This window comes from Cupriavidus basilensis, assembly GCF_029335485.1.
Lineage (GTDB): Bacteria > Pseudomonadota > Gammaproteobacteria > Burkholderiales > Burkholderiaceae > Cupriavidus > Cupriavidus basilensis_E.
Map to the genome: position 1 here is coordinate 1 of NZ_JARJLM010000559.1, position 57,338 is coordinate 57,338.

Annotated in this window: 48 protein-coding genes (1 of these 48 running past the window's edge); 26 read left to right on the forward strand and 22 right to left on the reverse strand. The window is 63.8% G+C overall.

Translation table 11 applies throughout. The features are described 5' to 3' along the window. Window positions 1-2: 2 nt before the first annotated feature. Window positions 3-1,586, reverse strand: a complete 1,584-nt coding sequence (locus P3W85_RS34630) for a cryptochrome/photolyase family protein (protein ID WP_276268079.1) — start codon at window positions 1,584-1,586, stop codon at window positions 3-5. A 137-nt stretch (window positions 1,587-1,723) separates the two neighbouring features. On the opposite strand from P3W85_RS34630, the gene P3W85_RS34635 reads away from it, so the two are divergent. The 7 genes from P3W85_RS34635 to P3W85_RS34665 all read left to right on the forward strand — a co-directional run bounded on the left by P3W85_RS34635 (window position 1,724) and on the right by P3W85_RS34665 (window position 7,381). Further along, window positions 1,724-2,431 carry a 16S rRNA pseudouridine(516) synthase gene (locus tag P3W85_RS34635; protein ID WP_276268138.1) on the forward strand — a complete coding sequence of 236 codons (708 nt, stop codon included), beginning with the start codon at window positions 1,724-1,726 and terminating at the stop codon, window positions 2,429-2,431. Between the two features lie 103 nt (window positions 2,432-2,534). Beyond that, the gene (locus P3W85_RS34640) at window positions 2,535-3,107 is read left to right on the forward strand and encodes a YqgE/AlgH family protein (RefSeq protein ID WP_017226467.1); all 573 of its coding nucleotides are present in this window, start codon (window positions 2,535-2,537) and stop codon (window positions 3,105-3,107) included. Beyond that, the gene (gene ruvX / locus P3W85_RS34645) at window positions 3,100-3,537 is read left to right on the forward strand and encodes a Holliday junction resolvase RuvX (protein WP_017226468.1); all 438 of its coding nucleotides are present in this window, start codon (window positions 3,100-3,102) and stop codon (window positions 3,535-3,537) included. The genes P3W85_RS34640 and ruvX overlap by 8 nt, the downstream gene beginning before the upstream one ends. Further along, on the forward strand, window positions 3,534-4,061 hold the full coding sequence (gene pyrR, locus P3W85_RS34650; protein WP_017226469.1) for a bifunctional pyr operon transcriptional regulator/uracil phosphoribosyltransferase PyrR: 528 nt from the start codon (window positions 3,534-3,536) through the stop codon (window positions 4,059-4,061). The genes ruvX and pyrR overlap by 4 nt, the downstream gene beginning before the upstream one ends. A 94-nt stretch (window positions 4,062-4,155) precedes the next feature. Next, the gene (locus tag P3W85_RS34655) at window positions 4,156-5,127 is read left to right on the forward strand and encodes an aspartate carbamoyltransferase catalytic subunit (protein ID WP_017226470.1); all 972 of its coding nucleotides are present in this window, start codon (window positions 4,156-4,158) and stop codon (window positions 5,125-5,127) included. Between the two features lie 63 nt (window positions 5,128-5,190). Beyond that, complete coding sequence (locus P3W85_RS34660) at window positions 5,191-6,465, forward strand: dihydroorotase (protein WP_276268080.1); 1,275 nt, start codon at window positions 5,191-5,193, stop codon at window positions 6,463-6,465. Window positions 6,466-6,529: 64 nt separating this feature from the next. Further along, window positions 6,530-7,381: a lysophospholipid acyltransferase family protein gene (locus tag P3W85_RS34665; protein WP_276268081.1), complete on the forward strand. Its 852-nt coding sequence runs from the start codon at window positions 6,530-6,532 to the stop codon at window positions 7,379-7,381. A 32-nt stretch (window positions 7,382-7,413) separates the two neighbouring features. Here P3W85_RS34665 and P3W85_RS34670 read toward each other — a convergent pair whose 3' ends face one another. Then, a complete protein-coding gene (locus P3W85_RS34670; protein WP_276268139.1) occupies window positions 7,414-8,259 on the reverse strand; it encodes a symmetrical bis(5'-nucleosyl)-tetraphosphatase in 846 nt (281 codons plus the stop codon). A 242-nt stretch (window positions 8,260-8,501) separates the two neighbouring features. Between P3W85_RS34670 and rfbB the strand changes: the two genes are divergently transcribed. From rfbB to rfbC, 15 genes are all read left to right on the forward strand, one after another. Further along, window positions 8,502-9,566, forward strand: a complete 1,065-nt coding sequence (gene rfbB, locus P3W85_RS34675; RefSeq protein WP_276268082.1) for a dTDP-glucose 4,6-dehydratase — start codon at window positions 8,502-8,504, stop codon at window positions 9,564-9,566. After that, window positions 9,556-10,476 carry a dTDP-4-dehydrorhamnose reductase gene (gene rfbD / locus P3W85_RS34680; protein ID WP_276268083.1) on the forward strand — a complete coding sequence of 307 codons (921 nt, stop codon included), beginning with the start codon at window positions 9,556-9,558 and terminating at the stop codon, window positions 10,474-10,476. The genes rfbB and rfbD overlap by 11 nt, the downstream gene beginning before the upstream one ends. Window positions 10,477-10,631: 155 nt before the next feature. After that, entirely contained in the window at window positions 10,632-11,726 is a 1,095-nt protein-coding gene (locus P3W85_RS34685; protein WP_276268084.1) for an MraY family glycosyltransferase, read from the forward strand. Further along, window positions 11,705-12,604: a Wzz/FepE/Etk N-terminal domain-containing protein gene (locus tag P3W85_RS34690; protein WP_276268085.1), complete on the forward strand. Its 900-nt coding sequence runs from the start codon at window positions 11,705-11,707 to the stop codon at window positions 12,602-12,604. Before P3W85_RS34685 ends, P3W85_RS34690 begins: the two co-directional genes overlap by 22 nt. A 164-nt stretch (window positions 12,605-12,768) precedes the next feature. Continuing rightward, the gene (locus P3W85_RS34695) at window positions 12,769-13,905 is read left to right on the forward strand and encodes a glycosyltransferase (protein ID WP_276268086.1); all 1,137 of its coding nucleotides are present in this window, start codon (window positions 12,769-12,771) and stop codon (window positions 13,903-13,905) included. Window positions 13,906-14,006: 101 nt separating this feature from the next. Then, window positions 14,007-15,452, forward strand: coding sequence for a mannose-1-phosphate guanylyltransferase/mannose-6-phosphate isomerase (locus P3W85_RS34700; RefSeq protein ID WP_276268087.1), 1,446 nt, complete (start codon window positions 14,007-14,009; stop codon window positions 15,450-15,452). Between the two features lie 187 nt (window positions 15,453-15,639). Beyond that, window positions 15,640-16,545 carry a hypothetical protein gene (locus tag P3W85_RS34705; RefSeq protein ID WP_276268088.1) on the forward strand — a complete coding sequence of 302 codons (906 nt, stop codon included), beginning with the start codon at window positions 15,640-15,642 and terminating at the stop codon, window positions 16,543-16,545. Further along, a complete protein-coding gene (locus P3W85_RS34710) occupies window positions 16,542-17,792 on the forward strand; it encodes a glycosyltransferase (RefSeq protein ID WP_276268089.1) in 1,251 nt (416 codons plus the stop codon). The genes P3W85_RS34705 and P3W85_RS34710 overlap by 4 nt, the downstream gene beginning before the upstream one ends. Before the next feature lies 1 nt (window position 17,793). Then, a complete protein-coding gene (locus P3W85_RS34715; protein ID WP_017230037.1) occupies window positions 17,794-19,035 on the forward strand; it encodes a hypothetical protein in 1,242 nt (413 codons plus the stop codon). An 86-nt stretch (window positions 19,036-19,121) separates the two neighbouring features. Continuing rightward, on the forward strand, window positions 19,122-20,150 hold the full coding sequence (locus P3W85_RS34720) for a dehydrogenase (protein WP_035816483.1): 1,029 nt from the start codon (window positions 19,122-19,124) through the stop codon (window positions 20,148-20,150). After that, a complete protein-coding gene (locus P3W85_RS34725) occupies window positions 20,147-20,734 on the forward strand; it encodes a D-sedoheptulose 7-phosphate isomerase (RefSeq protein ID WP_017230039.1) in 588 nt (195 codons plus the stop codon). The genes P3W85_RS34720 and P3W85_RS34725 overlap by 4 nt, the downstream gene beginning before the upstream one ends. Then, the gene (locus P3W85_RS34730; protein WP_017230040.1) at window positions 20,734-21,426 is read left to right on the forward strand and encodes a nucleotidyltransferase family protein; all 693 of its coding nucleotides are present in this window, start codon (window positions 20,734-20,736) and stop codon (window positions 21,424-21,426) included. Before P3W85_RS34725 ends, P3W85_RS34730 begins: the two co-directional genes overlap by 1 nt. After that, window positions 21,423-21,980 (forward strand): D-glycero-beta-D-manno-heptose 1,7-bisphosphate 7-phosphatase, encoded by a 558-nt coding sequence (gene gmhB / locus P3W85_RS34735; protein ID WP_276268090.1) that lies wholly within the window; start codon window positions 21,423-21,425, stop codon window positions 21,978-21,980. The genes P3W85_RS34730 and gmhB overlap by 4 nt, the downstream gene beginning before the upstream one ends. A 111-nt stretch (window positions 21,981-22,091) precedes the next feature. Beyond that, window positions 22,092-22,964 (forward strand): glucose-1-phosphate thymidylyltransferase RfbA, encoded by an 873-nt coding sequence (rfbA, locus tag P3W85_RS34740; protein WP_035816487.1) that lies wholly within the window; start codon window positions 22,092-22,094, stop codon window positions 22,962-22,964. 11 nt (window positions 22,965-22,975) lie between these two features. Beyond that, window positions 22,976-23,527 (forward strand): dTDP-4-dehydrorhamnose 3,5-epimerase, encoded by a 552-nt coding sequence (gene rfbC, locus P3W85_RS34745; protein ID WP_276268092.1) that lies wholly within the window; start codon window positions 22,976-22,978, stop codon window positions 23,525-23,527. Window positions 23,528-23,744: 217 nt separating this feature from the next. Here the strand turns inward: rfbC and P3W85_RS34750 are convergent, their stop codons facing one another. The 13 genes from P3W85_RS34750 to P3W85_RS34810 all read right to left on the reverse strand — a co-directional run bounded on the left by P3W85_RS34750 (window position 23,745) and on the right by P3W85_RS34810 (window position 38,262). Continuing rightward, the gene (locus tag P3W85_RS34750; protein WP_276268093.1) at window positions 23,745-25,013 is read right to left on the reverse strand and encodes an oligosaccharide flippase family protein; all 1,269 of its coding nucleotides are present in this window, start codon (window positions 25,011-25,013) and stop codon (window positions 23,745-23,747) included. 390 nt (window positions 25,014-25,403) lie between these two features. Beyond that, window positions 25,404-26,204 carry a PIG-L deacetylase family protein gene (locus P3W85_RS34755; RefSeq protein ID WP_276268094.1) on the reverse strand — a complete coding sequence of 267 codons (801 nt, stop codon included), beginning with the start codon at window positions 26,202-26,204 and terminating at the stop codon, window positions 25,404-25,406. Further along, window positions 26,194-27,048: a GNAT family N-acetyltransferase gene (locus P3W85_RS34760; RefSeq protein ID WP_276268095.1), complete on the reverse strand. Its 855-nt coding sequence runs from the start codon at window positions 27,046-27,048 to the stop codon at window positions 26,194-26,196. The genes P3W85_RS34755 and P3W85_RS34760 overlap by 11 nt, the downstream gene beginning before the upstream one ends. Then, the gene (locus P3W85_RS34765; RefSeq protein ID WP_276268096.1) at window positions 27,045-27,407 is read right to left on the reverse strand and encodes a GtrA family protein; all 363 of its coding nucleotides are present in this window, start codon (window positions 27,405-27,407) and stop codon (window positions 27,045-27,047) included. Before P3W85_RS34765 ends, P3W85_RS34760 begins: the two co-directional genes overlap by 4 nt. Beyond that, entirely contained in the window at window positions 27,404-28,402 is a 999-nt protein-coding gene (locus P3W85_RS34770; protein WP_276268097.1) for a glycosyltransferase family 2 protein, read from the reverse strand. The genes P3W85_RS34765 and P3W85_RS34770 overlap by 4 nt, the downstream gene beginning before the upstream one ends. A gap of 1 nt (window position 28,403) precedes the next feature. Further along, entirely contained in the window at window positions 28,404-30,821 is a 2,418-nt protein-coding gene (locus P3W85_RS34775; protein WP_276268098.1) for a hypothetical protein, read from the reverse strand. A 40-nt stretch (window positions 30,822-30,861) separates the two neighbouring features. After that, a complete protein-coding gene (locus P3W85_RS34780) occupies window positions 30,862-31,026 on the reverse strand; it encodes a hypothetical protein (RefSeq protein ID WP_276268099.1) in 165 nt (54 codons plus the stop codon). 444 nt (window positions 31,027-31,470) lie between these two features. Next, entirely contained in the window at window positions 31,471-32,109 is a 639-nt protein-coding gene (gene cysC, locus P3W85_RS34785) for an adenylyl-sulfate kinase (RefSeq protein WP_276268100.1), read from the reverse strand. Window positions 32,110-32,269: 160 nt separating this feature from the next. Beyond that, window positions 32,270-33,376: a glycosyltransferase family 4 protein gene (locus P3W85_RS34790; protein ID WP_276268101.1), complete on the reverse strand. Its 1,107-nt coding sequence runs from the start codon at window positions 33,374-33,376 to the stop codon at window positions 32,270-32,272. Beyond that, a complete protein-coding gene (locus tag P3W85_RS34795) occupies window positions 33,373-34,632 on the reverse strand; it encodes a lipopolysaccharide biosynthesis protein (protein WP_017230052.1) in 1,260 nt (419 codons plus the stop codon). Before P3W85_RS34795 ends, P3W85_RS34790 begins: the two co-directional genes overlap by 4 nt. Next, on the reverse strand, window positions 34,632-35,756 hold the full coding sequence (locus P3W85_RS34800; protein ID WP_276268140.1) for a glycosyltransferase: 1,125 nt from the start codon (window positions 35,754-35,756) through the stop codon (window positions 34,632-34,634). Before P3W85_RS34800 ends, P3W85_RS34795 begins: the two co-directional genes overlap by 1 nt. A gap of 35 nt (window positions 35,757-35,791) precedes the next feature. Next, window positions 35,792-37,108 (reverse strand): sugar transferase, encoded by a 1,317-nt coding sequence (locus P3W85_RS34805; RefSeq protein ID WP_276268102.1) that lies wholly within the window; start codon window positions 37,106-37,108, stop codon window positions 35,792-35,794. Further along, window positions 37,105-38,262 (reverse strand): glycosyltransferase family 4 protein, encoded by a 1,158-nt coding sequence (locus tag P3W85_RS34810; protein ID WP_276268103.1) that lies wholly within the window; start codon window positions 38,260-38,262, stop codon window positions 37,105-37,107. Before P3W85_RS34810 ends, P3W85_RS34805 begins: the two co-directional genes overlap by 4 nt. A gap of 432 nt (window positions 38,263-38,694) precedes the next feature. On the opposite strand from P3W85_RS34810, the gene P3W85_RS34815 reads away from it, so the two are divergent. From P3W85_RS34815 to waaA, 3 genes are read left to right on the forward strand one after another with little or no spacing between them, the layout of a single operon-like run. Beyond that, window positions 38,695-40,080 (forward strand): phosphomannomutase/phosphoglucomutase, encoded by a 1,386-nt coding sequence (locus tag P3W85_RS34815; protein WP_276268104.1) that lies wholly within the window; start codon window positions 38,695-38,697, stop codon window positions 40,078-40,080. Beyond that, on the forward strand, window positions 40,061-41,143 hold the full coding sequence (gene waaC, locus P3W85_RS34820) for a lipopolysaccharide heptosyltransferase I (protein ID WP_430869678.1): 1,083 nt from the start codon (window positions 40,061-40,063) through the stop codon (window positions 41,141-41,143). Before P3W85_RS34815 ends, waaC begins: the two co-directional genes overlap by 20 nt. Beyond that, window positions 41,143-42,462, forward strand: a complete 1,320-nt coding sequence (waaA, locus tag P3W85_RS34825; RefSeq protein ID WP_276268105.1) for a lipid IV(A) 3-deoxy-D-manno-octulosonic acid transferase — start codon at window positions 41,143-41,145, stop codon at window positions 42,460-42,462. The genes waaC and waaA overlap by 1 nt, the downstream gene beginning before the upstream one ends. Before the next feature lie 45 nt (window positions 42,463-42,507). Here waaA and P3W85_RS34830 read toward each other — a convergent pair whose 3' ends face one another. The 7 genes from P3W85_RS34830 to P3W85_RS34860 are packed head-to-tail and all read right to left on the reverse strand — an operon-like array spanning window position 42,508 to window position 56,569. Then, complete coding sequence (locus P3W85_RS34830; RefSeq protein ID WP_276268106.1) at window positions 42,508-43,182, reverse strand: N-acetyltransferase; 675 nt, start codon at window positions 43,180-43,182, stop codon at window positions 42,508-42,510. Beyond that, entirely contained in the window at window positions 43,179-44,507 is a 1,329-nt protein-coding gene (locus P3W85_RS34835; protein ID WP_276268107.1) for an aminotransferase class I/II-fold pyridoxal phosphate-dependent enzyme, read from the reverse strand. Before P3W85_RS34835 ends, P3W85_RS34830 begins: the two co-directional genes overlap by 4 nt. A 20-nt stretch (window positions 44,508-44,527) precedes the next feature. Then, entirely contained in the window at window positions 44,528-45,424 is an 897-nt protein-coding gene (locus P3W85_RS34840) for a UDP-3-O-acyl N-acetylglycosamine deacetylase (RefSeq protein ID WP_276268108.1), read from the reverse strand. Continuing rightward, the gene (locus tag P3W85_RS34845; RefSeq protein WP_276268109.1) at window positions 45,421-53,016 is read right to left on the reverse strand and encodes a type I polyketide synthase; all 7,596 of its coding nucleotides are present in this window, start codon (window positions 53,014-53,016) and stop codon (window positions 45,421-45,423) included. Before P3W85_RS34845 ends, P3W85_RS34840 begins: the two co-directional genes overlap by 4 nt. 48 nt (window positions 53,017-53,064) lie before the next feature. Next, window positions 53,065-54,576: an LTA synthase family protein gene (locus P3W85_RS34850; RefSeq protein WP_276268110.1), complete on the reverse strand. Its 1,512-nt coding sequence runs from the start codon at window positions 54,574-54,576 to the stop codon at window positions 53,065-53,067. A 6-nt stretch (window positions 54,577-54,582) separates the two neighbouring features. Continuing rightward, on the reverse strand, window positions 54,583-55,368 hold the full coding sequence (locus tag P3W85_RS34855) for an SDR family NAD(P)-dependent oxidoreductase (protein WP_276268111.1): 786 nt from the start codon (window positions 55,366-55,368) through the stop codon (window positions 54,583-54,585). Next, window positions 55,361-56,569 carry a capsule biosynthesis protein gene (locus tag P3W85_RS34860; RefSeq protein ID WP_276268112.1) on the reverse strand — a complete coding sequence of 403 codons (1,209 nt, stop codon included), beginning with the start codon at window positions 56,567-56,569 and terminating at the stop codon, window positions 55,361-55,363. Before P3W85_RS34860 ends, P3W85_RS34855 begins: the two co-directional genes overlap by 8 nt. 393 nt (window positions 56,570-56,962) lie before the next feature. On the opposite strand from P3W85_RS34860, the gene P3W85_RS34865 reads away from it, so the two are divergent. After that, on the forward strand, window positions 56,963-57,338 hold the beginning of the coding sequence (locus P3W85_RS34865; protein WP_276268113.1) for a hypothetical protein. It continues 779 nt past the right edge of the window; 376 of the gene's 1,155 nt are visible here — the first part of the coding sequence; it begins with the start codon at window positions 56,963-56,965; its stop codon lies off the right edge, out of view.

Genomic DNA, 57,338 nt, shown 5'->3' on the forward strand with positions numbered 1-57,338 from the left:
GGCTACGCCGGATCGTTTGCTGGTGCCTTCGCATTGAAGGCCTCTGCGCTCGGGGCTGATCCCGCTTCACTTCTTTCCTTCACCACGGCATACCTCGCCAGCGTTTCCCTGCGCGCTACGTCGTGCTGCACGATCGGGCGTGGATAGTCCTCGCCAAGCCTGACTCCGGCTGCGGCCAGCACATTCTCCGACGCTGTCCACGGCGCATGGATGTACTTGTCCGGCAGCCGCGCCAGCTGCGGCAGGTATTTGCGGATGAACCTTCCCTGCGGGTCGAATTTTTCCGATTGCGTGATCGGGTTGAAGATGCGGAAGTACGGCTGCGCATCGCACCCGGTGGATGCGGCCCATTGCCAGCCTCCATTGTTGGCGGAGAAGTCGAAGTCGTTGAGCTGCTCGGCAAAGTACTGCTCGCCACGCCGCCAGTCCACGCCCAGGTCCTTGACCAGGAAGCTTGCCACCACCATCCGCAGGCGGTTGTGCATGTAGCCGCTCTGCCGGATCTGCAGCATGGCCGCATCCACCAGCGGATAACCGGTCCGGGCGTCGCGCCAGGCCTGGAAGCAGCGCTCGCCGGTGGCGCCCCCGACCCAGCGGATGGCGTCGTAGGCGGCGTGGAAGGCGCGACCTGCGGCGACCCGTGGATGGTGGTGCAGGATCATGAAATAGAAATCGCGCCAGATCAGCTCTGACAGCCAGGTGGCGGCGCCTGCGCTGTCCGCGCCGCCGCGCAGCGTGGCAGCGTGGGCGGCGCGCACCAGCGTGCGGATCGACAGGGTGCCGAAACGCAGGTGCACCGACAGGTAGCTCGGGCCGCGCAGCGCGGGGTAGTCGCGCCGACGCGCGTAGTCGCCCATGCGTTCGCAGAATTCGTCAAATAGCGCGTGGGCGCCGGCGCTGCCGGTGGGCATGGCGATCCCGGCAAGGTTGGCGGGCGCGAAGCCCAGCGCCTCCAGCGTTGGCAGTGGCCGCTCGTAAGCCGGGGGGAGGGGCGACAGGGACGAGAAATAGGGCTCGACCGGGTAGGGCCTGAGGTCGAACGGGAGCAGGGCCTTGAGCCAGGCGTTCTTGTAGGGCGTGAACACCGAGAACGGCTTGCCCTGGCCGGTCAGGATCTCGTCGCGCTCGAAGATGACCTGGTCCTTGAAGCTGAAGAAGGCGCAGGAGCGGTCCGCCAGCGCCTGTCCGACCTCGGCATCGCGGGCCTGGGCGGCGGGCTCGTAGTCGTGGTTGACAAACACGGCTTCGGCGCCAAGCCCGGCGGCCAGTGCGGGCACTGACTGGCGCGCGTGCCCGTGCAATACGATCAGGCCGCCGCCGGCGGCGCGCAGCGCGGTGTCCAGCGGCGCCAGCGAGGCGAGGATGAACTCCACCCGGCGGTCCGCGGACAGGCCCCGTGCCAGCAGGGGATCCAGGATCTCGCGGTCGAATACGAAGACGCACCATACCCGGCGGCAGTGCTTGAGGGCATAATGCAGCGCCGCATGATCGTCGGCGCGCAGATCGCGCCGGAACCAGACCAGGCCGCGCCCGAACCGCCGGTCGATCCGGTACGGCTGGCGTGCTTCGGCGGGTTGCGGGGGCAAGATCGGGGGCTCCGGGAAATGGGCGGAAGAAGCCTGTTACCCTAACATACCGGCGGATGAGCGCGGTGCCGATCCTGTCGCGCCGGCGCAGCAATCCAGTAACCCAGCATTCAGATATCAAGAAGCAAGCCATGGCCATGACACTCGACCGCATCCTCCAATCCCAAGGCTTCGGCACCCGCCGGTATTGCGGCGACCTGATCGGCGCCGGACTGGTGGAGGTCAACGGCGCCCTGTGCGAGGACCCGCGCGAGCAGTTCGAGGTCGACGGCTTGCGCCTGACCGTGGACGGCGAAGAGTGGATCGGCCACAGCAAGGCCTACCTCGTGCTGAACAAGCCGGTTGGCTATGAATGCTCGCAACGGCCGCGTCATCATCCCAGCGTGTACAACCTGCTGCCGGTGCCGCTGCGCCAGCGTGACGTGCAGGCGGTCGGCCGGCTGGACCAGGACACCACCGGGCTGCTGCTGCTGTCGGACGATGGCCAGTTCATCCATGCCCAGACCTCGCCCAAGAAGAAGGTGCCCAAGATCTACGAGGTGACGACCGCCGAGCCGGTCACCCAGGCACAGGTCGAGGCCCTGCTGGCCGGCGTGAAGCTGGACGACGAGCCGGCCCCGATCGCCGCCGCCGGCTGCGAGGCCACTGGCGAGCACAGCCTGCGCCTCAGCCTGACCGAGGGCAAGTACCACCAGGTCAAGCGGATGGTGGCGGCGGCCGGCAACCATGTGGCGGCGCTGCACCGCAGCGCCATCGGCGCGCTGGTGCTCGAGCCGACGCTGGCGCCGGGCGAATGGCGCTGGCTCACGGCGGACGAGCTTGCCGCGCTGACGCGCAAGGAGTAAGAAGGGCCGGCAGGGAAGCGCACCGGAGCGGATCCGGGATGCTGCAGTGCGGCATCCGCGAATCTTTTCCGGACGGATGGCAACGATTTGATAAAATGCAGGGATGGCGACGCTGGAAGCCCCAATCAATCTCACCAATCAGTTCCTGATTGCCATGCCCGGCATGGCAGACCCGACTTTTTCGGGTTCCGTCGTCTACTTGTGCGAGCACAACGAACGCGGCGCGCTGGGCCTGGTGATCAATCGGCCTATCGACATCGACATGGCCACCTTGTTCGACAAGATCGACCTCAAGCTGGAGATCCTGCCGGTGGCGCAGCAGCCGGTGTATTTCGGCGGCCCGGTGCAGACCGAGCGCGGTTTCGTGCTGCACGATCCGGTTGGCATCTATGTGTCGTCGCTGGCGGTGCCCGGCGGCCTGGAGATGACCACCTCCAAGGACGTGCTGGAGGCTGTCGCCAACGGCAGCGGCCCGCACCGCTTCCTGCTCACGCTGGGCTATGCCGGCTGGGGCGCAGGGCAACTCGAGGAAGAGCTCAGCCGCAACGGCTGGCTGACCGTCCAGGCCGATCCCGAAATCATTTTCAGCGTGCCTCCCGAGGAACGCTTTGCCGCCGCCATACGCCTGTTGGGCATCGATTTCACCATGCTCTCGGGTGAGGCAGGGCATGCCTGAGGCAGGCGCGACGCCAGCGCCACGCCCGCTGCCCACCGACGGCACCGCCCTGGCGTTCGACTACGGCGAGAAGAAGATCGGCGTAGCGCTCGGCAATTTCATCACGCGCGAGGCGCGCCCGCTCACCATCCTCCCCAATATCACCGTGGAAGGCCGCTTCGAGGCGGTGGCTGCCCTGATCCGGGAGTGGTCGCCGGTGCTCCTGGTGGTCGGCATGCCGGTCAACCCGGAGGGCGGGGAGCAGCCGTCCATGCGGCTCGCGCGCCGCTTCGGCAACCAGATCCATGGCCGCTTCGGCTTGCCGGTGGAGTGGGTCGACGAGCGCTATACGTCCCGCCTGGCCCAGATGGCCGGAGCCCGGCCCGGCGCGCTCGACGCCGAAGCCGCCAGCATCATCCTGCAACAGTACTTCGACCAGCATCCGCTATGACCCAGACTTCCTCTCCCGACGCCGAGGCGCTCTACCGCACGCTGCGCGACCAGGTGCAGGCCGCGTTGCCCGAAGCCGAACGCGCGCAATGGTCGGTGGCCGGTATCTACTCCGGTGGCGCCTGGATTGCCGAGCGGCTGGCCGCCGACCTGAAGCTCGATGGCCACGGGGTCGTCAACGTCGCCTTCCATCGCGACGACTATGCCAAGAAGGGCCTGCACAGCCAGGCCCAGCCCACCACGCTGCCTTTCGACGTGCAGGACCGCAAGATCCTGCTGATCGACGACGTGCTGGCCACCGGCCGCACCATCCGCGCCGCCGTCAACGAGCTGTTCGACTACGGCCGCCCGGCCCGCGTGGCGCTGGCGGTGCTGGTGGACCGCGGTGGCCGCGAACTCCCGACGGCAGCCGATTTCGTCGCCGCGCATGTCGACCTGCCGCCCAAGACCACGCTGGTGCTGTCGCACGAGGGCGCCGGCGCGGACATGCGCTTCGCCTTCGCCAACGAGGCCACCGGCAACTAAACCTGCCTGCCAGCCCGGCCGGCCTGCGCGCGCCGGCCGGCAGGCTTCGGACCTGTACCTGTCATTCGCCACCGCCCGGCCCTTTCTACCTGCCATGATCAAGACGTTCCGCAACCCGCAACTGACCAAGAACGGCGAGCTCAAGCACCTGCTGTCGATCGAAGGCCTGTCGCGCGAGATGATCGCGCACATCCTCGATACCGCCAGCCAGTTTGTCTCGCTGTCCGACTCCGACCGCGATGTGAAGAAGGTACCGCTGCTGCGCGGCAAGAGTGTGTTCAACCTGTTCTTCGAGAACTCCACACGCACCCGCACCACCTTCGAGATCGCCGCCAAGCGGCTGTCGGCGGACGTGCTCAACCTGAACATCAACGCTTCGTCCACCAGCAAGGGCGAGTCGCTGCTCGACACCATCAACAACCTGTCGGCGATGTCGGCCGACATGTTCGTGGTGCGCCACGCCAGTTCCGGCGCGCCCTACCTGATCGCCGAGCATGTCGCGCCCCATGTGCACGTCATCAACGCCGGCGACGGCCGCCACGCGCACCCCACGCAGGGGCTGCTCGACATGTACACCATCCGCCATTACAAGCAGGATTTCACCAAGCTCACGGTGGCCATCGTGGGCGATATCCTGCACTCGCGCGTGGCGCGCTCCGACATCCACGCGCTGACCACGCTGGGCGTGCCCGAAGTGCGCGCCATCGGCCCGCGCACGCTGCTGCCTTCGGGACTGGAGCAGATGGGCGTGCGCGTCTTCCACAATATGGAGGAGGGGCTCAAGGGCGTGGACGTGGTGATCATGCTGCGCCTGCAGAACGAGCGCATGAGCGGCGCACTGCTGCCGTCGGCGCAGGAATACTTCAAGGCCTACGGCCTGACGCCGGAGCGCCTGGCGCTGGCCAGGCCCGATGCCATCGTGATGCACCCGGGACCGATGAACCGCGGCGTGGAGATCGACTCCGCCGTGGCCGACGGATCCCAATCCGTCATCCTCAACCAGGTGACCTTCGGCATTGCGGTACGCATGGCCGTGATGGGCATCGTGGCCGGAAACAATGACTGACAGCGCCCGGCCGACCCGGCCCAGGCAAGCCAGAACAACCGAATACAAGCCAAGCGACACGATATGAAGATCCACATCAAGGGCGGCCGCCTGATCGACCCGGCCGCGAACGTCGATGCGCAGCAAGACCTTTACATCGCCGCCGGCAAGGTCGTCGGCGTGGGCAGCGCGCCGGCGGATTTCCATGCCAACAAGACCATCGACGCGACCGGGCTGATTGTCTGCCCCGGCCTGGTCGACCTGTCCGCGCGGCTGCGCGAGCCCGGCTATGAATACAAGGCCACGCTCGAGTCCGAGGTGGCGGCGGCTACCGCCGGCGGCGTGACCAGCCTGGTCTGCCCGCCCGACACCGACCCCGTGCTCGACGAGCCCGGCCTGGTGGAAATGCTCAAGTACCGCGCCCGCACGCTCAACCAGACCCACGTCTATCCGCTGGGTGCGCTGACGCTTGGCCTCAAGGGCGAGACGCTGACCGAGATGTCGCAGCTGACCGAGGCCGGCTGCATCGGCTTCTCGCAGGCCGAGGCGCCGATCCGCAATACCCAGGTGCTGCTGCGCGCGCTGCAATACGCGCAGACCTTCGGATTCACCGTCTGGCTGCGCCCGGAAGATCCCTACCTTGGCGGCGGCGTGGCCGCCAGCGGCGCGGTGGCGTCGCGCCTGGGCCTGTCCGGCATGTCGGTGATCGCCGAGACGGTGCGGCTGCATACGATTTTCGAGCTGATGCGCAGCACCGGCGCGCGCGTGCACCTGTGCCGGCTGTCCTCGGCCGCCGGCATCGAGCTGGTGCGCCAGGCCAAGCGCGAAGGCCTCGAGGTGACCTGCGACGTCAATATCCACCATGTGTCGCTGACCGACATGGATATCGGCTATTTCAACTCGCAGATGCGTTTCTCGCCGCCGCTGCGCAGCGCGCGCGATCGCGACGCCATCGTGGCGGGCCTGTCGGATGGCACCATCGATGCGCTGTGCTCGGACCACACGCCGGTGGACGACGATGAAAAGCTGCTGCCCTTCGCCGAGGCATCGCCCGGCGCCACGGGCCTGGAGTTGCTGCTGCCGCTGACGCTGCGCTGGGCCGAAGAGCACAAGGTGCCGCTGTCCCGCGCGCTGGCCCGCATCACCGCCGAGCCGGCCCGCGTGCTGGGCCTGGCAGCCGGTACGCTGGCTGCGGGCAGCGCGGCCGACATCTGCATCTTCCATCCCGAGCAGGAGTGGAAGGTGGAGCGGCGCGCGCTCAAGAGCCAGGGCAAGAACTCGCCCTGGCTGGGCTACGACATGCGTGGCCGCGTGCGCACCACGCTGGTCGGCGGCCACGTCGTCTACGAACTGCACTGAGCGCCATGCCGGGCCAAATGGGCAAGGGCAAGACGATTCGGGCAGGTTTGCCGGCGAGGCTTGCATGATCCGGCTGCGCAAGATCGCGCTGGTCCTGCACCTGCTGCGCGGCCTGCTGACCTGCGCGGTGCTGTTCCCATGGCTGGGCGTGGCATCGCGGCAATGGCATATCCGCCGCTGGTCGCGGCGGCTGCTGCGGATCTGCGGGGTCACGGTCGAGGTGCAGGGGCTGCAGCCCGGACAGGCGGCGCCACGCGGCGCCATGGTCGTGTCCAACCATATCTCCTGGCTGGACATCTACGTCATCAATTGCTGGCAACCCGTGCGCTTCGTGGCCAAGTCCGAGATCCGCGACTGGCCCGTGATCGGCTGGCTGTGCGGGCAGACCGGCACCATCTTTATCGAACGCGCGCGCAAGCGCGATGCGCACCGCGTGCTGCACGCCATCACCGACGTGATGCTGCAGGGTGACCTGGTCTGCGTGTTCCCGGAGGGCACCACCACGGACGGCACCAGCGTGCTGCCGTTTCATGCCAACCTGATGCAGGCGCCGATCTCGGGCGGGCTGCCGGTGCAGCCGGTCGGGCTGGCCTACCTGGATGCCGCCACCGGCCAGTCAACCGTGGCACCGGCGTATATCGGGGATCTGACCCTGCTGCAGACGCTGGATGCCATCCTACGGTCGCCGCCGATCATCGCGCGGCTGTGTTTCGCGCCAACCCTGAGCGCTTCCAGCGCCAGCCGGCGCGAGCTGGCCGAGGCCGCGCGGGAAGTGGTGAGCCATCTGAGCCAGGGTGCGCAGGCGCACGCTGCTGAACTGGCGGTGCGGGTCAACGGCGAAGCCGGGACGGCAACAGTCCGGGAGGGTGAGAGCGGCGAAAGCGCCGCTTCGCACGTGCCGGCGGCCACGCCGTAGGGCGGTTTGCCCCCGGGCCACGGGCTTCGGCTTCAGGCGAGCGGGTCGCAATATTGCGGACACGCCACCTGGATCAACGAGCGCTGCGCCGGATCCCGCGCCAGCCGTGCCGCCGTCAGCTTGCCCCCCCAGACACATCCGGTATCCAGCGCCATGAGATTGGGTCGCATCACCAGCCCCAGCGTCGACCAGTGTCCGCATACGACCGTGGTGTCCTCGGTGCGCCGGCCGGGCACGTCGAACCAGGGCATATAGCCGGCCGGCATGCTGCCGGGTCCGTCCTTGGTCTTGAGATCCATCACGCCTTCCTCGTTGCAGAACCGCAGGCGGGTGAGGGCGTTGACCACCACCCGCTGACGCTCGATGCCGCGCAGCCCTGCGTCCCATCGGTTCGCCGCATTGCCGAAGATGCCGCCCAGGAAAGCCTTCCAGCCGGGGCCGCGCAACTCGCGCTCCACTTCTCCGGCCAGTTCCATGACCTGCGCGGCCGTCCATTGCGGCAGCACGCCGGCGTGCACGAGCAGGAAGCCGTTTTCATGGATCGCCAGAGGCCGATGCCTGAGCCAGGTGATCAATTCGTTACAATCGGGGCTTTCGAGAATATCCCCCAGGGTGTCCCCGCGACCGGTTTTGCGCACGCCGGCGGCAACGGCCAGCAGGTGGATATCGTGATTGCCGAGCACGGATTCGGCGCGCTCGCCAAGCTGGCGTACGGTCCGCAGTGTGCGTGCCGAAGCCGGGCCGCGGTTGACCAGATCGCCGACGAAGCGCAGCCGGCTATCCGCGGGCAGCCGCTGGGTGATGAGTTCGTCCAGAGAGGCCGCGCAGCCTTGCAGGTCGCCGATGGCTAAATGTTGAGTATTAGTCACAAATTTGATTTGCCTGAATAATTGCACAATAAATTGGTTTTTTATTTCCAATATTGTGCGGACAATTCGGGGAAGACGTTACAACAGGCTACAAAAAGATGTCAGTTCCGGGCAAGGCCCCGTCCCCGGTCGGATAGAATACCGCCACTTCTGCAGGTACTTAAGATCCCGCCGTCCCCACAATGGATCAAGGCGGGCGCTCGGCATTGGCCGGGCTCTCGAAATACATCGAAGGGCAGGGAGCGCAGCTTTTGTCTCATATTCTGGTTACTGGCGGTGCAGGCTTCATCGGCGCCAACTTCGTTCTGAACTGGCTGGGCGCCGACGGCGCCGACAGCATTGTCAATGTCGACAAGCTGACCTATGCCGGCAACCGCAAGACGCTCGCCTCGCTGGACGGCGACAGCCGTCATGTCTTCTCGCAGACGGACATCTGCGACCGCGCCGCGCTGGACCAGCTGCTGGCGACCTACCGGCCGCGCGCCGTGGTGCACTTTGCCGCGGAGAGCCATGTCGACCGCTCCATCCACGGCCCGGGCGAGTTCATCCAGACCAATATCGTTGGCACCTTCACGCTGCTCGAAGCGGTGCGGGCCTACTGGGGCGGGCTGGATGATGAAGCCAAGGCGGCCTTCCGCTTCCTGCACGTCTCCACCGACGAAGTCTTCGGCTCGCTCGAGGCCGGCGATCCGCAGTTCTCCGAGACCACGGCCTACGCGCCCAACAGCCCGTATTCGGCATCGAAGGCGGCGTCCGACCACCTGGTGCGCGCCTACCACCACACCTACGGGCTGCCGGTGCTGACCACGAACTGCTCCAACAACTACGGTCCGTATCACTTTCCCGAGAAGCTGATCCCGCTGATCATCGCCAACGCGCTGGGCGGCAAGCCGCTGCCGGTGTATGGTGATGGCCTGAACGTGCGGGACTGGCTGTATGTTGGCGATCACTGCGCTGCCATTCGCGAAGTGCTGGCGCGCGGCCGTCTGGGCGAGACGTATAACGTCGGCGGCTGGAACGAGAAGACCAATCTCGACGTGGTGCACACGCTGTGCGACCTGCTCGACGAGCTGCGCCCCAAGGCGGCCGGCTCGTACCGGGACCAGATCACCTTCGTCAAGGACCGTCCCGGCCACGACCGGCGCTATGCCATCGATGCCCGCAAGCTGGAACGCGAACTCGGCTGGAAGCCGGCCGAGACGTTCGAGAGCGGCATGCGCAAGACCGTCCGCTGGTATCTGGACAATCAGGCGTGGGTGCAGGATGTGATGTCCGGGGAATACCGGAACTGGGTTGAGAAGCAATATGCAGCATAAGGCGCTGAGTATCCCAACCTTTCTTGTAACAGGAGGCAACGGCCAGGTCGGGTTCGAACTACGCCGCAGCCTGGCCCCGCTCGGCAATGTGATCGCACTCGACCGAGCCGCATGCGACCTGTCGCGCACGGATGAGTTGCGGCGGGTGGTCCGCCAGCACCGGCCCGACGTGATCGTCAACCCTGCCGCCTACACGGCAGTGGACAAGGCCGAGACCGACGCGCAGACCGCGTTCGCGGTCAATGGCGCCGCCGCCGGCGTACTGGCCGAGGAGGCCAAGGCGCTGGGCAGCCTGCTGGTGCACTATTCGACCGACTACGTATTCGACGGCAGCAAGGACGGCGCCTACGTGGAGACGGATGCGGTCAACCCGCAGTCGGTCTACGGCAAGAGCAAGCTGGCCGGCGAGCAGGCCATCGCGGCGTCCGGCGCGCAGGCGCTGGTGCTGCGCACCTGCTGGGTGGCTGGCGCCCATGGCGGCAACTTCGCCAAGACCATGCTCAAGCTGGGCCGGGAGCGCGACAGCCTGCGCGTGATCGCTGACCAGTTCGGTGCGCCGACGACCGCAGCGCTGATTGCCGACGTGACGGCGCAGATTGTGGCGCGCCACTGGCTGCACGGCCAGCGCGAGGCGTTCCCGAGCGGCGTGTACCATCTGGCCGCCGCCGGCGAAACCACGTGGCACGGCTATGCCACCGAAGTCCTGCGCCATGCAGCGGCACGCGGCGTCGAGTTGAAGGTGGATCCGGCGCGTATTGAAGCGATCCCGGCCACCGCTTACCCGCTGCCGGCGCCGCGCCCAGCCAACTCGCGCCTGGACACTGGCAAGCTGCGCGGGACTTTCGGTATCCACTTGCCAGACTGGCGGCAGGGCGTTCATTACCTGCTCGACCAAATTCTGTGCATCTGATGGCGTTGAATCTGCCGATAGTGCTGTGGCGTTCAGAGGGCAGCGCAAATCAGCCGCTGCCGCGTCGGATATTCCTGCGATTCCCGGAATTAATCCGGCCGCGGGTTGCGCATATGATTAATCTTGTTGATGTGGCGCAGTAGTTACGGGTGTCTATGATTACTATTACTTTAGCATTTCTCGTGTCATCGCTGCTCACTTTCCTTGTGGTGCGGTACTCGCGTCTTCATGAGCATTTCACTGCCGACTGGGATCTTCAAGGTGTACAGAAACATCATGCCAAGCCCGTTCCTCGAATTGGAGGGCTCGGAATCGCGGCGAGCCTGGTGGTGGTGTCGATTATTACCTGGTACCGGCCGGATGTAGTGACTGGCGCCGCGATGCTGAAACTCGTGGCCTGCGCTGTGTTCGCATTTGGCGCCGGTTTCTGGGAGGATTTGACAAAATCCGTGGCGCCGCGCGAGAGATTGATTGCCACCATGGTTTCGGCTTTGGCTGCCAGTTGGATTCTCGATGCCAGGCTTGCCCGGGTAGATGTGGCACTGGTGGATCAGATTCTTTCCATTACCGTCGTATCGATTGCTATTACCGCGCTCGCGGTTTCTGGGCTTGCGAATGCGATCAATATTATCGACGGATTTAATGGCCTTGCATCCATGGTCTCGATGATCATGTTTTTGTCATTGGCCTATGTCGCCTTCCAGGTTGGCGATGCGTTCGTGCTGACCGTGGCCTTTGCGATGATTGGGGCGATATTCGGTTTCTTTATCTGGAATTTTCCCGCGGGTACAATTTTTCTCGGGGATGGTGGTGCTTATCTGATTGGATTTGTCCTGGCGGAGCTGGCTATCCTGCTCATTGCAAGGCATCCGCAGATATCTGCCTGGTACCCATTCCTGATGGTGATTTATCCGATTTTCGAGACGCTCTTTAGCATCTATCGCCGGAAAGTGGTCAGGGGCGTGCCGGCCGGGCATCCTGATGGCGTGCATCTGCACACCCTGGTCTATAAGCGACTGATGCGTTGGGCTGTGGGTAGCGCCGATCATCGTCATAAGCTTCGGCGCAATTCGATGACATCCCCTTACCTCTGGTTGCTCAGCTTGTTTGCCGTCGTTCCCGCAACACTGTTTTGGAATAATGGAATCGTCCTTGCGATATTCTCGGCCGTATTCATGATTTTTTATGTATGGCTATATTGGCGCATTGTGCGCTTTCAAGTTCCGCGATGGATGATTTTTCGAAAGTAAGGATGACGATGCCATTTACCAGGTCTACGGTATCCCGTGATGATCAGGACGCTGCTCTTGGTCGGATGACACTGGATTTCCTAAAGAAGTCCAAGTATTGGCTGCTTGCTGGTGCGATTCTCGGCGGAAGCGTTGGGTTTGGCGCGTCTTTTCTCATCCGCCCGCAGTGGGAGGCCAGTACCTTGCTGCAGGTCGGGCAGATCGCGGGGGATGAGGGGGCCGCCTCCCTTTTGGAACCTCCGGCGAGAGCGGTCGACCGGATGAAATCCACGCAGTTTCTTGAGGCAGTTATTTCCGGGCTTGCCATCCGGCGGTCGGAAAATGAAGTGAATCCGGAAGCCGAGCTGATTCTGAAATCCACCAACGTAGCACAGATGCGGAATTCGGATCTCCTTCAGGTATCCGTGCACGGATATAGTGGAGAGCAGGCCAGGACAGCGATCAACGGGATCGCGAGTGAGATAGCCAGTGTCCATGCCACAGTCGCCAAACCGACGATCGACAGGCTGAAGGACGAGCAGGCTGCAGTCGAGCAGTCATTGTCTGCGGAGGAAGGACGTAAATCCGAATTGCAGAAGCTTGCGCAGAAAGAGTTTGGCGGAGACGTGGCGCGGAAATTCTCCGAAGGGGTTCTACTGACGCATTTGCTTACCGAGAACGATGCGGCTGTGCGGCAACTTCAGCGCAGGCAACGTGCGCTGAAAGAGCAGTTGGACCCGGCCCGCACATTTGGTACGCATGCGCTAGGACCAGCCGATGTCAGCCCGCGTGCGGTTTTCCCTCGGAAATCTCCGTTTGTCGGGGCAGGCATTCTGGCGGGACTGGCGCTGACCGTGATGCTGCTCCTGATCCAGTGGTCGCGCCGTCATCGTGAATAACTGGCGCCATCCATCTGTGAGTATACGAGCATCCCAGTGCTGAAGAAATTCATTCCATTCTGGCTGAGGTGCTTTGCTTTTGGGCCCGTTGCTGTCCTTTGCCTTGTGGGATTCGCAAAAGCGTCGGGATGCTGGGGTTGGGAATTGCTGGAGTGTTGAGGGTGATGTCAAGGATCGTTCATTTCGGGAAATATTATCCCCCAGACGCCGGCGGCATTGAAAGCGTTACGTCCAGTCTCGCGCAGGGTGCAGCAAATTCGGGTTACAACGTAACCGTGGTCTGCTTTAAGAAAGCGCCTGCCGACGATAACAGTGTTGTCAATGGTGTCCGGGTAGTCCGCTCGCCGATAGGCAAGATGGTTGCATCGCAGCCACTAGGCCTGAAATATCTGAAGGTGTGCCTGAGAGAGGCGCGCAAGGCTGACGTGATTCACTTGCATGTGCCAAACATGCTCGGCGCCCTGTGCTGTCTATTGATTGGCAAAAAGCCACGCCTCTTGGTGCATTGGCATAGTGACGTGATTAACAAGGGGGTGCTGGGGAGACTGATGAAGCCACTTGAGGTCGCCCTGCTGAAGCGGGCGGACTGCATTGTCGCTACATCGCAGGTCTACGCCGAGGCTTCCCCCCTGCTCAGCCGTTTCGCAAAGAAGGTGTCTGTCGTCCCGATCGGTGTGACGGATATCCGAGAGCGGACCACGTCAACACAGGATTCGTCGCACCTCCCTCCAGCGCTGGCAAACAAGCTATCCGGCAAGAAACTGGTCCTTGCCGTCGGACGACTCGTTTCGTACAAGGGCTTCAACGTGCTGATCGAAGCTGCCAAGCATCTTCGAGACGATACGGTAGTCGTGATTGTCGGCGGTGGCCCATTGCAGGAATCGCTCCAGGCCTCAATCCGCAGTGCAGGCATGGATAGCCGTGTCCATCTGGCTGGAAGACTAAGCGACGACGCCTTGCACGCGCTTTTCGCCCACGCTGCCCTTTACTGCCTGCCTTCGGTAACCAGGGCCGAAGCGTTCGGCGTGGTGTTGCTGGAGGCGATGGCATACGGGCTGCCAATCGTGGCTACGGATATTCCAGGCTCCGGCGTTCCTTGGGTGAATCAGCATGGCGTCAGCGGGATCAACGTTCCCGTGAACGATCCCGTGGCGCTGGCCAAGGCGTGCAATCAGATCCTGGCTTCGGATCGGGAGCGCGCCCGTCTTTCAGAGGGGGCCCGCCTCAGGTTCATGACCGAGTTCACTGAGGACGTCTCAGTGCAGCGGATGATGGCGACGTACGTTCGCCTGGTAGCGTAGCCGGCAGATTGTGCGATCGTGTGAAATTGAGGCTCCGGATCCATGTGTCGGGTGGGTAATTTGATGATGCAGTCAGTGTCGGTGTGGCAAGGGAAAAACCAATGATCTCGGTTACTCCAGTTATTCTTTGCGGTGGCTCTGGTACCAGGCTCTGGCCCTTGTCACGGGCGGGGTTCCCAAAGCAGTTCCTGTGTTTGACGGGCAAGGAGAGTCTTTTCCAACAGGCCGTCGAAAGGAGCACCGCGGTGGGCTCTGACGATATCCATGTTGCCCCTCCGTTTATCGTAAGCAATGAGGGGCACCGCTTCCTGGCCCTGGAGCAAATGCGGGAGATCGGCGCCGCCCTTGGCGCAGCCTTGCTGGAGCCAGTCGGGCGCGGTACCGCGCCTGCATTGACCGTTGCGGCGCTTGCTGCACTGGAGGCGGGGAATGATCCTATTCTTGTCGTAACGCCTGCGGACCAGGCCATTTCGGAGCAGTCAGCCTACACGGCTGCCCTTCAGGTCGCTGTCCGCGAAGCTGCCGGTGGCGCCATCGTGATTCTCGGGATCCCGGCAGAGCGCCCCGAGACGGGGTATGGCTACATCAAGACAAAAGCCGGGGCTGATGTGTCAGCGGCGGTCTTCGATGTCGAGGCCTTCGTCGAGAAGCCTGACACACCCACCGCTCAGCGCTACCTGGACGAGGGTGGCTACTATTGGAACAGCGGGATGTTTGTGCTTCGCGCCTCACTCTGGCTGGCCGCGCTCGAGTACTTCCGCCCCGATGTCCTGCTAGCCACGCGGCGGTCCTGGGAAAAGCGGAGCAAGGATGAGAACTTCATACGGCCGGGCAATCTCGAGTTTGCCGATATACCGGCTGACTCTGTCGATTGCGCGGTGGTGGAGCGTTGCCCTGGAAGTGAGTTTCCCATCAGGATGGTGCCGCTCAATGCTGGCTGGAGTGACCTGGGCGCCTGGGATGCGATCTGGAATGTGCTGCCGAAAGACGGCGCTGGCAATGCCCATATGGGAGATGTGATCACCTCCGACAGTCGGAATACTCTGGTGCATGCTACCAGTCGATTGGTTGCCCTCGTTGGTGTAGAAGACCTCGTTGTCGTCGAGACCCCGGATGCAGTGCTGGTGGCGGACAAGTCTCGCAGTCAGGAAGTGAAACACATCGTCAGCACCCTCGATCAGCAGCAACGCAAAGAGCACACCTTGCATCGGAAGGTGCATCGCCCCTGGGGCTGGTATGACAGTGTCGATGAAAGCGATCGCTTCAAGGTCAAACGCATCCAGGTGAAGCCAAAGGCCAGCTTGAGCCTGCAGAAGCACTATCACCGGGCCGAGCATTGGATTGTGGTCAAGGGAACCGCTGAAATCACCTGCGGAGATAAGACCATCCTGCTCACCGAAAACCAGTCGACCTACATCCCGCTTGGCGAAATCCATCGGCTGGCCAATCCGGGAAGCATTCCATTGGAGATCATCGAGGTCCAATCAGGCAGTTATCTCGATGAGGACGACATTGTGCGGATCAAGGACAGCTACGGGCGTCATTGAGTCTTTATATGGCGAATGTACGTGGCGGGCAGGATATCAATGGCGTGTACAAGGAGAGCATCAGGTGCTGTACTGCCGGAGCCATTCCCGCACGCTGTTCATTCGTCATGCATGGCCTATCGCCGGGCTGCCGATGGCGAGAAATAGGGTCTATTGAGATATAAGGCAGTGACCTATAAGCCGCGTCATGAATCAGGTGCCCGTTATTTCATCCCGGTGCATCGAAATTAATACCCTGGATTCAGCTGCAATGACAACCAACCCGCTACCAGCGACTCGTGAGAAAAAATGCATGCGAGTTGCAGTTATTGGAGCATGTTATTATACGTCCGCTTCGCGCTTCTCGAAGGTAACGGGATCGTTCCTGCGTGGCTTGTTGCCGGATAACTGTGCTGCGGAAGAATACCTTGTCAGCATGCGTTCACCGGTGCCAACCGCGGCAGAGCAAGAAGGAGGGGCGTCCTGGATAACGAGCACCGGGCGCTATCTCGATATCTCCGCATATGCCTCGGCAGCGTCAGTCATTGATGGCCATGACTTATATCTCATCCTGAACGACACCCTGTTCACCAAACATCCGTGGCGCTTGATCGCCAAGCGCCTTCGGGCAATGATTCCCAGTTTGGCAGCCATCGGCGAGCCCGCCGCTGCCGGCGAAATCCATCCCTCCACCGATTTACTGCTGCTGGATTCGCGGAATCCCACGCGACGCCACTTATCGACATTCTGTTTCTTGCTCAACCAGGCGGGATTCGCAGTATTCAAGCAGCTTGTCGATACGCTACCCGGGAGCGAATCGAACGATGACGTTCGCAACTGGTTGAGTGATCATGCTGGAAAGCATGCGCCATTGAAGCATCTCCTGCATGTGCACCTGACTGGCCCGGCGAGCCCGTGGTCCTGGAAAGGCAGGTTGAATGACGGCGTTTCAGAGGACCTGCTGCTCAGCAAGGCTGTCACGGTGGCGTTCGAATACCTGCTCAGCGAGCAGCTATTGCGCCATGGCGGCCTGGTCATGCCAATAAATATCGGGCTGAACTATCGCGTGTGCGCGAAGGCGGCTGCATTGTATTCACGAGTCGGACGTAAATGAAGAGAATAAAGATACTCGCATTGGGGCCGCAGGAGGTGATTCCTCCGGTGGACGGAGGGAAGGAGGGCATTCACGGTGCCCTTGCCTCGCTTGCCGAGCAGCTCGAAGTTACCTATGCCTATCCGCGTGCGGAGAACAGCGAGGATGCGGCTGCGGGTTATAAGCAGATCGGCGTTCGCCAGATTGCCGTGCCATTCAAGCCGCTGGAATCGATCGGCGTCATCCTGGCCTCCACGATCAAGGCGAAGCCATATAAATTCGAAAAATACTCGGCCGGGACGGCCGCGCGAGCCTATATCGAAGCCATCGGCCCGGCCCAGTTTGACGCCATCCTTTGTTTCCACCCGCACACCGTCGCATTGGCGGAGAAGATCAAGCGTTCCACGGGCTGGCAGGTGCCGATCATCCTGCGGGAACACAATATTGAATACGAACTGGTACGTAGCTATCGCGACTCGCTGAACGGTCCGCGAAGGCTGGCGGCCGGCCTGTTTGCCATGCTCACGCGCATGGAGGAGATGCACATCTGGCGCCGTGTCGATGCGGTGGCCTTTCTGACCGACCACGACCTTGCGATCGCGCGTGAGCAGGATACCCGCAGCAATTTTTTCCTTGCTCCCGAAGGGATCCCCATTCCGCCGAGGCGTGAGGCAAGGAGACCTGCTGCGGCCCCCCTGCTGGTTCTGCTGAATCCTCGCGCTACCCAGAGTGTTGCCAGCTTGAAGCGCTTCCTCCATACCGTATGGGTACCGGCATCGCGCGAACCAAAGCTGCAACCGCTATCACTGGTTATCACCGGGGTGGAGATGGGGCGACTTGCCGAACTGGTCGACATGACGCCGGACAGGCTTGCGGAGCTGCGCGTAAAACCCCTGGGCTTCGTGCCGTCGCTGAAATCCGTTTTCGAAAGCTCGCTTGCGCTGGTTTCTCCGACATATGTCGGCGGCGGGATCCGGAAAAAGATACTCGAAGCGATGGCCAATCAATTGCCTGTGATGGCAACCAGGCTCGATGTCGAGAGCTGCGGCTACTTTCAGGCCGGTGAGAACCTGATCTCCTTCGATTCGCCGGCCGACTTCATTCGTGGTGTCGAGCCTCTAATTGGGGACGAAGTATATTGGGCGAGAATCGCCGAGGCCGGGCGCAATGCGGTTGAAGTCAATGCTAGCTGGACGCTTTTTGCAGACGAGATTCGTGCGCACATCACTCGACTCATGGGTGGTGTAGAGCACGCGGTCCGGAATTAATATGATCATTTCCTGGTTGCTGTCAATCGCATTTTCGGCGTCAATTTCATTGATGGCATTTGGTGCGGTTTATCGACCTGAAATGCTCGGTTATCTGGCGGCCTCGCCGGGCACCTTGCTGATCGCTTGTTGCCTGCCGTTGGTGCTCCTGGTTCGTCTGGTGGAGGGACGTGCTCATTCGGCTATCAGCATTAATGCCTGGTGGCTGATTGGTTATGGTCTCGTAGCCTCATTCCTGTCCGCGCTTTTTTTCGGATTCACACCGCTATATGTAACGAAGTCGGCTACGCTGCTCGTGCTGTCGGCCGTCTGGTTGGCGCCCTTGCTGTTCTTTGATCATGTGCGCATTCAGCACCTGCGTGCAGCACTTATCGTTGCGCTCGTCATTTGTGCAGTTGGCTACATCTTTGGTGATTTCTTTTCAGGGAGTTTGCCACCGGCTGTCAGGGAGATTATATTCGGCGCTGGATACCAGGAAACGCTGGATTCACGTGCGCGTGGATTCATGCAGGAGACCTCCCATTTTGCGACGCTCGTCGGGCGGTATGCGATGATGCTCTATCTCCTGGCCGAGATGCCACGCCGCTATTCGGCGAAGCGGCAGGCGGTGTTCATGCTCTTCCTGGTTGTCTTGTTGGCGGTAGTCGGTTCAAAGGGGGCTGCAATCAGCATCCTGGTGGCGTTCTTATGCATCAGCCTGACCCGGCGTCAAATCCCCTATCTCCTCCTCTTTGCGCCGGTTGTGGTTTGGGTTGGTCTCCAGCAAGCGCAAGCCGTTGCATATGACCTTAGCAATTTCACTTCAGGGTCGACACGTCTCACGCTATGGCTTGCCGGCCTGGCCGGCCAGCTGTCAGATCCGATAGGCTACGGCTACTATGGCTTCTATTGGGCTGTGCAGCACTTCGGGGGGGAGGCGATGAACTGGCTTGGCGCGCAATTCCCGCTCAATTTTTCAGAGGTGGTTGATATTGTTGAAGGGCTGAACAACGTCTCGACAAAATCGACCCTGCTCGATTTCCTTCTTGTGTATGGCGTATTCTTCCTGTGGATGATGTATGCGCTATGCCGCCGCATCAATCTGGGCGACCCTCGCGCCAGGGCCGCCGTCATTTATTTGCTTCTGACATCGCTGGCAACTAGCGCCCACGAGTCGATATCTTTCTTTCTTGGCTTTGTGGTGCTGATTATCGCTTTCCCACGATCTGAGAGCCGGCCAGAGCCGGTGGTGATACGTGGCTAGAACGATGCTGTACCAATTCAGGGCATTGAGTTGATGATTTTGGGGTGCCCCCCCGTCTGGATGAGTGTATTTCAGGTGATTATTATATGATTATTCGAGCTCGCGCACCCCTTCGCCTTGGTCTTGCCGGTGGTGGTACCGACGTGTCGCCGTATTGCGACATCCACACTGGGGCAGTTTTGAATGCGACTATCGATAGATATGCGTATGCAGTAATAAAGATACTTGACGAGCCGATTGTCCGATTTGTTGCATCCGACCAGGTGCTTGTTTCGGAACACAGCGTCGATGATGTTCTGTCGACCGGCTCAAAGCTGGCGCTGCACGCCGCGGTATATCGCGAAATCATGCAGGTCTATAATAATTCGGTGCCGATGGCGCTCGAGTTGACGACTTTCTGCGATGCGCCGGCGGGTTCGGGGCTCGGCTCTTCCTCGACTCTGGTCGTGACAATGATCAAGGCGTTTGCCGAGCTTCTCAGGCTTCCGCTGGATGACTACACCATTGCGCGCATGGCTTTCAAGATCGAGCGCATCGATTGTGGCTTGAAGGGCGGGCGGCAAGACCAATACTCGGCCACTTTCGGCGGCTTCAACTTCATGGAGTTTTACGCGGAAGAACGGGCGCTTATCAGTCCGCTTCGCATCAAGAGCTGGATTATCAGCGAACTGGAAGCGTCACTGGTGTTATTCTACACCGGCGTGTCACGGGAATCGGCCAAGATAATCGCAGATCAAAGTGATAATATGCAGTCCGGAAAGCAGGATGCTATGGAGACATTTCATAACATCAAGCATGAGGCCTTCGTGATGAAGGAGTGCCTGCTTAAAGGCGATTTTGCCGGGATTGTCGATTCCATGCGGCAAGGGTGGGAGAACAAGAAGAAAAGCGCGCGGACCGTCTCCAATCCGCATATCGACGAGATCTATGATGCCGCTATTTCAGCCGGCGCGTCGGCAGGTAAGGTCTCTGGTGCTGGGGGTGGGGGATTCATGATGTTCTTTGTGCCGCCCGACCGGCGCATGGAAGTGATTCGCACATTGAATAATTATGAAGGCCAGGTTAGTAACGCGCATTTTACCAAGCACGGCACCCAAGCATGGAGCATTGCATGAACAACACCTACATCGTTGAGCAGGTCAAGGAAACACAGCGCATCATGGGCGAGATGCTCGGTGACCGGGCGTTGTTGGCAGTTGTCGAGGCGGCCGCTCTGGCTTGCGTGAAATCGCTGAAAGCCGGTGGCAAGATTCTTCTGGCGGGCAATGGCGGCAGTGCCGCAGATGCCCAGCATATTGCAGGGGAACTTGTGAGTCGCTTTGCATTCGACCGGCCCGGGCTTCCGGCAGTCGCCTTGACGACCGATTCCTCGATCATGACTGCAATCGGCAATGACTACGGCTTCGAGAAACTGTTTGAACGCCAGGTTCAGGCACAAGGCAAGCCGGGCGATGTGCTGATCGGCTATTCGACATCGGGTAAATCGCCAAATATTCTCAAAGCCTTCGAGATGGCACGCCAATCCGGCATCGCTACGATTGGCCTGACCGGTAATCGCGGTGGCCCCATGACGGAACTTTGCGATTATCTGCTGGCAGTTCCCTCGGGAAATACGCCCAAGATCCAGGAGGGGCATTTGGTGCTGGGCCATACTCTTTGCGGAATCATAGAGAATGAGATCTTCGGGGAGGCCGCTTGATGGAGGCTATCATTCTGGCTGGTGGCCTCGGTACTCGCCTCCGCGAAGTGGTGGCGGATGTGCCCAAGGTCATGGCTCCCGTCGCGGGTCGGCCCTTCCTGGAGATTCTCCTGGCAACTCTGGCGCGCAAAGGTTTCACGCGGGTGGTGCTGTCGCTCGGCTACCTGGCGGACAAGGTGATGGGACATTTTGGCAGCAGTTTCGGGAGCATGGAACTGGTTTATGAGGTCGAGAATGTTCCCTTGGGTACGGGCGGAGCCATGCGGGCTGCCCTGAACCGTTGCAAGAGCGAGCATGTCTTTGTCTTCAACGGCGACACCTTTCTGGATTTGGAGGTCGGCGACGTCGAACTGGACTGGAGTCGCCATCGCGCTCCGATCATCGTGGCTCGTGAGGTGCCCGACACAAAGCGATATGGCCGCCTCGATACCCTGAGCGGCCGTGTACTCGGTTTCGCGGAGAAGGGAATGTCTGGCCCTGGCCTGATCAACGCCGGATGCTATGTCTTGCCGCGTGGAATTCTGGATCAGTTTGAATTGGGGCGGACATTTTCGTTTGAAACCGGGTATTTGGCGGATGCCGTCAAAGAGCAGCAATTCAATGTTTTCGTAACCCGGGGGTATTTCATCGACATCGGCGTGCCCGAGGATTACGCGCGTGCCCAGGGCGAATTGGCGGGCATTGGGGAATGATGGGACGGCCAGCACTGTTTCTTGATCGCGATGGCGTCGTGAATGTTGACCATGGATATGTGTCGACTCCGGCCGATTTCGAGTTCCTGGATGGGATTTTTGATCTCTGTCGGGCCGCAAAGCAGCTTGGTTATTGGATTTTTATTATTACCAACCAGGCCGGCATTGGGCGTGGATATTACACCGAAGAAGACTTCCAGATCCTGACCGAGTGGATGAAGGATGCCTTCAAGGCTGCCGGCGCGGAGGTCGATGCGGTCTACTACAGCCCGTATCACCCCGAGCATGGCGTGGGCCAGTACAAGAGGGACAGCGATTGCCGCAAGCCTAAGCCAGGAATGCTTGTGCAGGCGACCAAGGATTTTGAAGTGGATCTTGCCGGATCGGTGCTTGTCGGAGACAAGGTAACGGATATTGCAGCCGGTATCGCGGCGGGTGTCGCTCGTAACTTGCTGTTTATCCCCCCGCTGGGCAAGAGTTACGAGCAGGCACCGAACGGGGCCACTGCAGTCATCAAGTCTCTGCGAGAGGCGGTTGCCTATTTAGGGAATTGAGTGCGGAGGCTATGGTTGTGTTATCCGAAGCGGCCCCTGTGAAAGCAGGGTTTTGAGCGCTTTTTGGATATGATCGAGGAATCAGTGATGAATCGATCCGAGGAAAAATATATGACAGCACGCAAAGGTATTATTCTCGCGGGTGGGGCGGGGACTCGGCTCTATCCGGTTACACAGGCGGTTTCGAAGCAATTGATGCCGGTTTATGACAAGCCGATGATCTACTACCCGCTCAGTACGCTGATGCTGGCGGGAATACGGGAAGTCCTGGTGATTTCCACGCAGCACGATACGCCGCGTTTCGCTGAGTTGCTTGGGGACGGCCATCAATGGGGCATGAACATCAGCTACGCGGTACAGCCCTCACCGGACGGACTGGCGCAGGCGTTCATTATCGGCCGGGATTTTCTGAATGGCGATTCCTGTGCCCTGGTTCTGGGGGATAACGTATTCCACGGGCACGATCTGCCGAAAATTCTGAGAAATGCCGATTCCCGTCAGAGCGGGGCCACGGTGTTTGCTTATCATGTGCATGATCCCGAGCGCTATGGCGTGGTGGAGTTCGATGGCAACCAGGCCGCTATCAGCATCGAGGAAAAGCCGCTGCAGCCCAAGAGCAACTATGCGGTGACAGGCCTGTATTTCTATGATCGGCAGGTCTGCGATATTGCTGCCGAGATCAAGCCCTCGGCTCGGGGAGAGCTGGAAATCACGGATGTGAATCGCCGCTATCTGGAACAAGGCGAGCTTAACGTCGAGATCATGGGGCGGGGTTACGCCTGGCTCGATACCGGTACCCACGACAGCCTTCTGGATGCCGCGAGCTTCATCGCTACGCTGCAGAAGCGGCAAGGCCTGATGGTTGCCTGTCCGGAAGAGATCGCTTACGGGCAAGGCTGGATCGACGCGGCCAAGGTGCAGGCGCTGGCCGCGCCCCTTGCCAAGAATGGATATGGCAAGTACCTGCTTGGCCTATTGAACTAGAGAGGACGGAGATGCCTTTTTTAGCGACACCGACAGCGTTGCCGGAAGTCCTGATTCTGGAGCCAAGGGTCTTTGGCGATGACAGGGGCTTTTTCTTCGAGAGCTTCAACCAGAGAGATTTCCAGGAGGTCACGGGCGTCGACACGCCATTTGTGCAGGATAACCACAGCCGCTCCGCCAAGGGCGTGCTGCGCGGCTTGCACTATCAAATCCAGCATCCCCAAGGAAAACTGGTACGGGTTTCGCGTGGTGAAGTGTTTGATGTGGCGGTCGACCTGCGCCGTAGTTCTCCGAACTTCGGCAAGTGGGCAGGCGTGGTGCTTTCGGAGGAGAACAAACGGCAACTCTGGGTACCTCCGGGTTTTGCGCATGGTTTCGTTGCCATGAGCGATGTCGCGGAAGTTCTATATAAGACCACTGACTACTGGTATCCGGAGCATGAGCGTAGCCTGGTCTGGAACGATCCCACCGTAGCGGTGCAGTGGCCGATCGACGCAGAACCGACGCTTGCCGCAAAGGATGCGGCGGGGAAACTATTGGATGAGGCCGATACGTTCGATTGACGAGCGGATCAGGATGACGCGATCTGCCTGATCCCGGGCGTCAAGGGCGCATGTGGAGCACCTCGCCGAGGCTGCTCCACATTGGCCTTCACGCCGTGGAACATCGACACGAATCGTCCTTGCTGCGCTCCGGGCAGCATGGGAGTCGCCGTTTTCCCATGCCCGTGTAGCGGGAGGCGCCTGGCAAACTCCCATTCAGGTATGCGATCAGGACCGGTCAGGCTGGCGCATCCTGCTTCGCCTGTTCGTCGATGGCTGGCCTGCTCTCGCGAAAATAGAACCATGCGAATGCGGCAGCCCCGAACAACTCGGTCAGTATGACTGAAAGGATGGTGCCCTGCGCACCCAGATAGCGGGTGAGCGGCACGACATAAATCAAGTGGAGGCACGTCGCGGCGATGTACACATTCTTCAGCAGCCGGGTCTTGCCCATGGCCATCAAGCCAAGATTGCCAAAGACAAGTGCGACACCGATGATGGGCAAGAGCACTGCCTCCAACTTCAGGAGCGCGATCGATGAGTGGAATTGCTCACCCAGCCAGAACGTGACAGCCCAGTTCGCACCTAGCAGAATCACGGCGAACATGACAACCGCGGAGCCGAAGATCGCAAGCATCGCAACGCGCAGAAGCTTCCGTGCCGCGGTTGGATCAATGGCGTTGTATTGGCTGATGCGAGGATAGAACGCTTGTCCGATGACCACGAAGACCGCTTGCGCCGCCAGGCGGATCTTGTCAGCCATTGCGAACTGGCCGACGGCCACCGGACCATAGAAATAATTCAGCAGGATTGAATTGAAGTTTACATAGAAGCTCACCATCACGACTGACAGGAACACCGGGAAGCCATCGGTGAGGGTGTCGTAAATGGCCCGCATCCGTACCGCCACGAATGACGCCAGCTTCTTTCTGGCCACGATCAACAGAGCCGCCGCGGCGAGCACCACATTGCCAAGACTGATGCCGAGCGCCGCGAATGCCGCATCGCCATTGCCCTTCACCAGGAGGACCACGCAAAGTACGCTTGCCGCCTTCGAAACGAAGGTAGGGAGAACGAGCGATTTCATTCGCTCGAGTCCCTGGAACAGCCACAAGGGTGTCAGCGCGTTGGCAATCAGGCCCAGGCTGGCCGCGGCGAAAACCGCCCAGTGCGATGTGATATCGGGAACGAAGGCGATACCGGCTATGAGAAGCAGGAGTGCGCCGAGCATGAGCGCGAACCGGCCTGCCATCGTGCAAGAGAACACCTCGCTGAGCATGCGCGGGTCGTCCCGATGCAAGGATACAAGCCGGGTTGCCGTCAGGTTGTAGCCATAGTCGGTCAGCAGGGTCAGATATTGCATGATAGCCTGGCAATAGGCGAGCACGCCGAACTCCTTGACCCCTAGCACGCCGCCGAGATATGGCAGCAACAGCAGCGGAAAGAGGTAGTTACCCCCTTGAATCAGAATCAAATACAGTACTGTCTTCTTGATTGAAGTGCTCATCGGCTTTCTTTAACAGCGTGCGGAGAACACGCGTAGTCACGCGCTCTTGGAGAGGGACCGTATATGTACCGCAGCCGACAAATATCCCAATCATCGTGCGGATGGAAACTGGCCGCATTCAAGGGCGGAAAAGGTGTGCCATACGCAGTCAGTTTTGTGGCGCCGCGTACGCGCGGGCGTTCGGGGTGTCTGCTGTCTCCGGGCGCGCGGTTTCTGCACAGTCGAGGGCAGACGGCGGAGCGCAGGGAAAGGGATTCCAAATCTGTCGTCGCGCTTCGGGGTGATGCTGATTGCACCTCGTTGCCGGCAGAAAGGACGCGTTTACCCGTACCCTATGAACCGTGGCGAGTGTAGCACGACGGTTGTCGATCTGCCCTTCACCAGCCGCGGCTAAGTCCCCGTTTCTGGCGGCCTACTTGCAAGCCAAGCCAGTATCTTCGAGCTGAGAGAAGTCCAGGTTGAAAAACGGCGTTGCTCGTAATACAGCAAACCGTCGTGGGGGCGCTCAAGGATACGCTGCCGGCTGATTGCCTGTACGGCTTGCGTTCCGGAGAATATGTAATGCAAGAGGAGAAAGGGAAATAATCCGATCCAGCTGCCTCGCTGGGAGGGATAGCTGAGTGCATATCCCAGGAATCGGATGCGCTGCCGCCAGCGAATCCGTGTAGTGCTGACCGGGCCATTCTCGCTCAATGGATTCAGGATGCGGAAGAGTGGCCGAGGGCAACGCAGCGCATTGTAAAGTGGAAATTGCCTGACGCAGGCGGCCAGTCCCAGTTCCGTGCAAAGCTGAACGGCAAAGGCATGCAGGCCGTCATGGTCGGGATGGCCCCCTTCCCAAGCCGGGACGAACACGGCACCAATGGATGAAAACGACGACAGCCACGCTTTGGTCCAGACGAATGCCGGCTGCAGCGAATCGACCAGCTTGCCATCGGCTATATCGAGCTGTGCGCCGGCAAAAACCACGTCCTGCGGTTGTACTCCCAGACGGCTTAGTACGGCCAGCGACTCCTGGTTACGGCGCGCCGGGTCGGCTCCATGCGGTACGCCGCTAGTAAAGTATGCACAGACGATGCGCCGCCCCAACCGTTGTTCTGTGAGAATCTGCTGGTAGACGCCGAATTCATCGTCCTGATGGGCGAACAGGAATACTGAAACCGGCCTCACCTTGTACTTTTCAATAGGCATCAAAGTCTAGAAAGGTAAAATGAATATGATTTCTATCCAGCGTCGTTCCCTGTGTGTCTAGCGGGCGATATATCATGTTGAGGGGCGATGGGCGCAGACGTTGCGGGATATGAGCATACGTCGAGAATCGGCGGGAAGCGCCGGGTACAAGTCCCAAATATAGGCGTAGCGGCGAGCGAGGCCCGCCATGCCCCGCTATGCAAGGATCGGCCGGAAAAGGCAATTCTGTGTAGGCCGACAGCAGTCGGCCGGAAGCCTGGGCGTATAGTCCGAGTCGGTCCGCCAGATCAAAGCCATGGACAGGATTGACAGGATTGGAGCATCGCCATTTGAGGGATTCCGGTGTCCAGATTCGTTCAAATTGAGCGTCACGCGACACTTGGGAAAAATCGATGCCGAGTCGCCCGATCCCGACCATGGCATCCAGCGGTTGCACAAGCTGGAAACCCAGCTTGCGCACGAAGCCAGGCGTGCTATTGGCATTGGCCACCCCGTACACGCAATGAAAACCGAGCTCGGCCCCAGTCCGGTACGTCATTTCCGCGAGCTTGGTGAAAAGGCCCTGTCCTTGGTAGTCCGGGTGTGTCGCCGTATTCAACGACAGCAGCGCCCTGACTGGCGCGCCACCTACCCGAACCGTTGCCGGAATGCAGACGTAGTGGGCCGCCAACCGATCTCCATCAAAGGCATCGAACCCGATCACCTTGCCATCGGGATTGTCCTTGTATAACCACCTCAAGAAGGCCGCACCAAATTTCGTCGAGGCAGGAAAACACTTTAGAAAAAGCTCCTGATAGCGCTGCAGCCTATCCTGCTCGACACCGACTGGCGAAAAAGTGATCATCTGAATACCCAGTGCCTGCTTAAAATAAAGCCGTTGGCCGCAACGACAGGTAGCGATGCGATTTTCCCTATCATCACACTGCCGAAAAGATGCTGAGAGATAACGACGAAAGCTAGTGTAATAAAATAGTTCGATAGCACGACAATGCCGAACCTGAAGGCCGTCCTTATCGAACTGCGCGCCCTGAAAGTGATGCGGGCGTGACACGCATAGTTGAATACCAGCCCGATCCCAAAGCCTGCGGAGACAGCGGCTCCATACTGTATCCCCCAATGGATCAGGGTTTGCATCGCGGCTATGTCGATCGCGGCGGAAAGAATACCTACGCCGACGAAGATAATGAACTGGCGGTTGATCATTCTCTTGCCAGCCCCTTCCGGCTGCGGACGGCGCGCTTGTGGATTGCCCGCCGTGGGACGGACGATATGTCATGCGCAATAAAGGCAAGGACGAATTGCAATCCGATCAGGAGGGGGATGGCCGCGAGCATCACGGTGCCCGCAGGTGTAGGCGAGCCCCTCTCGCCGGAAACCATCCAGTGATAACTCCCAAAAATGAAGCCGGACAGCATCATTGCGATCCCGATCGGCAATTCAATGGAAGCGAGTGACATGTCGCGCAGGTAGTAGTTGTAGAAAATGCGCTTCGCAAAATTCCGTGCATGCTTGACGAGGAACTCGCCGATGATATTGCTGATTTTCAGATTGCTGACTTCCTCGCCATAGATCGCATCCATTGGTATATCGACTACCACGGCTCGCAATGTATTGAGGCGAAACAGCATGTCCGTCTCGAAAAAATATCGGCGACTGATCTTGCCGAAGGGCAGTCTCTGCGCCACTTCGCGATGAATTGCAGTATAACCGTTCGTCGGGTCAAACAAATCCCAGTAGCCAGAGGAAAGCTTGGTCATGAAGGAGAGCGCAGCGTTGCCAAAGAGCCGGGCCTTGGGCATTGCACTAATCTCCTCCAGGTTGAAAAAACGATTTCCTTTAGTGTAGTCGGCTTCGCCGGCCAATATCGGGGCTACGAAATCCGGGATCAGCGAGGGATCCATCTGACCGTCGCCGTCGACCTTTACGATAATATCCATTCCGTCTGCGATTGCCGCTCGGTAGCCAGTCATGACGGCACCCCCGACGCCCAGGTTCACGTCGTTCAGCAGGACCACCACGCGAGGGTCTTGGCAATTGTTCCTGACAAAGTCCCCGCTGCCCTCGGGGCAGCAGTCATCAACGGCATATATCCTGGAACATTCCGGCCCGATTCTCCGGATAAGATCCAGGATATGCTGTTTCACCTTGTAGCAAGGTATGACCACGGCAACAGCCTGCTCCACGTGCGTCAGACTCATTTCAGTTTGTCTCTAGCGTAAAGTTAGTCAGCGAGATTTCAGGTGTGTCCTGTCTTGCAATACGGATTTCCGCGCGAGATGCGCCGCTGGGTACGGGCAACGACTCCGAGAAATCGGAGGGCATCTCGCCGCAAGGAATGAGACGGTAATAGGATGTTCCATTATTCCAGTTTATCTGAGCCACAAAGCGCCCTGCCGGCGACCGGCAAACGAGGCTCGCGTGATACCGGATAATGGTCGCACCGTTGGTAGGGACCGTCGCCAGCGTCCCGGGAGGGTCGTTTCCCACCATCACCGCATTGTCCGAAACCTGCTTCCGGAGGTTGAAAATCTCGCGATAGTCCAGGTCGTGGCCAACGACACGGTACAGAATATAGCCACTCGCCTGCAATTCGGGGTAACCGGCACGGCTAAGATATTCGCGCAGGAACCATTCCGGATTCTCGGGGGTGTACCGGTCCGACGTGCTCCAAACCACAAATCCCACTTGCTCGTCTTTCAGGAAGCTCGCCGCAGCCTCAAGGCTCTTGATTGCGCCAAAGCGGGTCTCGCGTGCAGGGGCGTACCAGTTGACATAAATAGGACTACCCCGCAGGCCAGCACCGAACGGCGCGGACGCGGGAAACAGTACCCTGGCGCCATCGTGTCTTTCATTCAAATATGCGGTGATCAACTTTGTTGGCGAGATCTTGTCAGTAATGGCAAGCCGTCCCTGTTCCGTGTAGGCCTGTTGGGGCGCGCTTTCGAAGACCCACGAAATGCCCGGAAGAAAGAAGAGATTGATGGCTATGCAGATAAGAATCACGCGTTGCGCGATAACCAGATGCAATGCCGGTCCCCTGTTGGCAGGTTCCTGCCACAGGAGTGTTCCGATCAAGACGGTGGCGAGCGGAAGCGCGGGGAAAACATAACGCCAGTATTGGGTCATGGAAAACATCACAGCGCCGAATCCGATGAGCGGTATCAGCACGATCATCATCTTCGCGCGGTGTGTTCTGGCAAGCACGAGCAGCGCGATAAATGGCAGGAACAAATACTGGAATCCGGCAACGAAATCCTTTGATTCGAGGAATCCGGATGTCCTGAAGAACACCTCCCAGTAGGTCTTCAGGCTGAAACCTTTGATCCATCTCGTGTCGGAGAAGTTCTTTGCCTCAAAGTATGGGGACTTGAATATGCCGTTATAAAGCGGGAAAAATGGATTCCCAGTAATCTTCCAGGCGGTAAGGTAAGAATTCAGCGCCACCAGCACCGCGAGGGAGACGAACAGCAATAGGGCGGCTCGGCTCCTGATCCGCTGTCGTGGCTCCCGCGCGTCGCGGGACAGCCAGACCTGAGCGGCGGCAGCCGCCATCAGTAGGACTCCAATCAGCGCGCCAGGCAATTTGGTTGCGGAGCACATCGCGGCAATGGCTATGACAGCAAGAATCCTGCTACTGAGCCAGCCGTCTTTGGCTTCGAGTGCGAACCTGGTGCCGCTTGCCACCATCAGCGCCAGAAACAACTCAGTTTGCAAAGTCCCGATCAGGTTGCCAAGCATCGGCGTGCTTGCAAACAGAAGCAATATAAGCAGCCGGTCGTACTGCCTCAAGGAGAACGCGGCGAGAATCGCCCAGATTTGCGTGAAAAGCAGAAGCAGGAACGCAAGGTTCAGCGCACCGCGCACATCCGCGCCAGCGGTCAGGGAAGCGATGGCGTGCAGAAGTTCAACGGCAAACGGGGCCACCTCCCACACCTGGGTCAGAACATCAAACGAATAAATGTGGCGATACGCAAGCTCGGTCCATAGCCTCAAATGCTGGGCATTTTCGTCATACCCGACAGTGGGAAAGAATGCGTACCGCGCGACCGCTCCCAGAAGGATAACCGCCAGTACGAAATACCGGTACGGGATATTGTCGAGTTCCTTCGTCCGTGTTGCCACTCCCTTGGCAAAACCGCGCCAGTTATCGAGCAGTTTTCCCGAGATAAGCAGGCTCAGGACCGGGGCGGAAAGAATGGCAAGATAGAGCGCTCTGTAGTTGACCGGGAAATGAATGAGTACCCCGAAAACTGCAAGCAATAGGAGCAGACCTGCGAACAGGCACTGAGACCAGCTGGGCACACCGGATTCTTCCCGGAAGACAAGGCGCAGCAACGCACGTCCATAGAGGAAGGCCGAGGCAAAGAGCAAGGCGACAGCAAGACTTGCCGGCAGGCCGACGCCGATGAAAAGATAAATGGATACTGCACAGGCAAAGAGATAGGGCGCTTGCGTTCGCGCATTTTGCCGGAGCAGCCACGCGACACCCGAGGAAGCCACGATCCAGGCTAGAAAATCAAGGAAAACCCTGGTCTTCCAATACGCAGGAAACCCTGACGAGTAGTGGTACAGGCCCGCGAAAATGCACAACACGGAGGCTGCAAGAAGGGGCGGCATCAGCCGATGTCTTATGTCCTGGAGTCGCTGCATTTCTTGATCAAGGTAAATCGAATACCGGCGGGAAGGCCATCATCTTGGGAAGGGGCAACAGGATGCCATGGTCCTTGACGGCGTGGTGGGTCGGCCCCATCACGCCGTACCTGTAGCCGCCGCTGTTATCGATCAGGCGTACCGGCCGCTTGCCGCAGAGTGGCTTTCTCATGGCTCGGTCAACGCCCCGATCGCGCTCTTATCGTGGTCTTCGGTGTAGGGGAGGCAATGCCGCCTGCCTCTGCACGGGCCGGTGAAGCTCACGCCCGGCATATCGGTGAAGACGCATGCGCAAGGATGGCCGGTTTTCAGTTTCTTCGAATGCTTGCGGATCCTGTTCCTGGGAGCAAATCGGGGATATGGCCGGGCCGCGACATCGGCTAGCCCGCAGGATGCCGCCAAAGGGAGGAATTATGTCACACGCCCATGGCCTATTCCGCCGATTCCGGAAGCTGCGGTTTTCGGCGTTCCGGTCAATTTGCGGCGAACGAGGCGTTCCGACCTATGCTTCGCGGGCGAACCTCGCGCTGGCGTGCGAAGCGTTGCCTATCTACAGGCATTTGGCGTGCAGGAAGAGCCGCATTGTGCCAATCCGGTGATTATTGGCTACCGCCTTCTAGAGCGCCGGCGTGGCCAGTGGCAGTTGCGTCGCGTCGTCTCCCAGGCAGCGCCCGAGGATTAGCCGGGCCAGCGTGTCGATGCAGCTTGCCTCGCTGGCCGTGGTGGTATCAATCGTCAGGTCCGGAGCCTGCGGTGGCTCATAAGGCGCGCTGATGCCGGTGAACTGGGCAATCTCGCCGCGCTCCACGCGGGCGTAGAGGCCCTTGGGATCGCGTGCACGGCACTGCTCCAGATCGGCTCTCACATAGACCTCGATAAAGCGCCCCGCGCCCACGATCTCCCGGGCGGTCTGCCGGTCGAACCCGCTTGGCGAGATCATCGATACGAGTACAAGTGCCTCCTGGTCGTTGAGAAGCCTGGCCACTTGTGCTGCTCGACGCACATTTTCATGGCGATCCTCGGCCGAGAACCGCAGGTCCTGGCAAAGTCCCGCGCGTAACTGGTCGCCGTCGATACGCAGCGAACGGATGCCCCGCTCGCTTAGGCTTCGCTGCGCTCCATCGGCCAGCGTCGACTTACCCGCACCGCTCAAGCCCGTCAGCCAGACTGTCAGCGGCCGCTGTTCATCCAGCGCGGGGGCGTGCGGCGGGCTAGCGCTCACATGCGGTGCAAGGATCCGATGTGTCATTGTCATGAGATGGCAGTTGCATGCCTCTGGTGGGCACACTGGCGAACTGCTTGGTATTCGGGGCTTTTTTATACCTTGGCGAGACAGGTGGGGCAAGCCAGGAACAGGGGGGAATGTTTCCTCTTATTTAAGCTTGTCATAAGGGCAACCCAGGTTCCCGGTGTCGTCACCGCTCGCCGCTTGGGTTTTTGCCCCGGGCAATCAGTGTTTCCCACTGCCCGACGATCTGCTCTTGCGCGTATGTCCTGGCTTTTTCCCGTGCCGCCTCGCCCAGTGCGGCAGCCTCCCCGGGGTGCCTGATCAGGCGCCCGAGCGCCTGGGCAAGCGCGGCTGGCTGGTCAACCGGCACCATCAGCGCATCGCGTCCCGGCTCGAGCAGTTCCCGCGGTCCGGTCTCGCAGTCGGTCGACACGATCGGCAGGCCGAACGCCATCGCTTCGAGCAGCACCAGCCCAAAGCCTTCGTAGCGGGAGCTGAGGCAGAAAACAGAGGCCAGCTTGTAAGCTATCGTTACATCTTCATAGATGCCGGGTAGGGTTACGCTATCAGACAGGCCAAGTTCGTCGCGCAATGCCTCCAGCGTGGCGCGCTCTTCGCCCTCGCCTGCAATCGTCAGCCGCCAGCCCGGTGCCTGCGGGACGACCTCGGCCCAGGCGCGCAGCAGGACGTCGAAACCCTTCGCGGCGACAAGCCGTCCGACCGCGAGCACTGTCCTGTCCGTCCTGGGGGCGGCCTGTGCCGGCACCGCGAAGGGCAGGGGATTCGGGATGCAGACCACGGCGCTGCGGGGACGCAGGGCTTCGAGCCACCGGCGGCGGTCCCGCTCGGTCAGCACCACCACGGCCTCGCAAAAGCGTGCGGCCAGCCGGCGGGCAAGCCTGCGAGCCGGCTTGCCGAGGTCTTCGTCGAAGTGGCAATGTTCCCAGGCGAGGTGCCGCACGCCCAGGCCAAGCGCCGCAGGCAGGGCAAAGAACGCGAGCATGGGGTCCACCTGCACCAGCACGTCTGTCCTGTTTGCCCTGAGGTGCCGGCGGATGCCGGCCACGGTGCCGGCATAGGCGCGCTTGAACGATGGGCGGCTCGCGAACAGTGCCTCGTGCCTGACGGCAGGGTGCAGCGGGAAGCAGCTTGCCGCGTCCCACAAACTCAGGATCGTGACGGCATACCCCTGCCCGGCGAGTGCATTGGCCATGGTGGCGGTCATCCGTTCCGCGCCCGCCACCGCATTCAATGTCCCTGTCAGGAAACACAGCCGGGGCCATGCCGCCGTCATGCTCGAGCCTCCTGCGCGGCGGGCTGCGCATTTGCGCTGCGTAGCCAGATGACGATGCCGAACAGTACCGAGAGCAGGTTGGCGACGGCGTAGCCCAGGATGGCGCCGTACACGCCGAAACGCGGAATGGCGACAATGTCGATGAGGACCGTGACAGCGAACACCAGGCCCCATTTGATCGCAACCAGGCGCGGGCGCCGCAGGTAGATCGGCAGCAGGGTCAGTCCCACATCGGCGAAGACCAGCGTCGAGGCCAGCGCGGCGAGCTGCAGCAGACTGGCCGCCGAGGCGAAGGCCGAGCCATAGAGCAGGTGGATGATCCAGGGCGCGCCCAGCGCGATCAGCGCGCCGCCCGCGACGCCCACGGCCATCATGCCGGCGGCAATCTTGAGGATGTTGCGGCGCGCCTGGGCCAGCGTGGGCTGCGCGTAGACATAGATCGGCGCGATGCCGGCCGCGAGGATGGTGGCGACCATGACATAGTTATCGAGGATCTGCATCGACGCCGCATAGGCGCCCAGCTCGCCAAGGGAAACGAGCGGCTTGAGCAGCAGCTGGTCGATCCGGCGCGAGCCCATCATGAGCATGAAACTGGCCCAGAACAGCATTCCGTTGCTGAATAGTTCCCGGACCAGCGCCGGGTCGTACGAGACGCGGGCGCGTGGTGCGCGCGCCAGATAGAAGCCTGTCAGCAGGACGGCCATCACAACCTGCTCCAGCGAGAAGGCTGTCGCATAGGCGGGCACATTGTGGACACCCAGGGCAAACAGCAATGCGACACCGGCTGCCTTCACCGTCAGCGAGGCAAGGTTGAACAGCGTGTTGGGCCGGGTCCGCGTATGGGCCTGCATCCACGCCGTGACGATGCCGAAGGGCTCGCGCAGCACCACGGCCACGCCGATGATCAAGGCCGGCAGCCAGAATTCGACGGTCTGCCCGGTGACCGCCAGGAAGGCGCACATCAGCAGGTAGCCAAGCACGCCCGCCGCCAGCCTGAGCCGGAACGCATGGGCCAGCAGGCGATGCTGCGCGAGCGGATCCTGGTTGGCGACAAGGCGTGGAATGACGACTTCGCCGCCGCAGATCAGCGCGATCGAGGAGGCGATGTAGACCACGGCCTGCGCATACTGGATATGCGCGAAGCCCTCCGGCCCCAGCCCGCGTGCCAGCATGGCCACGATGCCGATGCCGGCGCCGATCTGCAGGCCCCGCTCGACCAGCATCCACACCAGGTTATGCGCGACCCTGCGTTGCATCAGGCAGGCTCCGTACGGGTGGCGGGAGACCTCCGGGCCAGGCTCGCATAGCAATCCAGCCACCGGCCGGCGATCGCTTCGAGACTGAAGCGAGACACGATGCGCTGGCGGCGGGCGGCCTGTTCGGCGGCGCTGCCCTGGCCAGCCGCCAGTGCCTTGCGCATGGCCGCGGCCAGGGCAGGGGCGTTGCCCCTGGGCACGATCTCGCCGCACTCGCCAAGCAACTCCGCCACACCGGCGGCGTCGGTGGAAACCACCGGGCACGCGCAGGCCAGCGCCTCGCCCACGGCCAGCGGCATGCCTTCGATTTCCGAGGAAAGAACGAACAGGTCGGCCGCGTTGAGCAGGGCCGCCACGTCGCGGCGCATGCCTGCGAGCGTGACACTGCCTTCGAGCCGATGCTGGCGAATGCGTTGCTCGAGGGCAGGGCGCTCGGGGCCTTCGCCGACGATCGCCAGGCGGGCAGGCGTCGCCGTATCGGCTTTCAGTCGGGCGAAGGCATCGATCAAGAGGGTTTGTGCCTTTTCCGGCACGAGGCGGCCGATGTTGAGGAGCAGTCGCGTGTCCTCGGCCAGGCCCAGTTCCGACCGGGCGATCCTGCGCGCGGCAGGATCGGGGCGGAACTGCAAGGTATCGATGCCATTCGGCATGACGGTGATGCGCGCGGCGGGAACGGCACCTGCGTCCACCATGGCCTGCCGCCCTTGGGGGCTGACGTGGGTGGTCAGGCTGGCCCAGCGATCCGTCAGCCGGTACGCCAGCATGCGCAGGCGGCCGCCCTCCCGCGCGCTATGCGCGGTGCAGATGACGGGCGGCGTATCCGCAATCGCGGCAAGCGCACGGGCAAGCAGGTTGGCGTGGACCATATGGGCGTGAATGATTTCCGGACGCCAATTCCGCACGAATGCGCGCAACTGCCATAGCGCCCTCGCCATCGACATGGGCGTCTTGCGCATATTCAGCTGGAGCAGGGTGGCCGCGTCCGGCAGCGTCACGTCGCGGCCGGGCGTCAGGCTGACGACCGCGACCGCGTGCCCCATGGCGACAAACTGCCGCGCCAGGGCTGCTACCTGCTGCTCGGCTCCGCCGAGCTTGAGGCCCGTGCTCAACAGCAGGATGCGCATCGGCGCGGTGGCGCAGGGCGGGCTGAATGCCGTGGTCACCGCGCTCCGTACCCCGTCAGCAATGTCCTCGATGTCTTCACCGCGATCAGCAGGTCCAGGGCAAACGCGCAGTGTTTGACGTAGTACAGATCGTAGCTGAGCTTTGTCACGGTCTCTTCATGGGTGCCGACGTAGCCTTGCTGCACCTGTGCCCAGCCCGACAGGCCCGGCCGCACCAGGTGGCGGTAGGGATAGTAAGGGATGGTGCGGGCGAATTCCTCGACCATCGGCACCTGTTCGGGCCGCGGCCCGATCAGGCTCATATCGCCCACCAGCACGTTCCACAGCTGCGGGATTTCATCGAGGCGGTATTTGCGGATGACGCGGCCGACGCGGGTGACACGCGGGTCGCGGCGGGCGGCGAACCGGGCCGGCGCGCCGGCGTCGTATCCCATGCTGCGGAACTTGAACATGGTGAAGGGTTTGCCGAACAGGCCCACCCGCACCTGGCGGAACAGGGCCGGGCCGGTCGATTCCAGGCGGATGGCCACCGCCACCGCCAGTCCCAGCGGCAGCGCAACGGGCGCCAGGCAGAGTACCGCGGCCAGGTCGATCAGGCGCTTGGCGAAGCTGTAGAAATAGTGCGCCGCGTAGTCGTCGAGAAAATTCTCGTCGATATGGGCCAGGCCGACGCGGCCGGTCAGCATCTCGCCGATGCGCTCCACCGAGTACATGCGCACATGGCTGAGCTTGAACTGGGCCAGCACGCGGGTGCGCTCCGGGTCGGCGGTGGCGTTGCGGTCCAGCATCAGGCCATCGCAATGCACGGCTTCGTCCAGCGAGCTGATGGCCTGGAAGCGGGTCGGGCTGGCCGGCGCCGCGCCCGGCATGGCGAGGACCTTCTCCAGTTGCGCCAGCGTGGCGGCGTCGGTGTAGCCGAACACCGGCACGTAGTTCCGCACGAAGCGCCGGTAGCCAAACCAGATCCATGCCAGCGTGGTGAGGTAGCTCAGCAGCAAGGCCCCGCGCGAGTACTCGAGGTGGAAGGCGGCGAATACGAAGAGCAGCGCGGCGAAGGGCAGCGTGGCGGCCAGCCCGACCAGGCTGTTGCCTTCCATGGCGGGCAGGTGCAGCGAGCGGTGCAGCAGCACGAAGGCAAACAGGTAGGGCAGCACCGACCACAGCAGCGTGCGGGTGAATATATGGGTGACCAGGCCGGCGTTGTGGGCAAGTTCGGCCAGCGCGGTATTGAGGCCGAACAGCAGCAGGCCCAGCAGCGCCCAGCCCAGCATGCGGCTGGCGCGGCGGATGGTTTCCGAACCCTGGGCGCGGATCAGCTGGGCCGGACGGCCGACGCTGTGACTCTTGTTCATTGTCCACCTGCTCCGGTGCTGGCCGCCGGCCGGGAGGCGCTGGGCCTGCCCGCCAAGGCTTGCTGGTAGATCGCCCAGGTTGCCTCGGCCATCGGCCCGAGGCCGAACTCGCGCGCCCAGCGTGTCCGGGCTGCTTGCCCCAGGGTCTCGCGCAGCGCGGCGTCGCCCGCCAGCCGCGTCAGCGCGGCCGCCCAGGCGTGCTCGTCGTTGCCGGCCACCAGCAGGCCGCAAGCGCCGTCGTCGAGTTGCTCGCGGATGCCGGGGAGGTCGCTGGCGATCACCGGCAGGCCGGCGCGCATGGCTTCCAGTACCGACAGCGGAAAGCCCTCATGGTCGGATGCCAGCGCGAAGGCCTGGGCCGAGGCCAGCAGGATGGGGACGTCGCCGACCGCACCGGCAAATCGTACCCGGCCCGGGGCCAGGCTGTCGGCCAGCCCCCGCAAGGCAGCCATTTGCGGGCCTTCGCCCGCCAGCAGCAGTTCGCAATCGGGCAGGGCGGCGCGTGCGAAGGCGCGAATCAGCAGGTCGGCGCGCTTCGGCGCGGCCTGGCGCGCCACCATCACGACGCGGCGCAGCGGCGCGCCGGGCGTGGCTCGTGTGTCGCAGTCGGCGATGCCGTTGCGGATCACACTGACGCGCTCGGCGGAAATCGGCAGGGTTGCGGCCAGCTCGCGTTCGGCCTGCGCCACGCAGATCAGGCGGGCGGTGAACGGTGCCAGCACCCACTCCGCCACCCGTGAGGCAAGACGCTGGCGTGCCGGGGCGGCCGCCTTGAAGGCGAAGCCATGCACCGTATAGACCACCGGGATGCCAAGCAGCCAGCCTGCCAACCGGCCCAGGGCGCCGGCCTTGGCGCTGTGCGCGTGGATCAGGTCGGGCGCGGCGGCGCGCAGCGCCTGCAGCAGCTGCCTGAGCGCAGCCAGCGCGCGCAGCGGTGACAGGGCGTTGTCGAGCAGCGGCAGGCGCACGGTGGTGGCGCCGGCGGCCTGGGCGGTGGCCAGCAGGGGACCGTCGCCCCCGGCCAGCAGTACCGGCTCGATCCTGTCGCGCAGTGCCTGCAGCAGATCGGCGACATGCGACTGCGCCCCACCGATCTCGGAGTTGGTGATCAGGAAGGCGATGCGTGGGCGGTGGGGGGGCTGGGACGAAGGCACTGGGGCAAATCGCTAGGTCGGCTATGGGAGAGGCTGCCGGGACAGGTCAGTTGGGCTGGCGATCCGGCATACCTGTCAGGCAGGCACCCAGGGGCAGAAAAGGCAAAAAAGAAAGAATCACTGTCAGGCATTATCCTCCGGCGCTGGCCGGCTGAAGCGGTGGCAGGCGGAGGATCAGCCACCCTGGCTTGCCCGCGGGCCCCTCCCGGGCAAGTCGCGGGCGCTTCAACCAGTGACGCGCGCGGCGCTTGTGCCGTCTTTCCGGCTGCCTCGCCGCGCCATTTTCGAGCACAGGCAGTCGATTATAACTGGCACGCCACACGCAATCCGGCAAAATACCGTCTTTGTCGCATTTGCCCGTCGCCCCGGCCATGGCCGGAACCGGTGGCCGGCAATGCCGGCCGGTTTAACCGCACACATTCAGGATGACCCATGCAAGCTGATCCTTCCATCTTCAAGGCCTACGATATCCGTGGCATCGTCGACAAGACCCTGACGCGCGACGTGGCGCGCGCGATCGGCCTGTCCTTTGGCTCCGCCGCCGCCGAGCAGGGCGAGCGCGCCGTGGTGGTGGGGCGCGACGGGCGGCTGTCGGGGCCGGACCTGCTGGGCGGCCTGGTGGAAGGCCTGCGCGCCGCCGGCATGGACGTGATCGACCTCGGCATGGTGGCCACGCCGATGGTGTACTTCGGCACCAATGTCGAGCTGGCAGGGCGCCGCGCCACCTCCGGCATCATGGTGACCGGCAGCCACAATCCGCCCGACTACAACGGCTTCAAGATGGTGCTGGCCGGCAAGGCGATCTACGGCGAGCAGATCCAGGCACTGCGCCAGCGCATCGAGGCGGGCAAGTTCGCCAGCGGCGCCGGCGGTTACCAGCAGGTCGATATCCGCCAGCAGTACCTGGAGCGCATTGTCGGCGACGTCAAGCTGGCCCGCCCGATGAAGATCGCGCTGGATGCGGGCAACGGCGTGGCGGGTGCCTTCGTCGGCGAGCTGTTCCGCGGGCTTGGCTGCGAGGTCACGGAACTGTTCTGCGAGGTGGACGGCAACTTCCCCAACCACCATCCCGATCCCGCCCACGTCGAAAACCTGCAGGACCTGATGCAGGCCCTGCGCGACACCGATTGCGAGCTGGGCCTGGCTTTCGACGGCGACGGCGACCGCCTGGGCGTGGTGACCAAGGACGGCCAGGTGATCTTCCCCGACCGCCAGCTGATGCTGTTTGCCGAAGAGATCCTGTCGCGCAACCCGGGCCAGCAGATCATCTACGACGTCAAGTGCACCGGCAAGCTGGCACCCTGGATCCGCGAGCACGGTGGCGAGCCGCTGATGTGGAAGACCGGGCATTCGCTGGTCAAGGCCAAGCTCAAGGAAACCGGCGCGCCCATCGCCGGCGAGATGAGCGGCCACGTGTTCTTCAAGGACCGCTGGTACGGCTTCGACGATGGCCTGTACACCGGCGCGCGCCTGCTGGAGATCCTGTCGCAGCATGCCGACCCGAGCGCCGTGCTCAATGCCCTGCCCAACTCCAACTGCACGCCCGAGCTGCAGCTCAAGTGCGCCGAAGGCGAGGCTTTCACGCTGCTGGACAAGATCCGCGCCAATGCGAAGTTCGATGGCGCGCGCGAGGTGATCACCATCGACGGCGTGCGCGTGGAATACGCGGACGGCTTCGGCCTGGCGCGGCCGTCCAATACCACGCCGGTGGTGGTGATGCGCTTCGAGGCCGACAACGATGCCGCGCTGGCGCGTATCCAGGCGGAATTCAAGCGCGTGATCCTGGCAGAGAAGCCGGATGCGCAACTCCCGTTCTGAGCGGATGCCGTTGACTGCGCCCGCTACGGGCACCTCCGTGGCGCGGCATGCGCTTGCCGCGCGCCCGCGCATCCTGGTGGTCAAGGTGTCGTCGCTCGGCGACGTGGTGCATAACATGCCGCTGGTGCACGACCTGCGCGCGCGCTGGCCGGACTGCGAGATCGACTGGGTGGTCGAAGAGGGCTATGTCGATCTCGTGCGCCTGCTGCCGGAAGTGCGGCGGGTGATCCCGTTCGCCCTGCGCCGCTGGCGCAAGCGCTTCTACCAGGCGGCGACATGGCGGGAGATCGGCGCGTTGAAGCGCGCCTTGCGCGAGGACGACTACGATGCCGTGATCGAAACGCAGGGCTTGCTGAAGACTGCCGTGGTGGCCCGCGTGGCCAGCCGGCGGCCCGGGGCGCCGGTGATCGGGCTGGCCAATGCCACCCAGGGGTCGGGCTACGAGCCGGCCGCGCGGCTCTTCTATAGCGAGCCGGTGACGGTGCCGCGCCAGACGCACTCGGTGCGGCGCTCGCGCCTGCTGGGCGCTGCGCTGACCGGGCTGGCGCCGCCCGAGCCGCCGCGCTTCTTCGGCCCGGGCGCCCGCGAGCTGCATGTCGGCGACCCGCTCTGGGCCGGCCTGCCGGCGCGCTACGCGGTGTGCTTTCATGCCACCGCGGGCGCGAAGAAGAAGTGGCCGCTGGCCAGCTGGCACGACCTCGGCCGCCGGCTGGCGGACGAAGGGCTGGCCATGCTGCTGCCGTGGGGCAACGAGGCGGAGCGGCGCGCGGCGGAGGAAATCGCCGCCGGCGTGCCGGGGGCGCAGGTGCTGCCGCGCTTCAAGGTGATGCAGGGCTTCGGCCTGATCAACCGCGCCGAGGTGGTGATCGGGGTCGATACGGGACTGGTCCATATTGCCGCGGCGCTATGCCGGCCCACCGTGGAAATCTATACCGCCACCTGGCGCTGGAAGACCGAAGGCTACTGGTCGGACCGCATCGCCAACGTGGGTGACGATGGCGTGGTGCCGTCGGTCGACGAAGTCCACGCCGCCGCCCGGCGCGTGCGCGGGCAGGGGACCTGATGCTGCGAGTCCTGTACAGCCTGTTATGGCTGGTGGCGCTGCCCGTGGCGCTGTTGCGCCTGGTGTGGCGGGCGCGCAAGGAGCCCGGCTATGTGCAGCATGTGGGCGAGCGTCTCGGCACCTACGGGAACCTGCCGGCGGCCGGGCCCTGGTTGTGGGTGCACGCGGTTTCGGTTGGCGAGACGCGTGCCGCTCAGCCGCTGATCGAGGCGCTGCTGGCGGACTATCCGGAACATCGCATCCTGCTCACCCATATGACGCCGACCGGGCGCCAGACCGGCGCCCAGTTGTTCGGCGGGCAGCCGCGCGTGATGCAGTGCTACCTGCCCTATGACCTGCCCTGGCTGGTGCGGCGTTTCCTGCGTTATTTCCGTCCGGCGGCCGGCATGCTGATGGAAACCGAGGTGTGGCCGAGCCTGGTGCGCGGCGCCCGTGTGGCCGGCGTGCCCTTGCTGCTGGTCAACGCCAGGCTGTCGCCGCGCAGCTTCCGCCGCACCGCGCGTTTTGGCGGGGCGGCCACCGCCATGTACCGCGACTTCACCGGCGTGCTGGCGCAGACCCAGGGCGATGCCGAACGCTTCCGCGCGCTCGGGCTGGCGTCGGTGCAGGTGACCGGCAACCTGAAATTCGACATGCAGCCGCCCGAGGATGGCTTGCGGCGCGGCCGCCTGCTGCGCCAGGGATTCGGCGCTCGCGCCGTGTTCGCCGCCACCAGCACGCGCGAAGGCGAGGAGACCCTGCTGCTGGAGGCATTCTCCCGCTGGCAGGCGCTGGCCGCCGACGCGCCAAACCCGGTGCCGCGGCCGGCCCTGCTGCTGGTGCCGCGTCATCCGCAGCGCTTTGACGAAGTGGCGGCCATGGTGACGCGCGCCGGTTTCTCGCTGCAGCGGCGCAGCGCGCTGGGCGATTCCGCCGCGTGGGAGCAGGCTGGCCTGCCGGAGCCAGTCACGGCGGATGTGCTGCTGGGGGATTCGATGGGCGAGATGGCCTTGTACTTCGCCGCCTCGGATCTCGCGTTCATCGGCGGCAGCCTGTTGCCGCTGGGCGGCCAGAACCTGATCGAGGCCTGCGCCGCCGGCACGCCCGTGCTGATCGGACCGCATACCTTCAACTTTGCCCAGGCAACCGAAGACGCCATAGCCGCCGGCGCCTGCCAGCGCGTGACGGATGCCGATGCGCTGATGCGTGCGGCCGCGGCGGTACTGGGCGATGCGCCGGGGCTGGCCGCCATGCGCGGCCACGCCCGCGCTTTCGCGGTGCTGCACCGGGGCGCCACGGCGCGTACGATGGCCGCGCTAGCGCGCGTGCTGTCCGCGTGAGTTTCGGCTCCGGCGCGGATCCCGTTATCCCGCCGTTGCTACGGGCTATCGCGTGCCGCCCGGGGCCGGCTGAAACCGCATCCTGGCGGAGCGTAGCTGCGCCGGCAGCCTGGGGGTACGGTCCAGCCGCGCATCCAGCGTGACGAAACCGAGTTTGCGGTAGAGCGCGGCTGCCCGCGTATTGCTGCGCAGCACATCGAGCAGGAGCGCCTGTCCCGGCGCGGCGGGGAGCAAGCCGGCGCGCATGGTGTCGGCGAACAGCGCCTGGAATACCCCCCGGCCACGCATATCGCCGCGCGTGGCGCAATGCGCCAGCAGCGTCTGCCGGCGCTTCGGCGCCGGAATCTCCCGCTCCAGGACCAGGCCCCGGCCGACGATGCCGCCGCTTCGCCGGACGCCGAAGAAGCGCAGGAAGTCGAGCGCGATGCGCGGGTCGTCGAGCAGGTTGGCCCGGCCATCCTGGATCGCCAGCACCGCGATCGGCTGGTCTTCGATCGCGGCCACGCGATGGCGGCGCCACGAGAAGCGCCCGCTGTCCGCCGCGATTGCCCGCCGCAGGAAGGCTTCGCGCTCGTGCGCCGTGCCGCCAAGCAGGTAGGCGAATTCAAGCTGGCCCGATGCCAGTACCAGTGGCGCCAGCGCCGCCGCATCGCGCGGCGCGGCCTGGCGGAACACCATCCCCGCCTGCCGCTTCAACGCCACCGAGGGCACGCTGCTCATCTGCGCGCCAGCCGGGCAACCACGTCGACGGCGGTGCGGATCTGCTCGGGCGTGTGTGTCGAGCAGATAAAGAAGCGCAGGCGCGCCGCTTTTTCCTCTACGGCCGGGTAGAAGATCGGCTGGGTGTTGATGCCCTCGTCGAACAGGGCATTCGCCCATTGCGCGGCCTTCAGCGAACTGCCTGTGATGACGGGGATCACCGAATAGCCGGCGCTGGTCCCGGTATTCAGGCCGGCCTGCCGCGCCAGATCCAGGAACAGCTGCCCGCGTTCGCGCAGTGCGGCGACCCGCTCCGGCTCCGCCAGCATCCGCTGCAGTGCGGTCAGCGACGCCGCCGCCAGCATGGGCGCGATGCCCACGCTGTACAGGAAGCCGGGCGCCAGGTGACGGAGGATGTCGGTCAGCGCCTGGTCGCCGGCGATAAAGCCGCCGCAACCGGCCAGCGTCTTGCTGAAGGTGCCCATCCAGATATCCACGTCGCGCCCGGCCACGCCGTAGTGCTCGCGGATGCCTTTGCCGGCGGCGCCAAGCACGCCCAGCGAGTGCGCCTCGTCCACCATCAGGAACGCCGCGTGGCGGCGCTTGATGTCGATGAAGCGATCCAGCTCCGGCAGGTCGCCGTCCATGCTGTAGAGGCCTTCCACGGCGATCAGCACGCGCTGGTACTGGCGGCGCACGCGTGTCAGCAGCGCGTCCAGCGCCTGCCAGTCGTTGTGCGGAAAGCTCAGCCGCTTGGCGCCGCTGAGCTGCGCGCCCTGGACGATGCTGTTGTGCGCGAGCGAGTCGTGGACGATCAGGTCGGCCGGGCCGAACAGCGAGCCGATCACGGTGACGTTGGTGGCATGGCCGCTGACGAACGCCACGCAGTCATCCACCTCGTACAGCCGGGCCAGCGCGTGCTCGAGCTCGCGCTGCACGGGGCGTTCGCCGGCAACCATGCGGCTGGCCGAGGCCGACGTGCCATACTGGTCGATGGCGGCCTTGGCGCTGGCCGATACTTCCGGATCGCCGGCAAGGCCGAGGTAGTTGTAGTTGGCGAAGTTGATATAGCTGCGGCCGCCGATCTGCGTGGTGGCGCCGGCCACGCCTTCATGCACCCGGAAGAAGGGCGATTCGATGCGCAGCTGCTCGCTCATCTGGCGCCCGATCGCGACCTGCTGGTAGGCCGGCAGGGTATCGAACCGGCATAGCTGGGCCAGCTCCGACGGCGCGGCCGGCCTGGCCACGGCCGCCGGGGCAGCCTCCATCTCGTTGGTCACCCGTTGTAGCTGGCGCTGCAGCGCCTTCGCGGCGAGCTGCTGCCTCAGGTGGTCGCCCAATCCCATACGTCGTAATCCTCGTTCAATCAGATGGCCGGTCCGGCCCATTCCCACGCATCGGTTTGCGCGAGCAGTGCCGAACTCAGGCGGTAGTTCATTTCATGGCTGGGGCGCAGGGCCGTCACCCGTGCCAGCAAGGGCGCGCCCAGCAGGGCCAGGTCGCCGATCAGGTCCAGTGCGCGGTGGCGCACGAACTCCTCCGGCAGGCGCATGCCGCCGAGCACCGAGCCGCCGACGATGGTTGCCGTGCACGATGGCCGCGCGCCGCGCAGGACCGGCCTGCCGCGCAGGTAGCCGTAAGCGATCGTGGGGATCGCCCATTTCAGGCGGCCGTACGAGCGCGAGGGCGCGATTTCGCTGGTGAAGCGCGCCGGGTTGATCTCGCCTTGCCAGGACAGCACGCCGAAGCCTTTGAGATCGTTGGTGACATGCAGCTCATAGCGCCCGGCCGGCTCGATGACCAGCTGGCGCATCTCGCCGTCGGCAACCGCAAGGCGGCGCAGCACGCGGATAAAGCGCTTGGGTGCAGGCAGGGCAGCGCGGCCGCAGGCTTCCATGGCCCTGACCCAGGGCAAGGCGCTGCCATCGAGAATCGGCACTTCCTCGGCATCGAGCTCCACCGTGGCATGGTCGATCTCGCAGGCCAGCAGCGCAGCCAGCAGGTGCTCCACGGTGCGCACGCGCAGGCCATTGTCCGCCTGCAGCGCCGTGCATAGCGGCTGCGCCAGCCGCAGCCCGGGCGAGGCCGGCAGCCTGGCCAGGGTGCGGCCATCCCGCACGCGCACGAAGACGATGCCATGGCCGGCGCCGGCCGGCCGGATCCGCACATTGACACGGCGCCCGGTGTGCAGGCCGTGGCCCGTCATCACCAGGTCTTGCGCCAGTGTTCCCTGGTTTGCCTGCCAGCCCGGTGCGCCGTTCATTGTGGCGAGGCGGTGGCGGGGGCGTCCGGCTCGACCTTGCCGGCCAGGGCGCGGATGTCCTCGGGGTTCATCTCGAGCGCGTGGCGCGCAACCATCGCTTCGATCTGTTGCTGCGCCTCCGACGGTGCCTCGCCCTCCGCGCCGGCGGCATCGCCGGTGCGGATCGATTCGACGATCTTCTGCGCCAGCGAGCGCACCGTGGCGCCGTCCGCCAGCAGCATCACCGACAGCTTGACCTTGAAGGACTCCTCCACGGCCATGCCGAGCTCCATCCCCATCAGCGAATCCATGCCGAGATCGACCACCGAGCGGTCGATGTCGACCTTCTTGGCCGACAGGTGGAGGATGCGTGCAATCTGGGCCTGCATGGTCTCGATGACCAGCTGCAGGGCCTGGGCGTGCGGCAGGGCGCGGACCTCGCCGTCCAGGCTGGCGCCGGCGGAACGCTGCGCATCCTGGCCGTCGCTGCCCTGCATCTCGACGTAGCGCAGCGAGCGCGCGGCCGGCATGACCCGGGCCACGGCCTGCCAGTCGAGCCAGAGCACGGCCTCGCCGGCCCGGTTTGCCAGCAGCGCATGCTCCAGCGCCGCCATGGCTTCGCTTGAGGTGATCGAGCGCCCGCCGATGCGCACCTGCAGCGCTTCGCGGGTCTGCGCGTTGCGCGCCAGGAAGCCGACATCCTCCAGCGGCCCCCAGGCCATGAAGCAGCCCGGCAGCCCGCTGGCGCGGCGCTGATAGACCAGCGACTCCAGGAAGGTATTGGCAGCGACGTAGCTGGACTGGCCCGGACTGCCGAGGAAGGTCGTGGCCGACGAGTACACCACGAAGAAGTCCAGCGCGCGCCCGCTGGTGGCGCGGTGCAGGTTCCACGCGCCGGCCACCTTGGGCGCCAGCACGCTGCCAAAGCGCTCATCGTCGAGATTGGCGATGAGGCCGTCGGCGATGGTCATGGCCGAATGCACCACGCCCTTGAGCGCGGTCCCGGCGCGCTCGATCCGTTCCACCAGGGCGGCGACGGCGGCGGCATCCGTCAGGTCGCACGACGCCACCGTGACGGTGGCGCCCAGCGCCTCGTTCCACTGTTGCGCCTGCGCGGCCAGCTCCGGCGACAAGGTGCCGCCGCGGCTCGCCAGCACCACATGCCGGGCGCCCCTGGCAACCAGCCAGCGTGCCGTGGCAAAGCCGAGGCCGCCGGTGCCGCCGGCCACCAGGTAGGCGGCGCGCGGGTCCAGCGCGAGGTGCGTCGGCTTCGGGCTTTGCGGCGCCGGGGCGCCGCTGGGGAAGGTGACCACGATCTTGCCGATCTGGCGCGCCTGCTGCATATAGCGGAAAGCCTCCTCCACGCGGTGCGCGGGGAAGGTGCGATACGGCAGCGGATCGAGCGCGCCGCTGGCCAGCAGTTCCATGATCTCGGCAAAGAGGCGGGTCGTCAGGCCCGGCTGCGCATGCATCAGCTGGTCGGCATCGATGCCGAAGTAGCTGATGTTGTTGCGGAAGGGGCGCAGGCCGATCCGGCTGTTCTCGTAGAAGTCGCGCTTGCCGAGTTCCAGGAAGCGGCCGAACGGGCGCAGCACGTCGATGCTGCGCACCATGGCTTCGCCGGCCAGCGAATTGAGCACGATGTCCACGCCCTGGCCGCCGGTGCGGCGCAGGATGTCGTCGGCAAACGCCAGGCTGCGCGAATCGAACACATGGTCGGCGCCCAGCAGCCGCACGAACTCGCGCTTCTCGTTGGTGCTCGCGGTGGCGAACACTTCCGCACCGAGATGGCGGGCCAGCTGGATGGCTGCGATACCCACGCCGCCGGCCGCGCCGTGCACGAGCACGCGCTCGCCAGGACGCAACCGGGCCAGCTCGCAGAGCGCGTAGAAGGCCGTGAAGAAGGTGGTGGGGATGGTCGCGGCTTCCTCGAAGCTCAGCCGCTCCGGCTTGAGCGCGACGGCGCCGGCGCGCGTGCGCACGCGGCTGGCAAAGCCGGCGGGCGCGAAGCCGAGCACGGCGTCGCCCGGCTGGAAGCCCTGCACATCCGTGCCGACACGCGTGATCCGGCCCGAGAGCTCCATGCCGATGGTCGGCCCCGCGAAGCCATTCTCCACCGCTTCGTCGGACAGCAGGCCCATGGCGTACATCACGTCGCGGAAATTGAGGCCGGTCGCGGCGGGTTCGATCTCCACCTCATCCGCTTCGAGCTCGCGCTCGGGCAGGGCGAACCATTGCAGGTGGCGCAGCGAACCCGGGGATTCGAAGGCAAGCACGCTGTGCTGATTGCGCTCGCCCGCGCGCGCACCCTGCTCGCGCAGCTCGACGGTGGCGGCCGGCAACATGCGCGGCACGAAACGGCCCGAGCGGGTGAGCAGCACTTCCTCCTCGCCTTCGTCCGACAACAGTTCGCGTACCAGCAAGGGCGCGGGCCGCTCGCAGCCGGGATCGATATCGATCAGGTGGCAAGCCAGTTCCGCGTATTCGTTCATCAGCACGCGGCCAAGTCCCCACAGCGTCGCCTGTTCCGGCCGGAAGGCCGACGGCTGCGTTGCGGGGGCGGCCAGTGGCGCGCCGCCACGGCTCACCACCCACAGGCGGACCGGCGCGGGTGCGCCGGCGAGACCGCGCACCAGTTGCGCCAGCGCGATCGAGGTGCTTTCCTGCGCGCGCATCATTTCGCTGCCGTCGCCCCCGGCGTCCAGGCCCTCGATGTCGGCGGCGAGGAAGACCACGTGGCGAGGCAAGGCCCCGGCCGCGCCGAGCGACGGGTGGGCCAGCAGGGCCGCTACCGAGTCGAGCACGGTGACCTGGCCGGCAGGCGCATGGCTTTGCAGCGTATCGGCGACGGCGGCCATCAGCTCGCCGTGCGCGGCGGGATTCACCAGCAGCCAGTGCGCCGGCGGTGTTTCGGCCGGGGGCGCGGCAACGGCGTCCGCGCCGCGGCGCGCCACCATGAAGGCGGGTGCGCCTTCGATGTCGAGCTCCGCTTCGGTGTGCCGGGCCGGGGCTTCGAAGCCGTGTTGCTGCAGCAGGGAAGCGATGGCGTTGGCGGGCAGCAGTTCGCCGCGACCCTGCGTCCACCAGTCGGGAGTCAGCCCGAACACGATGTCCGAGAAACGGCTCGACTGGCTTTCCGCGACGATCAGCAGCGCGCCGGGCGTCATCCACGCACGGGCTGCCTCGATCAGGCGCGCGGGGTACGCGCCCGCGCGCAGCAGGTTGTTGATGATCAGGACATCGTACCGTGCGGGGCGCCCCGCTTCGGCGGCCAGCGTGGGCGTTTCACCCAGCTCGATCTGCACCGTGCGGATCAGCGGATGTTCGGTCGCATCGAAGGCGCCAAGCTGCTCGGCGCTGCCGGCGATGGCATAGTCGCAGCGCGATTGCAGGTGCGAGCCGAACGGCTGGAACAGGTTGGTGCCCGGTGCGATCACCTCGAGCACGCGCAAGGGGCGATGCTCGCGCCAGGCGTCGACCAAGGTGTCCAGGCAGGCGCTGGCCAGCGCGTTGACGTGGGTCCAGGTGGGGGACGCCTCGTAGAGGTGGTCCACCAGGCTGCTGCGCCCGCTGGGCAGCACGGCCTGCGGGCGCAGCGTGCCGCCAAGCACCGCTGGCAGCGCGTTGCCGCAATGCGCCAGCAGCGTCAGTTCCGCAACGTGGCCCGGCGACGCCGAGACCAGGCTGCGCCAGAGATCCTCGATGGCCGGCAGGGTCTCGTCGCCGCGCACCAGCTGGCCGTCGCGCATGGCCAGTACGCCGTCTTCCACCAGCATGCCGATCAGCCGTTCGAGCAGCGCCGGATTGGCGCTGGCGGGCAATTGCGGCTGGCCGGGCACGTCCAGCGCTTCGACCGCGCGCAGCGCATAGGCCGCCGCCAGCACGTCGAGCAGCGGCATGACCTCGGTGAGGTGCGTGCGGCGGTGGGCGGCGTCCTCATGCGTGGTCAGCGTGGCGGCGGCTGCCGCGATGAGCGTCTGCGGCGAGGGCAGGGCAGCGGCGCTGATGTCGGCAGCATAGGGCTTTGCTTCGGTCACGAAGGCGAAGCGGCTGGGTGCCGCCTGGCGCCGGGCCGCAAGGTCGACGCGGCGGAAGCGGCATGCTCCCACCTGCATGACGACCTTGCCGGCTTCGTCCAGATACGTGAACGAGGCCACCAGCGAATGCGGGCTGCGCCGCTCGATGCGCGCCACCACGCGGCGCACGGCATCGCCGCCGCCGTAGTAGTCGATGCGGCCCATCTGCACCGGCACGTAGGCGGCCGCGTCCGCTGCCGCATCCTCGCCATCGGCCGCCTCGCCCAGCAGGGCGAGCAGCGGATGGAAGCCGCCGTCGATCGCGGCCGGGTGCATCGCGTAGGGCGCCAGCGCATTCTGCAGCACGGCGGGCTGCGCCAGTTCGGCAATCGCCGTATCACCGGCAAGACGCACGGACCGCACCCACTGGAAGGCCGGACCGAAATTCAGCCCGATTTCGGCTGCCCTGCCGTAGAGCTGCCCGCCATCGATCGGGCATGCGGCTTCCAGCGCCGCCAGTTCCTCTCCGGCGATCGCCTCGCCGGGCTGGGCGGCGGGGCCGCCGGCCAGCAGGCGGCCGACCACGGTGAGCGTCCACGGATCGGTGCTCATGCGCGGACGCGTCTCGACGACGAAGCCGCCGGTGCGCGGGTCGACGGTAAAGCGGAACAATTTGCCCTGTTGCGGCTGGAACACCACCGGCGAGCGGATCTCCAGGTTTTCGACGGCGCAGGCCACGGTGCCGAAATGCAGGCGCGCGGCGGCCAGCGCCATTTCCGCATAGGCCGCGCCGGGGAAGATGACCGCGCCATCCACCACATGGTCGGCCAGCACCGGCAGCTTGACCGGGTCGACCTGGTTCTCCCAGGCCACGGCGCTGTCTTTCAGGCGATAGCCCAGCAGCGGATGTTCGCGGCGCCGGTTCACCAGGTCATAGCCCTCGCTGGTGGGCATGAGCCAGTGCCGGCTCCTCTGCCACGGATAGGTCGGCAGCACCAGTTCCGGATCGGCCGGCGGATAGGCCTTGTCCGCATCGAGGCTGGCGCCTTGTGCCAGTGCTGCGCAGAACGCGTGATGCAACTGCGCGGCGCTGTCGTGATTGCGCTTGAGCGTCGGCAGGGCGCTGCCGCCCGCCTTGGCATGCTCGAGGGTTTGCGCAACGTAGCTGCGCAGGATCGAGTGCGGGCCGATCTCGAGGAACACGCGCACGCCGGCATCCACCAGGTGGCGCGCGGCGGCTTCGAACTGCACGGGTTCGCGGATATTGCGCCACCAGTATTGGGCGTCGAGCGCGGTGCCGGGCAACTGCGCGCCCGCGACAGTCGAGACGAACGGGGTGTGCGCCTGCTGCGGCCGCAGATCGGCCAGGGCAGTCAGCACCAGATCGCGGATCGGCTCCATGCACTTGCTGTGGAACGCGTAGTCGAGATCCAGCACCTGGAAGAACTTGCCGCTCTGGGCGAACTGCGCCTGCATGGCGGCAATCGCCTCGGGCGAACCGGCCAGGGTGACGGCTTCCGGGCTGTTGACGCCGGCCATCTCCAGCGCGCCGCCAAGGCCCAGGCGGTCGATCAGCTGCTGCGCGGCTTGTGCGCTGACGCCGGCGGCCGCCATCTTGCCGGCGCCCGCGGTGGAGGCCTGTGCGCGGCTGCGTTCCTTGATCACATGCACCGCCTGCGCCAGCGTGAGCGCGCCGCTCGCCCAGGCCGCGGCCACTTCGCCCACGCTATGGCCGAAGCAGGCATCGTAGCGCAGGCCACGCGCCTGCAGCGAGCGCACCACGCCAACCTGCAGCGCGAACAGCAGCGGCTGCGCGTTTTCCGTGCCCTCTAGCCAGGCGGCGGTGGCGCCGTCGCGCATCACGCCGGCCAGCGAGGCACTGCCATCCGCCTGCCACAGTGCGTCGATCTCGTGCATGGCGTCGCGGAACACGGCATCCTCCGCCAGCAGGCGCCGGCCCATGCCTGCCCACTGCGAGCCGTTCCCCGAGAAGACCAGGGCGAGCTTGCTGTCCGTACCCGCTGGCGCTTCCCCGATGGTGACGCACGGCGCGCTCTCCCCGCGCGCCAGCAGGTCGAGAGAGGCCATGCCTTCATCCTGGCTGGCGGGCGTGATGACCGCCCGATGGTGCAGCCACTGGCGCTTGCGCGCGGCGGCGCTGGCAAGCTGCTCCCAGGAAGCGCCGGCCTGCAGGCGTGCGTGATACTGGCCCGCCAGTGCGCGCAACGCGTCCGGGCTGCGCGCACTCAGGACCAGGGCCAGCGGCTCCGCCGCCGGCGCAGCCTTCGCCACCGGGCTAGCCGGGAGCGCAGCTTCGCGCAGCAGCACGTGCGCGTTGGTGCCGCCGAAGCCGAAGGAATTCACACCCACCAGCAGGGGCTTGCCGGATGCGTCGAGCGGCAGGAAGCTGTCGACCACGCGCAAACCGCCGCCGGCAAAGTCGATGTTCGGGTTGGGATTCTTGAAATGGACCGTTGCCGGCACCGCCCTGTGCTTCAGGCAGAGAATGGCTTTCAGCAGCCCTGCCATGCCGGAGGCGGTTTCCAGGTGGCCGACGTTGGTCTTGGCCGAGCCGATCAGCAAGGGCTGCCCGGCCGCGCGGCCTTTGCCGAGCACATCGGTCAGGGCGCGCGCCTCGATCGGATCGCCCACCGCGGTGCCGGTGCCATGCGCTTCCACATAGGCGATATCGAGCGGATCGACGCCGGCGCGCGCATAGACATCCTTGAGCAGCGCGGCTTGCGTGGCGGCGGCGGGCACATTGATGCCGCCTTGCGAATGGCCGTCCGAATTCACGCCGGACGAAACAATGACGGCATGAATGGTGTCGCCGTCGGCCAGCGCCTTCTCCAGCGGCTTGAGCAGCACCAGGGCGCCGCCCTCGGAACGCACATAGCCGTCGCCCGCGGCATCGAAGGCCCGGCAGCGCCCGGTAGGCGACAGCATCGACGCCTTGGCGAAGCTGACGAAGGGGAACGGATGCAGCAGCAGGTTGACGCCGCCGGCCAGCGCCGTGTCGGCTTCGCCGGCATGGATCGCATTGCAGGCCTGGTGCAGGGCGACCAGAGACGACGAGCAGGCCGTGTCGATCGACATGCTGGGGCCGCGCAGGTCGAACAGGTAGGAAATCCGGTTCGAAGCAATGCTCATCGTATTGCCGGTCGCGGAATAAGCATCGGCCACGCTCAGGTCATCCACGCCGCGGTCGCCGTAATCCTGGCTGGCCACGCCGACGAAGACGGCGCAATTGCTGCCCGCCATCCTGGCAGGCAGGTGGCCTGCATGCTCGAAGGCCTCCCATGCGAGTTCCAGCAGCAGGCGTTGCTGCGGGTCCATCTGCCTGGCCTCGCGCGGCGAGATGCCGAAGAAATCGGCGTCGAAGCCCGCAATGTCGTCCAGCACGCCGGCGGAGAATGTATAGCTCTTGCCGGGCTCGCGCTTTGCCGGATGCAGGTAGAACTCGGTGCCAAACCGGTCGGCGGGCACTTCCGTGACCGCATCGGTTTCATTGACCAGCAGGTTCCAGAAGTCATCCGGATTGCGGACACCTCCGGGAAACCTGCACGACATTCCCACAACTGCGATAGCTTTTTTCATCTTCCTCTGACTCGGCCCTGCTGTTCTAAACTTCAGCTTCTTTGTTCTTCATCCAGGCATGCCGGCATGCACCGGCTGCCCGATCGTATCGAGTAAATCCCGCCCCAGATCGGCGACATCCATATCCTTGTGCAGCGATGCCGGGCAACCGTCATTGCGCCAGATAAAGTAATCGCTGCGGGTTTGCATGCCGCCCAGCTTGCCGAATACATGCGGCAGGGCAGGCACGTGGTCGCCATAGAAACAAAGGATGGCTTTGCGTTGGCGTTTCGCCAGGTAATCCGTCAGCCGGCCGATCATGGCGTCGGCATTGGCCAGGTGGCGCAGATAAGCGGTCAGGTCGTCCCACGGCGCGCCGTCGCCCAGCGTGTGGTAGCGGGCGCTTTCGCCGGCCTCCACCCGCTCGAGGTGGAGCGGGCCGTGGTTTTCCATCGTCATTGCCATGACGAACGCCGGCTCGTCGCCGGCGGATTCCAGTTCATCGATGATCGCGTCCGCCACGGCGGCATCCGCCACATAAGGCCCGGCGCGTGGCGCCGCCGCGAAATGCCGGATATCCAGGAACCGCTCGAAATGCATCAGCGGGAACACCCGCTCGCGTCCAAAGAAATCCGCGAAATATGGGTGAATCGCCAACGTGCGGTAGGCGGCGCGCCGGAACCATCCCGCCAGCGAGGCGCAGGGACGGCGGATAAAGGCATAGGGGTAAAAGCGCGCATAGCCCAGCGCCGCCTCGGGCAGGCCGGACAGCAGGGCGAACTCCGTGCGCATGGTATTGGCGCCCCACGCCGGCACCCGCAGCTCGCCGTGCTGGCAAGCGGCGCGGCGGGCAGCGTCGAAGTTTGCCAGGATCGCCGGGTTCACCGCCGAACCCAGGCGGCGGGCATCGAAGAACGACTCGCTCTGGATCACGATCACGTCCGGCCGCACGGCCGGCGCCGCGGTCCGCGAGAACGGCCCAGCCATCAGCGCGGCCCGCAGGCCGTGCGCGGTGCGGGGCCGCAAGCCGTTCAGCAGATAGGCCACGAACACCGTGATAAAGCCATGGCACAGCTGGTCCTCGCCCGGCGCAAGGGTAAGCGGCAAGCGCGCGGCGAGCAGGACGGCAACGACCAGCGCGCCGCCCCCGCAGGCCGCCAGCGTTTCATACGGTACGGCCGAAAGCCGCTCGCAGGCAAGGAATGCCCCTGCGAACAGCGCCGCCCCGACGGCGATGGCCAGCACCTGGACCACGCTGAGGAAGGGCAGGTACAGGCGAGGGTGGCGGAACAACTGGCCGAACAGGCTCAGGTCGGTGAAAACGAAAGGCTCCCGCAAGGACGCATATTTAGCATTGTTGACAATTGCCATCAACGCGGCCAGCGCGAATGCCACGAGCGCGGCAAATGCCGGGCGAGCCGAGACCGCCAGCATCAGCGTGAACGTCACCGCCGATGCCAGGGCATGGATGGCCAGCGCCCCGGCCGAGCGCCGCCACGGCGCGCGCGGCCGGGGCAGGGCGATAGCGTCCGGCAGGAAGGAAGCGGCAAGCGCTATAAGGAACAGGAGCAAAGGCGGCATGCCGGGCTAGTGCTCCTCCCTCGGTAGATAAGAAAGTCGGTCCAGGATCGAATCGGCAAGGCGCGCCGGCAGCAGCGGAAGCAAGCCCATGCCGAAGGCCAGCAAGCCGGGGAAAGCAATCTCCGCCTTGTTCGCAGCCAGCTTTGCACGGATATGGCGCGCCGCCTTGTCCGCCGACCACAGGAACGGCTTGTCGCCCGGAAAGACATCGCTCATCGCGGTCTTCACAAAGCCCGGGAACACCAGCGACAGATCGACCCCGTCGCGCGCCAGCAGCGGGCGAACCGATTCCCCGTACGCCTTGATCGCGGACTTGCTGGCGCAATAAGCCGGGGAAATAGCCATGCCGCGGATGGCCGCAAGGGAACTGATCAAGGCCACCTGGCCGTGCCGGCGTGCGCGCATGCGCCCTATGATAGGCAAAACCGTGTGCATCGCACCGTAAAAATTTGTGTCGAAGACCTCGCGCGTGCGGGCCAGGTCCTCCCAATCGCGCGCCGACGACAGGGTGCTGGCCACGCCGGCGTTGGCGATCAGCAGGTCGATGGGGTGGTTGTCGTCGAAGGCGTGGAGCCAGTCGGCCATGGCGATGGGGTCGCGGACGTCGAGTTCGGCGCTGATGACTTCCGCTCCGGCTTGCCGGCATTGCCGGACGCAGGCTTCCAGCCTGCCGGCGTTGCGGCCGACCAGGCCGAGCGTGACGCCGGGCGCCGCGTAGGCGGTGGCCAGTGCCTGGCCAATACCTGCGCTGGCGCCGGTGATGACGATGTTGCGCGGTGTGCCTTCAGACATGTGGCGCGGCCTCGAGTCGTTTGACCACGCCGGCTGTGGCCATGGCTATGCCGGTGCGTGTGTAGAAATCGCCATTTATCTGGGTGTGGTGCAACACGTAATTCAGGAAGGCTTGGTACAAGGCCATGTCCGGCCCTTCCGCCTCCCGCCAGAAACTGTCGAGTTCTCCCTGCCAGGTCATGCCTGGCATGTCATAGATCGCCGTGCCCAGGGTGATCAGCGGGCGACGATGATGCAGGGCTGACAGTCCCACGGTGCTGTTGACTACCACCACGCCGCGGGCATGGTCCAGCAGCGTCGGCAGGTGGCCGGCATCAATGAACTCGAGGCGGTCTGCCATGCCCAAGGCTTGTGCCAGTTGGCGGGAGTAGTGGCGATACTCAATCAGGCCAGTGTCAAGCGGATGATTCTTGATAACCAGCGTTGCATCGGCCGGTGCATGGGCTGCGAAGGAGCCCATTACCTGCTCGATGGCCTGCCGGATGCTCTCGAACGGCGAGTGCACCTGGATCTGGGAGTCCGAATTCAACTGCAGCGGAAACACGTAGAACGGCCGTGGCGAGCGCAGCAACCGTTCGGTGACCTGCTCTGCCTCAAGCCGGTGCCGGCGCTGCAACAGCAGGCGGCTGGCAAGGCCCGCATACTCCCGGAAGCCGTTGTGTGGGCGATGGCTGCGGTAATGCGGGAAGTGGCGGGCATGGACGGTATTGGCGGCCCGATAGCGGATATCGTGCCACGCGCGCTCGTAGAGGTTATAGCCGGTGTTCTGCCCGGGTGGGCTGGCCGGCGTCACGCCGCGATGCCCAAGGTACCAGTCCGGATCGCGCGGGAGCCGGGAGCGGCCATTGACGCCATGTTCCTCCAGGGTGAGCCAGTGAGGCCGGACGTAGCCTTCTTCGAAGACATGGATACGGGCGCCCAGTTGATCGGCTGCCTTGTATACAGCCTGATGAACCTCCCGGCAATCCCCGAAAAGCAGTAGATCGCTAAAATTGCCAGATTTGATGGTGTGCGAATACCAGTCTGGCAGCGCCCGTAATGTGTCAGAAAAATTACAGGCGTCCTCTGCGCCGGCGTAAGCGAGGTCGCCGCCGCAGAAATTCACTCGCTGGACCCGGTGCCCACGCTCACGCAAGGCGGCCGACAACTGACGAAAGAAGGGAGATGCCGTGCCTTGCAGGGCTAGAAAGGAACGTCGCATCAAGTAGCGTGGGAAGGCGGGTTGGCAAGGTACTGGCCATGCGGCCGGATCTGTCAAATCTGGCGAGATTGCTGTGCCAATGTCCAAGGATATCTGGAGAAGGGTGGAAGGATACCGCAGCAGTTTGGGTTTTGTAAGGAACTGCTTACGGGCTGTTGCAAGCGGGATGCACCTCAGGCGCTTCCGATAGCCTCGTCACAGGGCAGCCGCTATAATCAGCAGCCTTAAACTGGTCTATGGCCGGCCAGGCGATTGCTGTTGCGGTGCTATGTTGGCAAACACAGGCGAAAAATGCCCTTATTTCTTCAGATTGCCCGGCACTGAAGGCAATTTCAGGCCCGGAGAGCGAGAATTCGCCGCGCATTGCCGGGTCGCATAGCTTTGGAAGATACGTTGGATACGGTATTCAAGAACGACGCGGCGCCGCAGGCGACCGGAAGCAAGAGCGGTGTGTGGCAGCGCCTGAAGCGCCTTAATCGGCTTTTTCTTGGCACTGTCGTGGTGCCAACCGTCCTCGCGACAGTCTATTTCGGCGTGATTGCGTCCGATATCTACGTCTCCGAATCGCGTTTTGTGGTGCGCAGCCCGCAGCGTCAGAGCCAGACCAGCACCCTTGGGGCCCTACTGCAAGGCACCGGCTTCTCGCGCGCGCAGGACGATACCTACTCGGTCATTGATTATATTGAATCGCGCGATGCATTGGGCGAACTGAATAGAGATAGCTACATCCTGGATGCCTATGGCAACCACGGCGACTTCTTGAGCCGCT

What these genes read in the sequence shown, in the direction of transcription:
- P3W85_RS34640 (WP_017226467.1), top strand. Translation starts at nt 2,535, where the DNA reads ATGGCGACGCTGGAAGCCCCAATCAATCTCACCAATCAGTTCCTGATT.
- P3W85_RS34750 (WP_276268093.1), bottom strand. Translation starts at nt 25,013, where the DNA reads ATGAGCACTTCAATCAAGAAGACAGTACTGTATTTGATTCTGATTCAA.
- P3W85_RS34765 (WP_276268096.1), bottom strand. Translation starts at nt 27,407, where the DNA reads ATGATCAACCGCCAGTTCATTATCTTCGTCGGCGTAGGTATTCTTTCC.
- P3W85_RS34715 (WP_017230037.1), top strand. Translation starts at nt 17,794, where the DNA reads ATGATCATTTCCTGGTTGCTGTCAATCGCATTTTCGGCGTCAATTTCA.
- P3W85_RS34725 (WP_017230039.1), top strand. Translation starts at nt 20,147, where the DNA reads ATGAACAACACCTACATCGTTGAGCAGGTCAAGGAAACACAGCGCATC.
- P3W85_RS34705 (WP_276268088.1), top strand. Translation starts at nt 15,640, where the DNA reads ATGAATCAGGTGCCCGTTATTTCATCCCGGTGCATCGAAATTAATACC.
- P3W85_RS34770 (WP_276268097.1), bottom strand. Translation starts at nt 28,402, where the DNA reads ATGAGTCTGACGCACGTGGAGCAGGCTGTTGCCGTGGTCATACCTTGC.
- P3W85_RS34665 (WP_276268081.1), top strand. Translation starts at nt 6,530, where the DNA reads ATGATCCGGCTGCGCAAGATCGCGCTGGTCCTGCACCTGCTGCGCGGC.
- P3W85_RS34690 (WP_276268085.1), top strand. Translation starts at nt 11,705, where the DNA reads ATGGATGATTTTTCGAAAGTAAGGATGACGATGCCATTTACCAGGTCT.
- rfbD (WP_276268083.1), top strand. Translation starts at nt 9,556, where the DNA reads ATGCAGCATAAGGCGCTGAGTATCCCAACCTTTCTTGTAACAGGAGGC.
- cysC (WP_276268100.1), bottom strand. Translation starts at nt 32,109, where the DNA reads ATGACAATGACACATCGGATCCTTGCACCGCATGTGAGCGCTAGCCCG.
- P3W85_RS34790 (WP_276268101.1), bottom strand. Translation starts at nt 33,376, where the DNA reads ATGACGGCGGCATGGCCCCGGCTGTGTTTCCTGACAGGGACATTGAAT.
- P3W85_RS34685 (WP_276268084.1), top strand. Translation starts at nt 10,632, where the DNA reads ATGATTACTATTACTTTAGCATTTCTCGTGTCATCGCTGCTCACTTTC.
- P3W85_RS34815 (WP_276268104.1), top strand. Translation starts at nt 38,695, where the DNA reads ATGCAAGCTGATCCTTCCATCTTCAAGGCCTACGATATCCGTGGCATC.
- P3W85_RS34720 (WP_035816483.1), top strand. Translation starts at nt 19,122, where the DNA reads ATGATTATTCGAGCTCGCGCACCCCTTCGCCTTGGTCTTGCCGGTGGT.
- P3W85_RS34695 (WP_276268086.1), top strand. Translation starts at nt 12,769, where the DNA reads ATGTCAAGGATCGTTCATTTCGGGAAATATTATCCCCCAGACGCCGGC.
- P3W85_RS34755 (WP_276268094.1), bottom strand. Translation starts at nt 26,204, where the DNA reads ATGCCTATTGAAAAGTACAAGGTGAGGCCGGTTTCAGTATTCCTGTTC.
- P3W85_RS34850 (WP_276268110.1), bottom strand. Translation starts at nt 54,576, where the DNA reads ATGCCGCCTTTGCTCCTGTTCCTTATAGCGCTTGCCGCTTCCTTCCTG.
- rfbA (WP_035816487.1), top strand. Translation starts at nt 22,092, where the DNA reads ATGACAGCACGCAAAGGTATTATTCTCGCGGGTGGGGCGGGGACTCGG.
- P3W85_RS34635 (WP_276268138.1), top strand. Translation starts at nt 1,724, where the DNA reads ATGACACTCGACCGCATCCTCCAATCCCAAGGCTTCGGCACCCGCCGG.
- P3W85_RS34830 (WP_276268106.1), bottom strand. Translation starts at nt 43,182, where the DNA reads ATGAGCAGCGTGCCCTCGGTGGCGTTGAAGCGGCAGGCGGGGATGGTG.
- P3W85_RS34840 (WP_276268108.1), bottom strand. Translation starts at nt 45,424, where the DNA reads ATGAACGGCGCACCGGGCTGGCAGGCAAACCAGGGAACACTGGCGCAA.
- P3W85_RS34710 (WP_276268089.1), top strand. Translation starts at nt 16,542, where the DNA reads ATGAAGAGAATAAAGATACTCGCATTGGGGCCGCAGGAGGTGATTCCT.
- P3W85_RS34700 (WP_276268087.1), top strand. Translation starts at nt 14,007, where the DNA reads ATGATCTCGGTTACTCCAGTTATTCTTTGCGGTGGCTCTGGTACCAGG.
- P3W85_RS34775 (WP_276268098.1), bottom strand. Translation starts at nt 30,821, where the DNA reads ATGCCGCCCCTTCTTGCAGCCTCCGTGTTGTGCATTTTCGCGGGCCTG.
- pyrR (WP_017226469.1), top strand. Translation starts at nt 3,534, where the DNA reads ATGACCCAGACTTCCTCTCCCGACGCCGAGGCGCTCTACCGCACGCTG.
- P3W85_RS34780 (WP_276268099.1), bottom strand. Translation starts at nt 31,026, where the DNA reads ATGAGAAAGCCACTCTGCGGCAAGCGGCCGGTACGCCTGATCGATAAC.
- P3W85_RS34655 (WP_017226470.1), top strand. Translation starts at nt 4,156, where the DNA reads ATGATCAAGACGTTCCGCAACCCGCAACTGACCAAGAACGGCGAGCTC.
- P3W85_RS34660 (WP_276268080.1), top strand. Translation starts at nt 5,191, where the DNA reads ATGAAGATCCACATCAAGGGCGGCCGCCTGATCGACCCGGCCGCGAAC.
- gmhB (WP_276268090.1), top strand. Translation starts at nt 21,423, where the DNA reads ATGATGGGACGGCCAGCACTGTTTCTTGATCGCGATGGCGTCGTGAAT.
- P3W85_RS34860 (WP_276268112.1), bottom strand. Translation starts at nt 56,569, where the DNA reads ATGCGACGTTCCTTTCTAGCCCTGCAAGGCACGGCATCTCCCTTCTTT.
- rfbC (WP_276268092.1), top strand. Translation starts at nt 22,976, where the DNA reads ATGCCTTTTTTAGCGACACCGACAGCGTTGCCGGAAGTCCTGATTCTG.
- waaA (WP_276268105.1), top strand. Translation starts at nt 41,143, where the DNA reads ATGCTGCGAGTCCTGTACAGCCTGTTATGGCTGGTGGCGCTGCCCGTG.
- P3W85_RS34730 (WP_017230040.1), top strand. Translation starts at nt 20,734, where the DNA reads ATGGAGGCTATCATTCTGGCTGGTGGCCTCGGTACTCGCCTCCGCGAA.
- waaC (WP_430869678.1), top strand. Translation starts at nt 40,061, where the DNA reads ATGCGCAACTCCCGTTCTGAGCGGATGCCGTTGACTGCGCCCGCTACG.
- P3W85_RS34845 (WP_276268109.1), bottom strand. Translation starts at nt 53,016, where the DNA reads ATGAAAAAAGCTATCGCAGTTGTGGGAATGTCGTGCAGGTTTCCCGGA.
- P3W85_RS34795 (WP_017230052.1), bottom strand. Translation starts at nt 34,632, where the DNA reads ATGCAACGCAGGGTCGCGCATAACCTGGTGTGGATGCTGGTCGAGCGG.
- P3W85_RS34855 (WP_276268111.1), bottom strand. Translation starts at nt 55,368, where the DNA reads ATGTCTGAAGGCACACCGCGCAACATCGTCATCACCGGCGCCAGCGCA.
- P3W85_RS34760 (WP_276268095.1), bottom strand. Translation starts at nt 27,048, where the DNA reads ATGATCACTTTTTCGCCAGTCGGTGTCGAGCAGGATAGGCTGCAGCGC.
- P3W85_RS34800 (WP_276268140.1), bottom strand. Translation starts at nt 35,756, where the DNA reads ATGCGCATCCTGCTGTTGAGCACGGGCCTCAAGCTCGGCGGAGCCGAG.
- P3W85_RS34835 (WP_276268107.1), bottom strand. Translation starts at nt 44,507, where the DNA reads ATGGGATTGGGCGACCACCTGAGGCAGCAGCTCGCCGCGAAGGCGCTG.
- P3W85_RS34805 (WP_276268102.1), bottom strand. Translation starts at nt 37,108, where the DNA reads ATGAACAAGAGTCACAGCGTCGGCCGTCCGGCCCAGCTGATCCGCGCC.
- ruvX (WP_017226468.1), top strand. Translation starts at nt 3,100, where the DNA reads ATGCCTGAGGCAGGCGCGACGCCAGCGCCACGCCCGCTGCCCACCGAC.